Raw genomic sequence first — 54,896 nt, forward strand, 5'->3', positions numbered from 1 at the left:
AATCCCCACCGAAGTGGTTCATCGTTCGACTTGCATGTGTTAAGCACGCCGCCAGCGTTCGTCCTGAGCCAGGATCAAACTCTCCGTGAATGTTTTCCCGTAATCGGGATCGCACACACGAGAGCGGAACAGCCAGGCGGAATAAGCCCGGCCGTTCACAGCGTCCTCGCTGTGTTTTTTCAAAGGAACCTCATCCTCGGCTATCACTGCCGGGGACGGGGTATCAACATATCTGGCGTTGATTTTTGGCACGCTGTTGAGTTCTCAAGGAACGGACGCTTCCTTTGTACTCACCCGAGAGACTCTCTCAGGCTTTCCTCCGGGCGCTTCCCTTCGGTCTTGCGTTTCCGACTCTATCAGATCTTTTTCTTGATCCGATTCCCTGTCGGGGGGATTGTCTTGGGCTTTGGGCTTTCGCTCCGTGGGCCTTTCGACATTCACTACGTTAGCCGATTCCCTCCGCAACTCATAATCGAGTTCCGCCGAGTTGGAATTCGGGCACGCGGACACGCCGAATTCGCTCCCGTTGAGGGGCGTTGTAGGTAGTGGGTTGGCCGCTTCCGGCTGCTGGCGAATGCCGTACCCGGGTCAAGCGGCTTGGGCTACGTTACGCCCCGGCCAACAGCGAGTCAACTTCGGCGTTGCCTGGGGGCGTGGGCCCTATAGGGGCTCACCGTAGGGTCGTTGGCGACCCAGTACCGCCAGGGGTGGACGGCGCCGTCACCGGAGACTCCGGTGCGCGGACCGCTGCGTACCTGGTCGGAGGGGACCGGAGTGCCGGTCAGGACCCTCAAGGGGGTGTCCCCGGTAGCGCAGGCGTCCGTGCCGTCGAGAGCACGGTCCACATCCAGGGCGGTGGCCAGGCGGGCGGGTCCTTTGGCCAGTTCCTTGTCGTTTCGGGCCGAGAGTCGACGTTTACGGGCCGACTCGGCGCCTTCGATGATCTCGCCGGCGCGGAGCAGGACGGCGCTCGCCCTGCCCTCCGGACCGCAGACGAGGTTCATGCAGTGCCACATGCCGTAGGTGAAGTAGACGTACACATGTCCGGGCGGGCCGAACATCACGCTGTTGCGGGCCGTGGGTCCCCGGAAGGCGTGCGAGCCGGGGTCGTTGGGGCCGTCGTAGGCCTCTACCTCCGTGAGGCGCAGGGTGATCGGGCCGTCGGGGGTCGTACGCACGAGGAGGCGGCCGAGGAGATCCTGGGCGACCTGCAGGACAGGGCGGTCGAAGAAGGTCCTGGGGAGGGGCGTACGGTCGGGGTTCGCGATCATGCCCTCCGAGCGTAGTGCAGAGCGGTGGGTGCGTCGGGGTGGTCAGCGGGCACTCGGCTTGCCAGGGTGTGGAGCGCGGAACCGGCCACGTCCGGATCGCGTTTGTAGGGATCGAGGGATCCCGTAGTTGAGGTCGTAGAAGGTCACGAGGGAGAGACATGGCGTTCAAGAAGCTGCTCGCGAGTCTGGGGGCCGGCGGGGCTTCGGTCGAGACGGTGCTGACCGAGGTCAACGTCGTTCCGGGCGGTGTCGTCCAGGGTGAGGTGCGGATCCAGGGCGGGTCCGTCAACCAGCAGATCGAGGGGCTGTCGGTCGGGCTGCAGGCCAAGGTCGAGGTCGAGAGCGGCGACCAGGAGTACAAGCAGGACATCGAGTTCACGAAGCTGCGGCTCGGGGGTGCCTTCGAACTGCAGGCGGGTGCCGTGCACGCGGTGCCGTTCGGGCTCGAGATCCCCTGGGAGACGCCGATCACGACGATCGACGGGCAGACGCTGCGCGGCATGCACATCGGGGTGAGCACCGAGCTGGAGATCGCCCGCGCCGTGGACTCCGGTGACCTGGACCCCATCAACGTCCATCCGCTGCCGGCGCAGAAGGCGCTCCTGGACGCCTTCATCCAGCTGGGCTTCCGCTTCAAGAACGCGGACATGGAGCGCGGTCACATCCGGGGGACGCGGCAGAAGCTGCCCTTCTACCAGGAGATCGAGTTCTTCCCGCCGTCGCAGTACCGGGGGCTGAACCAGGTCGAGCTGAGCTTCGTGGCCGACGAGCACGCGATGGACGTCGTGCTGGAGATGGACAAGAAGCCCGGCCTGTTCAGCGAGGGCAGTGACACGTTCCGTTCGTTCCAGGTGGGTCTGCACGACTACCAGGGGACCGACTGGGCGGCGTACCTCAACCAGTGGCTGTCCGAGGTCGGCAGCAAGCGCAACTGGTTCTGAGGCGGTTACGCGTAGAGGGCCCGGAACGCCGTGCGGTGTTCCGGGCCCTCCGTGTGTGCTGAACCAGGGTCGTCACATGCGGGCGTAGCCCTGGGTGGTGACCTTCTCGAAGGCGAGGTGGACGACCGTGGCCCGGTCCGTGGGGTCGGTGTTCGTCTCGCGCAGGGCGGTGAGCTCGTCCGTGGTGAGGGCGCGGCGGATCAGGCGGAACTCGTCCAGGGAGCCCGCGAGGCGGGTGGTGGCGGCGCCGTCGGGGCGGGCGCCGAGGTGGATGCCGGTCACGTCGAAGGCGTCGCCGTAGGTGACGGAGCCCGCGGGGATCGTGCCGGGGGTGCCGGGCGTGCCGTCGACGGAGAGGGTGAGTTGGGTGCCCTTGCGTTGCAGGACCACGTGGTGCCAGGCGGTGCCCGTACGGAAGTCGGTGTCCGGGGCGTAGGCCGTGGTGGCCGCGTTCTCCGTCTGGACGAGTGCGGCGAGGCGTTGCGATCCCGGTTCCGCGCGCAGCCAGAGCTGACGTTCGGTGGCGCCCTGGCCGTATGCCCAGGCGAGGACGGGTGTTCCGGTGGCGGTGGTGGCGTCGTAGCGGAGCCAGGTGGCGAGGGTGAAGTCGCCGGCGCCGAGGGCTTTGGAGGCGGTGTAGGGGAGCTCGACGGAGTCGTCGGCGCCGTCGAGGTCGATTCCGTTGCCGAATCGGCCCGGGGAGAGGCCGGGGTTGCCGCGGACGTAGGCGTGGTCGCAGTGGGTGGAGGCGTCCGGGGTGGCGGGGCCTGCGGTGGGGCGCATGACGTCGTGGGCCTGGGTGGTGCCGTTCTCCATGGACCACCAGATGCGGCTGCCGGCGGGGTAGGCGCCGGTGCCGGAGGCCGGGGCGGCGATCTTGGTCAGCTCGGCGTCGGTGAGGGCGCGGTCGTAGAGGCGGAAGTCGTCGAGGGTGCCGGTGAGGATCTCGGTGCCGCCGGGGCGGGAGCCGAGGCGCAGGCCGGGGACGGTGGTGCGGCCGGCGGTGAAGGAGCCGGTCAGGCCGTCGGCCTGCTGGGTGTGGGTGTGGTCGACGGAGAGGGTGAAGGTGGTGCCGGCGCGGGTGGCGGTGAGCAGGTGCCATTGGTCGTCGCCGAAGGCCGTGCGGGTGGTGTCGGGGTCGGGGAGGGCGAAGTTGACCTTGCCATGGTCGGTTTCGGCCCAGGCGTAGAGCTGGTCGTCCTGGGGGCGGGCGCGGATCCAGAGGGAGGGTTGTCCGGTGGTGGAGCCGTAGGCCCACAGGAGGGCTGCGTTGGGGGTGGTGGGGGTGGCGGTGTAGCGGAACCAGAGGGTGAGGGTGAAGTCGCCGTCGGCCGTGTCCAGGGCGGGCACGTAGGGGACTTCGAGGCCCGGGCGGTCCGGGGCGACGGGGAGGGCGCCGAGACCCATGCGGGCGGCGGTGGTCACTCGGGGGGTGGCGCCGGAGGCGAGCAGGAGGGTCGCGTCGGCGCAGTTCGCGGAGATGTCGTCCTCGACGGGGACCGTGGTGAGTGTGGGGTCGGTGGCGGTGTCGACGGTCTGGAAGGGGAGGTGGGCGGCGAGGGCGGACTCCGCTTGGGTGGCAGTGTTCTTGGTGCGCAGTTCGGTGAGTTGGGCGTCGGTGAGCGCGGTGCGGTAGAGGCGGAACTCGTCGAGGGCGCCGGTGAAGGTGTCGCTGGCGGTGGCGTCGGGTTTGGCGCCGAGGCGGATGCCTTCGACGCCGGCGGCGCGGGGTGCGGTGAGGGAGCCGGTCAGGCCGGTGCGGGTGACGGTGGTGCCGTCGACGCCGAGGCTGACGCGGTCGCCGGAGCGGACCAGGGTGAGGTGGTGCCAGGCGCCGTCGCCGTAGGCCGCGGAGCCGTCCGGGGCCTGGAGGGTGAGGGTGACGCGGCTGCCGGAGCCCTCGGCCCAGGCGACGATCTGGTTGTCCTTGGGGATGGCGCGGATCCAGAGCTGGGGTGCGGTGGAGTCGTGGCCGTAGGCCCACAGGAGGGCGCGTTGGGGTGTGGTCGCGGTGGCCTGGTGGTTGAAGAGGAGGGAGTAGGTGACGTCGCCGGAGCCGGGGTCGATGGTGGGGCTGTAGGGGATGTCGGCGTGGCCGCCGGGGGCGGGGAAGCTCAGTGCCTGGCGGAATCTGCCGCTGACGGCCGCCGTGGTGCCGGTGAGGTGGGCGTCGTTGGCGTCCGGTGTGCTGTCGGGGGTGGTGGGGCCGGCGTCGGGGGTGGGCTGCGGGAGGATCGTGCCGTCGAAGGTTCCCGGGAGTCCGATGGCCGTCGGGGTGAAGCGGTTGAAGTAGATGTTCGCGGCGGAGAAGTCGGTGCCGCCCTCGTAGACCAGGCCGAGTTCGCCGCCGGTGAGTTCGGCGAGGTCGGAGTAGCCGGCGCGGTCGGCGTTGAGCTGCCCGTCGGGTGCGTCGGTCCAGGTGGTGCCGCGGTCGGTGGAGTAGCGGATGCGCAGTTTCTCGCGGGCGGTGCTGCCGCTGGGGGCGGCCAGGACGAGGGTGTCGCCGGGATGGTCCTGGTAGGTGTGGCGCAGGGCGAGGACCGAGGCCTGGATCTGGGGTGTGGTGAGGTTCGCGACGGTGTGGCGGCCGACGGTGGCGCCGCCGTCGGTGCTGATCGCGTGGGTGCGGTGGGGCTTGGTGTCGTCCAGTTCGTTGCGGGCGGCGAGGTAGACGTCTCCGTTGTCGAGTTCGGCGACCGCGGTCTCGGTGGGTTTGAGCTCGCCGGCGACGTAGGAGTTCTGGGTGGTGCTCGACTGCCAGGTGGTGCCGTGGTCCGAGCTGTAGAGGACGCCGGACAGTTGGGTGGTGGCGTTCGGGCTCTCGTAGGCGCCGACGACGAGTCGTCCGGCGTAGGGACCGTTGTGGAGCTGGATGCCGTGCGCGGGGCCGGTGGCGAACCAGCCGCTGGTCTTGCCGCTGAGCCGGGTGAGGGCGCGCGGCGCGCCGAAGGTGAGGCCGTCGTCGGTGCTCTTCTGGACGTACGGCAGGCGGGTGCCGCGGGTGACGGGTTCGCCGGTGGAGACGAGGAAGACGTCTCCGGTGGTGTCGTCGGCGACGGGGGTGGCGTTGTCGCGGGTGTACGGCGCTTCGGGGTCGGTGTCGCTGCCGGACAGAACGGTCCTGATCGGGCCCCAGGTGCGGCCGTCGTCGGTGGAGCGTCGGACGACGATGTCGATGGGGCCGCGGTCGGCGCAGGACGGGGCGTGGCGGCCTTCAGCGAAGGCGAGGAGGGTGCCTGCCTTGGTGCGTATGAGGGAGGGGATGCGGAAGCAGCCGTAGCCGCCGGTGCCGGAGCGGTAGAGGGTCTGCTGGGTGCCGACGAGCCGGTCGTCGGAGGTCCTGGTGCCGCTCGCGTTCGCGGTGGGGGCGGCGAGGAGGCTGGCCATGGACAGCAGGGCGACGGCCAGGGTTCTTCGGCGGCGCCTGCGGCTGGTGAATGATCGCTGATCCGGCATCGGGCAACGGTATGTGACGGCGTGTAGGTCGTAGGCTCCGGAGGGAGTGCTTTCCGATCTACCAGGAGGTGTGTCGAGGTGACCGAACCGAAGAGGCGGCCGCTGCCCCACGATTTCCATCCGCCGGTGCCGTCGTTCACGGTCACGAGCGAGGACGTGCAGGAGGGGGCGACGCTCAAGGACGCGCAGGTGTATGCGGCGGGCAACACCTCGCCGCAGCTGCGGTGGGAGGGTTTCCCGGCCGGGACCAAGAGCTTCGCCGTGACCTGCTACGACCCCGATGCTCCGACGGGCAGCGGGTTCTGGCACTGGGTGGTCTTCGACATCCCGGCCTCGGTGACCGAGCTGCCGGCCGGTGCGGGCAGCGGCTCGTTCAAGGGGCTGCCGGCGGGTGCCGTGCAGGCGCGCAACGACTACGGCAGCAAGGACTTCGGCGGCGCCGCTCCGCCGCCGGGGGACGGGCCGCACCGGTACGTCTTCACGGTGTACGCGGTGGATCAGGAGAAGCTCGGTCCGGACGCGGACGCCTCGCCTGCCGTCGTGGGCTTCAACCTGCGGTTCCATGCGATCGCCCGCGCCCAGCTGATCGGTGAGTACGAACATCCCACTCAGGGATGAGTCAGCTCATCGTTCATTGAACGTTTGCCCGCCTCTGGTCTTGGAAGTGATCAGAGGCGGGCATTTTGTTGCCGGGGGTCGCGGGGGTCACCTCCCGTGGAGCAGCAGATATTGCGTTGTCCATCTCGGCGTGCCCGGCCAGAGTTGGTCCCAGCCCGCCACGGGGTGGGCCGGTGCACACAGGAGGTGGGCTGGTATGCGGGACACGCTGGTGCTGAACGCGAGCTTCGAGCCGCTGTCGACGGTGACGTTGAACCGAGCCGTCGTTCTGGTGCTTCAGGACAAGGCCGTCGTCGAGCAGGCCCACCCCGAACTGCGGATGCGCGGAGCCGAGGTCGACATACCGGCGCCGCGGGTGATCAGGCTGTGCAGGTACGTACGGGTGCCGTTCCGAAGACAAGCGCCGTGGTCGAGGCGGGGTGTGCTGGTCAGGGACCGGCACCGGTGCGCGTACTGCGGTCGCCGGGCGACGACCGTGGACCACGTGGTGCCGCGGGCGCAGGGGGGTCAGGACTCGTGGCTGAACACGGTCGCCTCGTGCGCCGAGGACAACCACCGTAAGGCGGACCGGACTCCGGAGCAGGCGGAGATGCCGTTGCTGCGGCAGCCGTTCGAGCCGACGCCGGCGGACGCGATGCTGTTGGCCTTGGGGCAGGAGGACTTCGCTGCCCTGCCGGACTGGTTGGCGGGGGAGGCCGCGTAGCGCTTCGCGCCTGTATTCGTGGAGGACCACATGACCGGGGCCCACCTTCTTTCGGAAGGTGGGCCCCGGTCATGACACCGGTCATGTCACCGCTCAGTCGATCGACGGCTTTTCGCGGCGCTCGTTGCCACCGCCGCCATTGCCGGAGTTTCCGGAGTTGCCGCCGCCCGAACCGCCGCCGAAGTTACCGAAGTTGCCCATGGCACCGGACAGGCCCTTGAGGGCGTCGCCGATTTCGCTGGGGACGATCCAGAGCTTGTTGGCGTCGCCCTCGGCGATCTTCGGGAGCATCTGGAGGTACTGGTAGGAGAGGAGCTTCTGGTCCGGGTCGCCGGCGTGGATCGCCTCGAAGACCGTGCGGACCGCCTGGGCTTCACCCTCGGCGCGCAGGGCGGCGGCCTTCGCCTCACCTTCGGCGCGCAGGATCTGGGACTGCTTCTCGCCCTCGGCGGTGAGGATGGCGGCCTGGCGGGTGCCTTCCGCGGTGAGGATCGCAGCGCGCTTGTCACGGTCGGCGCGCATCTGCTTCTCCATCGAGTCCTGGATGGAGGTGGGCGGTTCGATCGCCTTGAGCTCTACGCGGTTGACGCGGATGCCCCACTTGCCGGTGGCCTCGTCGAGGACGCCGCGCAGGGCCGCGTTGATCTCCTCACGGGAGGTCAGGGTCCGCTCCAGGTCCATGCCGCCGATGATGTTGCGGAGAGTGGTGACGGTGAGCTGCTCGATCGCCTGGATGTAGCTGGCGACTTCGTAGGTCGCGGCCCGGGCGTCGGTGACCTGGTAGTAGATGACCGTGTCGATGTTGACCACCAGGTTGTCCTGGGTGATCACCGGCTGCGGCGGGAACGGCACGACCTGTTCGCGCAGGTCGATGCGGTTGCGGATGGTGTCGATGAACGGGACGACGATGTTGAGGCCCGCGTTGAGCGTGCGCGTGTAGCGGCCGAAGCGCTCCACGATGGCGGCGCTCGCCTGCGGGATGACCTGGATCGTCTTGATCAGGGCGATGAAGACCAACACCACCAGAATGACCAGGACGATGATGACCGGTTCCATCGCGGCTCCCCGTACCTTTCTTCGCCTCGGCGCTTTCGGAAGATCTTATGTCTGTTGAAGATCTTGCTGGTCGAGTCTGTCAGACCGTCGTGCGGCCCGCGAGGTGTTCTGTTCACTTGCGTCGTGCGGGAGTTGTGCAAGGTCAGATGACGATCGCCGTGGCCCCTTCGATGTCCACGACATCGACTTCCTGCCCCACGTCGTAGGCGCGTTCGGTGTCGAGTGCGCGCGCCGACCAGACCTCCCCGGCGAGCTTGATACGACCGCCCGACCCGTCGACGCGCTCCAGTACGACGGCTTGCTTGCCTTTCAACGCGTCGATGCCGGTGGCGAGTTGGGGGCGCTGTTTGCCGTGGCGGATCGCGATGGGGCGTACGACGGCGATGAGGGCGACGGAGACGACGATGAAGACGAGCACCTGGGCGACGGCTCCGAAGCCGAGGCCCGCGGCGATCGCGGCGGCGACGGCGCCGACCGCGAGCATGCCGAACTCGGGCATCGCGGTCACGACGAGCGGGATTCCGAGCGCTGCCGCGCCGACGAGCCACCACACCCATGCGTCGATGTCGTTCACACGGTCATGGTAGGGCCGCGGGTCCCGTCACGGACAGGGCGCACAGGGGGCAGCACCGGGTCAGGACAGCGGCAGGCCCTGGGCCGTCCAACGGTCGCCGACCTGTTCCACGACGAGCGGGAGGCCGAAGCAGAGGGAGAGGTTGCGGGAGCTGAGCTCGAGCTCGACCGGGCCCGCGGCGAGGACCTTGCCCTGGCGGATCATGAGGACGTGGGTGAAGCCGGGGGCGATCTCCTCGACGTGGTGCGTGACCATGATCATCGAGGGGGCGATGGGGTCGCGGGCGAGCCGGCCGAGACGGCGTACGAGGTCCTCGCGGCCGCCGAGGTCGAGGCCGGCGGCCGGCTCGTCGAGGAGGAGCAGCTCGGGGTCGGTCATCAGAGCGCGGGCGATGAGGGTGCGCTTGCGCTCGCCCTCGGAGAGGGTGCCGAACTTCCGGTCGAGGTACTCGCTCATGCCGAGGCGGTCGAGGAAGGCGCGGGCGCGCTGCTCGTCGACGTCCTCGTACTCCTCCTGCCAGCCGGCGGTCATGCCGTAGGCGGCGGTCAGCACGGTCTGCAGGACGGTCTGGCGCTTGGGGAGCTTGTCGGCGAGGGCGATGCCGGCCATGCCGACGCGCGGGCGCAGCTCGAAGACGTCGGTGCCGGGCTTGCCGAGGGTCTCGCCGAGGACGGAGACGGTGCCGGCGCTGGGGAAGAGGTAGGTGGAGGCGATGTTCAGGAGGGTCGTCTTGCCCGCCCCGTTGGGACCGAGGATGACCCAGCGCTCGCCCTCCTTGACCGACCAGGAGACCTGGTCCACGAGAGCCCGGCCCTCACGGACCACGGATACGTCCTGAAGCTCCAGAACATCGCTCATGAGCGCGTTGTCTCCCCTTGCAGTGTGGCCGGTCGGTTGTCGCGGGCGCCTTGTGGCTCGGACCGCCGCGCGTGGGTGGGCGCGGCCCCTTCGGGAAAATCTACGCCACCGGTCGGGCGGCCCGTTCCATCGGTCCGGTCCTTAGGGTGGGGGCATGCTCTCGGAACCGCGCTCTGGTCGCCTCGCTGCCTGGGGAAATGCCCTGTTGGCCGGATTTGTCTCGCCGGACGATGCCGTCGTCGCCATCGTCGGCGAGGACGCCGTGCACCGGGTGGAGGGGCTGCCCGGCGAGTCCGGGCCCGTCGGGCTCACGCTCGCGCTGGGGCGGCTGCGGACGCTCGGCGTGAGCGGGCTGCGGGTGGCACTGCCCGCGCCGGGGCATCCGCTGGGTCTCAGCGGGCCGCCCGAGTTCAATGCGCGGGCGCTGGAGGCGGAGGAGGCGGTGGTCTGTCACGGCGCCGGGTACGGGCTCGTGCCCGAGGTGTACGAGGCGGGGCCCGAGGGTGATGTGCACGTCGAGGTCGGGTGGCACTGCCTGCCGGTGCGGGAGGCTCCGCCGGCCGATGTTCCGTCGCTGGGCGAGGCGGAGCGGGAGCTGGCGGAGGCGCTGCGGGACGCGACGGCAGTGCTGTCGCGGCTGGACCTGGCCGGGTCGGGGCCGGTGGCGGAGGCGGCGATCGACGCGTACCGGGCTCGGGCCGAGCGTGGGCGGGAGGTGTTGGCGCCGGGGTATCCGCCTCGGGCGGTGCGGGTGCTGGAGATGGCACAGCGGGTGGGGCTGCTGGTGTCGCTGGCGTTCGAGAACGGGCCGGGCGGTGCGGTGAGCTCCGCGGAGATGGCCGCGCGGTCGGAGGCGTTGCGGCCTGTTGAGCGGACGGCTCGGCGGGCGCAGGTCGCCGCGTACAACTCCGTTGTGGAGGGGCGGGAGCGGGGGGTGCGGTGAGCGTTTGTTTCTTGGTCGGCGTCTGCTGGTGTGGGCGTCCCTGGGGGCTGTGCCCCCAGACCCCCCCTTCGGCCCTGAAGGGGCCTCGTCCTCAAACGCCGGACGGGCTGAGTGTGCGGGCCCTGCGTTGAAAGGTCCCGGCAGGGCAACGGGCAAGCAGGCCGACCTCCCCCGGTGGGGGCCGGGGGAGGCCGGAGGTCACTGCGGGTTCGGGCGGAGCCTCAGTGGTTGAGGCCCTGGTTGCCGAAGGCCGGGTTCAGCACGCCGATGACGTTCACGCTGTTGCCGACGACGTTGACCGGGACGGCTACCGGGGCCTGGACGAGGTTGCCCGAGACGACGCCCGGCGAGCTCTTGGTCTCGCCGAGGGCCGTGGCGCCCTCGGTGGCGGAGGCCATGCCGGCGCCCGCGGCGATCAGTCCGCCGGCCACCATCGTCACAGCCGCTGCCTTCTTCAGGTTCTTCACTTCTGACCCCTCCTGGCGATGACCGCGGCAGTCGCCGCGGCACGCACTGGAGAACGGCGGGGGCCCGCGAAGGATGCGCCATCCGGGGGACATTCCCACGACGGTATGAATCTCGGATCGGAAGTTAACCTTCCCTGTTGCCGACCGGCCTGTCTCAGCCGGCCACGCCATGGCGTACGGCCCACAGTGCGGCCTGGGTGCGGTCGGCGAGGTCGAGCTTCATCAGGATGTTCGAGACATGCGTCTTGACCGTCTTCTCGGAGAGGACCAGGGCGCGGGCGATCTCACGGTTGGAGCGGCCGTCCGCTATCAGTCCGAGCACCTCGCGCTCCCGTTCGGTGAGCGAACCGCCTCTCCCCTGGCCCGAGTTGGCCTCGTCCTGAGAGAGGAGCGCGCCGGCGACCTCCGGCTGGAGCAGGATGTGGCCGGCGTGGACCGAGCGGATGGCGCCGGCGAGGGCATCGGGGTCCACGTCCTTGTAGACATACCCGGCGGCGCCCGCGCGCAGGGCCGGGACCACCGTGCGCTGTTCGGTGAAGCTGGTGACGATGAGGACGCGCGCGGGGTTGGCGAGTTCGCGGAGTCTGCGGAGGGCCTCGACGCCGTCCATGCCCGGCATCTTGACGTCCATCAGGACGACGTCCGGTTTCAGGTCCTCGGCGAGGGCGACTCCTTCGGCGCCGTCGGCGGCCTCGCCGACGACCTCGATGTCGTCCTGCACTTCGAGGAAGGTGCGCAGGCCCCGGCGGACGACCTGGTGGTCGTCGACGAGCAGCACCTTGATTGTGTCAGCCACCGGGAGCCTCCATCTCGATCGTGGTTCCCTTGCCGGGCCCCGATTCCACCGTGAGCGTGCCGCCGATCCCGCTCGCCCGGTCCCGCATCGACACCAGCCCCAGGTGGCGGCCGGCCCTGCGGGTCGTCGTCGGGTCGAAGCCGGCGCCGTCGTCCGTGACGCGCAGGACCGTGTCCTGGCCGCGCTTGTGGAGGGTGACCTCGACCCGCTCCGCTCCGGAGTGGCGCAGCGCGTTGTGCAGGGCCTCCTGGGCGACCCGCAACAGAGCCTCCTCCTGGGCGGCGGGCAGGGCGCGCACGCCGTGGCTGGTGAAGGTCACGCGCGCGCTGTGGGCGCGGTCCAGGACCTGGATCTGGGTGCGGAGGGTCGCGACGAGGCCGTCCTCGTCGAGGGCGGCGGGCCGGAGCTCCACCACCGCGGCGCGCAGTTCGTCGGCCGCTTCCGCGGCCAGCGCGGCGACCTGCTGCAACTCGCCCTTCGCGCGCGAGGGGTCGCGGTCGACGAGGGCCGCGGCCGCCTGGGCCGTGAGGCGCAGGGAGAACAGCTTCTGGCTGACCGCGTCGTGCAGCTCGTGGGCGAGCCGGGAGCGTTCCTCGGCGATGGTGAGCTCGCGGCTGCGCTCGTACAGGCGGGCGTTGGTGAGGGCTATGGCGGCGTGCTGGGCGAGGATCGAGAGCAGTTCCTCGTCGTCCTCGGTGAAGCCGCAGCCGCCGTCGGGCTTGGGGCAGTTCTTGTTCGCGAGGAACAGCGCGCCGATGACCTCGTCGCCGTCGCGGATGGGCAGGCCCAGGAAGTCGGACATGTCCGGGTGGGCCGACGGCCAGCCCTCGAAGCGGGGGTCCTCGCGGACGTCGGCGAGGCGCTCGACCTTGGCCTGCTGGAGCATCGCGGCGAGGATGCCGTGCTGACGCGGGAGCGGGCCGATGGCCTTCCACTGCTTGTCGCTGACGCCGTCGACGACGAACTGGGCGAACCCGCCGTGGTCGTCCGGCACGCCCAGAGCGGCGTATTGCGCGTCGAGCAGCTCACGGGCGGAGGCGACGATCGTCTTGAGGACGTCGCGCACCTCCAGGTGCCTGCTCATGGCCAGCAGCGCGGTGCTCACCGCGGCGAGGCCGGACCGGGGGCCTTGACTCATGCCCTCACGGTACCGGCGGGGTGTGACAGCGCGGATCGGACCTGTGACGGCCGCGGGCTGCGGCGGGAGACCTAGGTCGGAGGTCCCCGGTACGGCGGCTTAGGGCGCGGGGAGGGGGTGCGGGGGCGTACGGCCAAGGGACCCTTTCGTTTGCGTCCTGCGTCCGAGGCGGCGGCGGGGGCCGGTTCCTAGGTTGGGGGCATCGCCGAACGGAGGCGGATCGGACGAGGGGACGGTTGTCATGCCGGTAGCGATCATCACGGGTGCGTCGAAGGGGCTGGGGCGGGCGCTGGCGCGGGAGCTGGCCGCGCGGGGCTGGGATCTGGTGCTGGACGCCAGGACGGCGGAGGCGCTGAAGGAGACGGCGGCGGCCGTGGCGTCGTACGGGATCCGGGTCGAGGCCCGCGCGGGGGATGTCACGGATGCGGGGCACCGGGCCGAGCTGGTGGCGGCGGCCGGGCGGCTGGGCGGGTGCGACCTGCTGGTGAACAACGCCAGTGCGCTGGGCGCTGAGCCGCTGGTACGGCTGGAGAAGCTGTCGCTGGACGGACTGCGGCGGGCGCTGGAGGTGAATGTCGTGGCGGCGCTGGGGCTGGTCCAGGAGGCGCTGCCGCTGCTGCACGGGGCGCGGGCGGGTGCGGTGATCACCGTCAGTTCGGACGCGGCCGCCGAGGCGTACGAGACATGGGGCGGCTATGGGGCGTCGAAGGCGGCCCTGGACCAGTTGGCGGCGGTGCTCGGGGAGGAGGAGCCGGGGCTGCGGGTGTGGGCGGTGGATCCCGGGGACATGGCCACGGACCTGTACGCGGCGGCCGTACCGGACGACGACGATCCCCGGCCGGATCCGGCCGAGGTGGCGCCGGCCTTTGTGCGGCTGCTGGACGAACGCCCCGCGAGCGGGCGGTACACGGCTGTGGCGCTGCTGGAGGGACGGCGATGACGCCGGCCACGGGGGTCCACCCGCTCGAGCCCGGTCGAGCGTGGCTCAGGGTGCCGCAGGAGTTGTCGGCGCGGGTGCCGGCCGAGCAGCGCGGGCCGGGGCGGGACCGTGGTGACGTACGGCTGCTGGTGTCGCGGGGGACGGAGGTGGCGCGGCACGCCTTCCGGGAGCTGCCGTGCCTGCTGCGGGCCGGGGACCTGCTCGTGGTGAACACCTCGCCGACGCTGGCGGCGGCCACGGACGGGCGGGCCGGCCGCGCGCGCGTGGTGGTGCACTTCTCGACGCGCGGGGACGACGGCCGGTGGGCGGTCGAGCTGCGGGATCCTGACGGGAAGGGCACCACGCGTGCGCGTGCGGGAGGGCCGGCGGGGACGCGGGTGCGGCTGCCCGGGGGTGTGCAGCTGGTGCTGGAGGAGCCGCTGAGCCCGGGGAGCGGGCGGTTGTGGTGGGCACGGGTGTCCCCCGGCGGGGCGGTGCCGGGGCTGCTGCGGGAGCACGGGCGTCCCATCCGGTACTCCTATACGGAGCGGGATCAGCCGCTGTCCGTCTATCAGACGGTGTTCGCGCTGCCGCCGACCGACGGGGCGGGCAGCGCGGAGATGCCGAGTGCGGCGCGGCCCTTCACGCCGGGGCTGGTGGCGGAGCTGGTGAGCCGGGGGGTGCAGTTCGCGCCGATCACGCTGCACACCGGGGTGGCCTCGGCGGAGGCGCACGAGCCTCCGTATCCGGAGCGGTTCGCGGTGCCGCAGACGTCGGCCCGGCTGATCAACGCGGTGAAGGCCGGGGAGGGGCGGGTGATCGCGGTCGGCACGACGGCCGTGCGGGCGGTGGAGTCGGCGGCCGGGGCGGACGGGGTCGTACGCGCGCGTGCGGGGTGGACGGATCTCGTCGTCACTCCCGCGCGCGGGGTGCGGGTGGTGGACGGGCTGCTGACCGGGCTGCATGAGCCGCAGGCCTCGCATCTGCTGATGCTGGAGGCGGTGGCGGGGCGGGCTGCGATCCGCCGGGGCTACGACGAGGCGCTGCGCGGGCGCTACCTGTGGCACGAGTTCGGGGACCTGCACCTCATCCTCCCGGCGGAGGCCCCTGACACAGAGCATTGCTTTGGCAACCAGCAGTGAGAACGGGGCGGGGCCCGTGTGAGCCCGCACATAGGGCGCAGATCACCTACGAGGGTCAATAGGAGATAAACCGGACCCGCATGAGCGGGACAGATAGTTCTATCTGTCCCGTTTTGCCCTTCCCCGATCCACTATCGAGGATCGTACGTCACACCTTTGCCTACCCATTTTGCGGCCGCTAAGAATGGCTCTCGTCGCTCAGCGCCGTGGGTCTTCCCCGCGGCGTTCGTGCCGAAAGCACCCGCTGTCCGCCGTCGGACGAAGAGAGCGACCTCCGCGCTATTCGAAGAGGTCCTTCCGCCATGCCCAAGAACACTCACAAGATCGCGATCGCGGGTGCCGCCACCCTCGGCGCCGCCGCCCTCGCCTTCTCCGTGGTGCCGGCCGACGCGCAGACGACCACTACGGACGCCGTCTCCTCGGCCCCGGTCGCCTACAGCTCCCAGCCGGTGCAGGACGTCAAGGCCAGCGTGACCGACCAGCTGGCCCAGGCGAGCGTGAAGGTCGACGCCATCGCGGCGAAGAAGAAGGCCGCCGCTGACGCCGTAGCCGAGAAGAAGGCCGCCGCCGAGGCCGCCGCACAGAAGAAGGCCGCCGCCCAGGCAGCCGCCGAGAAGAAGGCTGCCGCCGCAGCCGCCGCCAAGAAGGCCGCTGCCGCGCGCAAGGCGCAGGAGGCCGCGAGCCGGTCCGTCGAGCGCGTCGTGTTCAAGAAGGCCGGCGTCAAGAAGGCCGGCGTCAAGAAGTACGCCGACAACCTCGACGGCTGGATCAAGCGCTCCCTGGACATCATGAAGTCCAAGGGCATCCCGGGCAGCTACCACGGTCTGCACAAGAACATCATGCGGGAGTCCTCGGGCAACCCGAACGCGATCAACGACTGGGACATCAACGCCATCAACGGCATCCCGTCCAAGGGTCTGCTGCAGGTGATCCCGCCGACGTTCGCCTCGTACCACGTCTCCGGCACGTCCTGGAACATCTACGACCCGGTCGCCAACATCACCGCCGCCGCGAACTACGCGGCCGACAAGTACGGCTCGATCGACAACGTCAACAGCGCGTACTGAGCACCCGCTTCCATACGCCGATGGGCGGCGCCCCTGCTACGGGGCGCCGCCCATCGGCGTACTGCGTGGCGTACTGCGTGAGCGACTACTTGCGCATGACCTCGGGCTCGTGGCGGCGCAGGAAGCGGGCCACGAAGAAGCCGCAGATCACGCCGAGGACGATCAGCGCGGCCATGTCCATGCCCCAGGCGCCGACGGTGTGCTCCCACAGGGGGTCCGTCGCGCCGCCGTCCTTGGGCGGGCTGATCTTGTTGAAGTCCAGCGTGGCGCCTGCGGCCGCGACGGCCCAGCGCGAGGGCATCAGATACGAGAACTGGTTGACGCCGACGGCGCCGTTCAGGGTGAACAGGCAACCGGTGAAGACGACCTGGATGATCGCGAACATGACCAGCAGCGGCATGGTCTTCTCGGCCGTCTTCACCAGCGACGAGATCACCAGGCCGAACATCATCGAGGTGAAGCCCAGCGCCATGATCGGGATGGAGAGCTCGATCATGGTGGCGCTGCCGAGGACCAGGCCCTCCTTGGGGATCTCCCGGCTGGCGAAGCCGATCACACCGACCATCAGGCCCTGCAGCACGGTGACGACGCCGAGCACGAACACCTTGGACATCAGGTACGCGGAGCGGGACAGGCCGGTGGCACGCTCCCGCTCGTAGATGACCCGTTCCTTGATCAGCTCACGGACGGAGTTCGCCGCGCCCGCGAAACAGGCGCCGACCGCGAGGATGAGCAGGACGGTGGTGGCCGTGCCGTTGGGGATGATCCGGCCGGACTTCGGGTTGACCGGGTTGGGCAGCAGGCTGTTCCCGGAGTCGATGAGCAGGCTCACCGCGCCGAGGACGGCCGGCAGGATCACCGTCAGGGCCAGGAAGCCCTTGTCGGAGGCGATCACCGAGACATAGCGGCGCACCAGGGTGACGAACTGCGACATCCAGCCCTGCGGCTTCGGCGGCTTCATCGCCTGCATCGGCGGCATCTGTACGGACTGCGGTGCGATGGCGTCGATGTCCGCGGCGTACATCTGGTAGTGCTGGGAGCCCTTCCAGCGGCCCGCCCAGTCGTAGTCGCGGTAGTTCTCGAAGGCGGAGAAGACGTCGGCCCAGGTGTCGTAGCCGAAGAAGTTCAGCGCCTCCTCGGGCGGCCCGAAGTAGGCGACGGAGCCGCCGGGCGCCATCACGAGCAGCTTGTCGCAGATCGCGAGTTCGGCCACCGAGTGCGTGACGACGAGGACCGTGCGGCCGTCGTCGGCGAGGCCGCGCAGCAGCTGCATGACGTCGCGGTCCATGCCCGGGTCGAGGCCCGAGGTGGGCTCGTCGAGGAAGATCAGCGACGGTTTGGTGAGCAGCTCCAGGGCCACCGAGACGCGCTTGCGCTGGCCGCCGGAGAGGGAGGTGACCTTCTTCTCCTTGTGGATGTCCAGCTTCAGCTCGCGCAGCACCTCGTCGATGCGGGTGTCGCGCTCCACCGGGGTGGTGTCGGAGGGGAAGCGGAGCTTGGCCGCGTACTTCAGGGCCTTCTTGACGGTCAGTTCCTTGTGCAGGATGTCGTCCTGCGGGACCAGACCGATGCGCTGGCGCAGCTCGGCGAACTGCTTGTAGAGGTTGCGGTTGTCGTAGAGGACGTCGCCCTGGTTGGCGGGCCGGTAGCCGGTGAGCGCCTTGAGCAGGGTGGACTTGCCGGAACCCGACGGTCCGATGACCGCGATCAGCGACTTCTCCGGGACGCCGAAGGAGACGTCCTTGAGGATCTGCTTGCCGCCGTCGACCGTGACGGTCAGGTGACGGGCGGAGAAGGAGACCTCACCGGTGTCGACGAACTCCTCGAGCCGGTCGCCGACGATCCGGAACGTCGAGTGGCCGACGCCGACGATGTCGGCGGGGCCCAGCTGGACCGAGCCGCCCTTGGGGATCGGCTGGCCGTTGACGTAGGTGCCGTTGTGCGAGCCGAGGTCGCGGATCTCCATGCGGCCGTCGGGCGTCGAGTGGAACTCGGCGTGGTGACGGGAGACCTGCAGGTCGGACACGACCAGCTCGTTCTCCAGGGCACGGCCGATGCGCATCACGCGGCCGAGGGAGAAATGGTGGAACGTGGTGGGGCTGCGATCGCCGTAGACCGGCGGCGCCCCCGCGCCACCACCGGGAACCTCCTGCGCGTAGCCCGCGGCCGGTCCCTGCTGCGGGACCTGCGGTGCGGCCTGCTGCGGCTGCTGCCAGCCGGCCTGGGCTGCCTGCGCGACCTGCGGTTGCGGGGCCTGCTGGGCCCAGCCCGGGTTCGCGGTCTGCGCGGCGAAGGGCTGCTGCTGCGGCTGCGCGACGGGCGCCTGTGCCCCCGTCAGATCCAGCCGCGGCCCGTCGGTCGCGTTGCCCAGGTGCAGCACCGAGCCGGGGCCGAGCTCCAGTTGGTGGACCCGTTGGCCCTGCGCGAACGTGCCGTTGGTGCTGCCGTGGTCCTCGACGACCCAACTGCGGCCGTTGAAGCTGATCGTGGCGTGACGCCAGGAGACCCTGGCGTCGTCGAGGACGATATCTCCCTGCGGATCACGTCCGAGGGTGTATGTCCTGGACGGATCGAGCGTCCAGGTGCGTCCGTTCAATTCCAGTACGAGTTCCGGCACTCCAGCCCCACTGAGTTGTCCCCCGAGTTATCCCCATCGACAGGGAGTCTAGGGATGTCGAACATCGGGGGGAACTATTTCAGTAGCGGCCCCCTGACCGAAAGTCGGGCCTTGTGAAGAGCGTGCGCAAGCGTATCGGCCGTTCCCGTTGACGGGGTTGAAACCTGCCCGGAGAGTGGTAAAAGCACGCGAGGGGGGACGGAAGCGGCGATCTTCGCCGCTGCGCGCCGCGGATCGGGGGGTCTGCATGAGTGCCGGCACGGATGTCGAAGGCAGCGGGAGCGCGGCGCGCGGCGGGAGCGTGCCGTGGACGGACGTGCTGCTGGCCGCTGTTACCGCGGTGAGCTGGGCGTTGATCGGGATGGCGGGGACGGCGGCGCTGGGGCTGCATCTGCTGGAGGCGGACTCCGCGGGCTCGTTGGGCCCGATGACGGCCGCGGTGGTGGCCCTGGGGGCCGGGGGCTCGGTGACTCCGTCCGGCGATGTGTCCGCCTTCGGGCTCACGGGCGCGGAGGCGGACACGGCCATCGAGATCACGCCATTGGGGGTGAGCCTGGTGGGTGCGCTGCTGCTGTCCTGGTTCTTCCTGCGGTCCCTGCGTGCGGCCGGAGTCGTGATCGCCCCGGCCGAACTCCTCGCGCGCGTCGGCACGGTGGTCGCACTGTTCGTGGCGATGCTCGGCGGGCTGGTCTGGGCGGGGCACGACGTCATCACGTTCGACGGGGGCGCGCTGGGCCTGGACGACCTGGCCGGCGGTGGCGGGGGCGGCGGAGCAGGAGGAGGCGGCGGCCTGGAGATTCCCGGGCTCGGGGATGTCGGGGACATCGCGGGGCTGCTGCCCGACCGGCTCGGCGGCCTGGTCGACGCGAAGGCCGCGGTCGGCTTCACCGTCGACCTGGCGCCGACGGTGCTCGGTGGCCTCGGCTGGTGCGTCGGCATCCTGCTGATCGCCCTGCTGGCCTCGCGCCGCACGCCGCTGCCGCGTGGCTGGGAGGCGGTGCACCGCGTGGTGCGGCCGGCGGTGTCCGCCGTCGTCACCGTGCTGCTGGTGGCGGTGGCGGCCGGGTTCGCCGCGGCGGCGTACGCGGCGATCGGCGACGACCATCCCAGGCGGATCGCGGGAGCGGCGCTGCTCGGCGCGCCGAACGGGGTCTGGCTGGGCATCCCGATCGGCCTGTTCGTCCCCTGGGACGGACACGCGACGGGAGCCCTGACGAACGTCCTCCCACACCCCCTCGACGACCTCCTCAAGGTCGGCACCGACCAGTGGGTGACTCTGCCCCGCCTGGCCGAACTGGACAGCCGCGTATGGCTGCTGGGGGTGGCGACGGCCCTGACGATGCTGCTGGCGGGAGTACTGACAGCGATACGAACACCCTTGGGCGGGACGGGGTTTGGCGGGGGGCCCACGGGCGGGGCAGCGCCGGCGGGGCTCGGTGTTGGGGCGAGTGCGGCTGCGGCTGCGGGGCGGGGGGCTGGTTCGGGGGCGGGCTCGGGGCCGGGCTCGGGGGCGAGGGCTGGACGAGGGGCAGGCTCCGGGGCTGGGCCGGGGGCTGGACCAGGGGCAGGTTCCGGGACTGGATCGGGGGCGGAGGCTGGGCCAGGGGCAGGAAGGTGGTCGGGCTCGGGGGCGGGCCCGGGCTGGGGGGCCGGGTCGGGGGCTGGGCCGGGGCCGGAGGCTGGACCAGGGGCAGGCTCCGGGGCTGGGCCGGGGGCGGAGGCTGGGCCAAGGGCAGGAAAGTGGTCGGGCTCGGGCTCGGGGGCCGGGTCGGGCTCATGGGGCGGTGTTGTCGGGTTCGGCGGGCGGTGTGCTGTGCGGCTGGGGGTCGTGAATGCCCTGGCGTTGACGTTGCTCGTGTGGCTGACGGAGGTGTCCGTGAACGCCTCGCTGTCGGTGCTGGGGTTCGATGCGTTCGGGGCCGGGCTCGAACTGCGCGGGCATCTCGGGACGGCGCTGCTCCTGGGGGCCGCGTGGGGCGCGGGAGCCGGTGGCGTCGGTGCGCTGCTGGCGTGTGCCTCGGGGGCGGCGGGGCGGCGGGCCGCGCCGCTGGCACGGGGTGTCGCGGGGAGTGCTGCGGCGGAGGGTCCGGGCGAGCACCGTGGGCTGACGGGGGCCGTCGGTGAGCGGGTGGGGCCGTACGCGCCGAGTGCCTCGTACCGGCCACCGAATCCGGCGACCAATCCCTACCTGCGCCTTCCAGAGGAGCTGCTGGAGGTGCGGGACGCGCGGCCGGAGGCGGCGCGCGGCGATGGCGGAGGCGAGGGCGACAGGGCCGAGCGGTCGAGGCCGTACGAGAGCTCCCGGCGGGGCGAGCCGCCGGCGACGGGCGGGCGTCCGCCCGAGGTCCCGCCGGGACGGGACGACGTCTACGGCGCACCGACCGTGGTCCGGCCGATCGGGCCGCCTCCCCGCTCACCGCGCCGGCCTCCCGGCTCGCGGCCGTCGTCCGGGCCGGACGAGAGGCAGCCTCCTCCGCCTCCTCCCCCTCCGTCGCCTCCCCCGCCGAGGAGGCCGAGGGGGTCGCGGTGATGCTCGCGGGAGACTGGTGCGGGACACTGTTGAGGTCCGCGCCATCTCGCCGACATCCACTGTTCCCTGTCCGTCAGGCGGACCTCGGCGGCGAAGGGCAATGGGTGCCGGATACGGTGGAGACACCATGAGCGCTTTGCAGACTTCGTCCTCCGACGTCCCCACGCTCCTTGTCAAGATCTTCGGCAAGGACAGGCCGGGCATCACGGCCGGCCTCTTCGACACCCTCGCCGCCTACTCCGTCGAGGTGGTCGACATCGAGCAGGTCGTCACCCGAGGCCGGATGGTGCTGTGCGCGCTCGTGACCGAGCCGCCGGGCGGCCTGGAGGGGGACCTGCGGTCGACGGTCCACAGCTGGGCCGAGTCGATGAAGATGCAGGCGGAGATCATCTCCGGCCTCGGCGACAACCGGCCGCGCGGCCTCGGCCGGTCGCTGGTCACGGTGCTCGGGCATCCGCTCACCGCGCAGGCCACGGCGGCGATCGCCTCGAAGATCACGAAGGCCGGCGGAAACATCGACCGTATCTTCCGGCTCGCCAAGTACCCCGTCACCGCCGTCGAGTTCGCCGTCTCCGGCGTGGAGACCGAGCCGCTGCGCACCGCCCTGGTCATGGACGCGGCGGCGCTCGGGGTGGACGTCGCCGTGGTGGACGCCGGCCTGTACCGGCGGGCCCAGCGGCTCGTCGTCATGGACGTCGACTCCACCCTCATCCAGGACGAGGTGATCGAGCTCTTCGCCGCGCACGCGGGCTGCGAGGCCGAGGTCGCCGAGGTGACGGCGGCCGCGATGCGCGGTGAGCTCGACTTCGAGCAGTCACTGCACGCGCGGGTCGCGCTGCTGGAGGGGCTGGACGCCTCGGTCGTGGAGAAGGTGCGCGCCGAGGTGCGGCTGACGCCGGGTGCGCGCACGCTGATCCGGACGCTGAAGCGGCTCGGCTACCAGGTGGGCGTCGTCTCCGGCGGTTTCACGCAGGTCACCGACGATCTGCAGGAGCGGCTCGGGCTGGACTTCGCCCAGGCGAACACGCTGGAGATCGTCGACGGCCGGCTGACCGGCAGGGTCACCGGCGAGATCGTGGACCGGGCGGGCAAGGCGCGGCTGCTGCGCAGGTTCGCCGCCGAGGCGGGCGTACCGCTGTCGCAGACCGTGGCGATCGGTGACGGCGCCAACGACCTGGACATGCTGAACGCCGCCGGCCTCGGGGTCGCCTTCAACGCCAAGCCGGTGGTGCGTCAGGCGGCGCACACGGCGGTGAACGTGCCGTTCCTGGACACCGTCCTGTATCTGCTGGGCATCACCCGCGAAGAGGTCGAGGCCGCGGAGACGCACGACGAGCGGTAGGCCCCCGCGCGGGGACCCGGACGCAACGGGGAGGGCCCGGCACCGTCGACGCTTCGACGCTGCCGGGCCCTCGCGGCGTGCGAGGGTGGGTTACTCGGAGGGCGTCCAGTAGTCGAGCAGCGTGGCCGCGCCCGGTTCCAGGGACTTCCAGGAGCCGTCGAAGGAGATGACCGCGAAGGCGGCGGCCGGGAATCCGCGGCGGTGCATCCGCTCGCCCGCGTCGCCGTCGGCCTGGCCGGACAGGACGTCGGCGAGGCCCTGGACGCCCGGGTTGTGGCCGATCAGGACGAGGTTGTGCACGTCGTCGGGTGTCTCGTTGAGCAGGGCGATGAGCTCGCCCGGGGACGCATCGTAGATCCGCTCCTCGTAGACGGTTTTCGGCCGCTGTGGGAACTCCTGGACGGCGAGCTTCCACGTCTCCCTGGTGCGGACCGCGGTGGAGCACAGGGCCAGGTCGAAGGGGATGCCGGTGTCGGTCAGCCTGCGTCCGGCGACGGCGGCATCCTTCCGGCCCCGCTCAGCGAGCGGACGCTCGTGGTCGGTCACCTGTGGCCAGTCGGCTTTCGCATGGCGGAAGAGGACGATCCTGCGGGGTTCTGCGACGCTCATACGTCCCAGCTTCGCATGAAACAGGCCATGGGGCGCAGGGAGTTGACATGCGGCTTCACCAGCGGTCCCGAGGTGGCCGGGGCGGCCTGTGCAGGGGGGCGACGGGCACCGTCCTAGCGTGCGATCAGCTGCTGCACGCGCTCGACGAGGTGGGGGATCGTCGGGTCACCGGTGGCCGCGTGGGCGTCGGCGGGGTTCAGTATCAGCACGAAGAGGGCGATGAAGGCGAGCATCGGAAGGGCGAGGGCCCACCAGGGCAGCCGGGTGTCGACGCCGCCCGAGGTGGCCGCCCGGGGCCGGGTGTGCGTTGGGGCCGACATGGGTGCCTCCGCTGTCTTCGAGTGGTCCGTGGTCCCCGGACCGTGGTCCGTGGCGGTGATCCGCGTCGCCGTCACACCTCGAAGTTACGGAATCGGCGGCCCTCAACCCATCCGGAGATCCACCCACTTGACCCTGACCTCCACCCCCTAGGGGGCTGGGGGGTTAACCCCACCACCCCACTCCCACCCCGCTCCCCCACCGGGCCACGACCGGCCGCGACCGGGCACGACCGGGTCGGGGCGGTGGCGGGGTGGGCTTCGGGTCCGGGCCCGAAGCCTCGGGTTCGGTCCGTCAGGGTGAGGCGAGGGTCGCTATGACGGCGATGATCACGAAGATGGCGAGGAACGAGCCGAAGACGAGCAGCATCTTCTTCTGGCCGTTCTGCGGATTCGGGTCGAGCAGGGGCATACGGCAAGTCTCGCACCCTGTGCCCGCGAGGCTCCCTCCGGGGTCAGCCCGCGGCTTCCGCCTCCACGCTGCGGTCACGGCCGGCCAGGAAGCCCACGACCGTCTGCGGGACCATCAGGGCCGCCATGAGGGCGAGGGGCAGGCCCCAGCCGCCGCTGTGCTGGTAGAGCACCCCCACCAGGAGCGGGCCGGGGATGGAGATCAGATAGCCGGTGCTCTGCGCGAAGGCGGACAGCTGGGCCACGCCCGCACCGGTCCTGGCGCGCATCCCCACCATCGTCAGGGCGAGCGGGAAGGCGCAGTTGGCGACGCCGAGCAGCAGGGCCCAGGCCCAGGCGCCCGCGGTGGGCGCGAGGTACAGGCCCGCGTATCCGACGAGTCCGCAGACGCCGAGGGCGACCACGATCGGGCCCTGCTGCGGCAGCCGGGTGGCGACGCGCGGGATGACGAAGGCCAGGGGCACGCCCATCGCCATCGTCACCGCGAGGAGCACTCCTGCGGTGGACGCGGGCACGCCCGCGTCCCGGAAGATCTGCGGCAGCCAGCCCATGGTGACGTAGGCGGCGGTGGCCTGGAGGCCGAAGAACACGGCGAGCGCCCAGGCGGTACGACTGCGGGTGATGCGCAGCGGGGCCGACGGCTGCCCCGCGCGCGCGTGCGCCGGCGGTTCGGGTCGCCCCGCCCGCTCCTGCCGCTGCCCCGGCCCCGTCGGCGTCTGCCGTTCGGGCTCCCGCCGCCGTCCGGGCTCGTGCCGCTCCCCTGCCGTCCCCGCCTCGCCGGGTGCCGTCCCGCGGTCGCGGACGAGCAGCAGCCACGGCAGGACGGCCGCCGCCGCCAGGCCCGCCCACAGCGCGAGCCCGGTGCGCCAACTGCCGCCCAGCGCCTCGGTCATGGGCACGGTGACCGCGGCGGCGGTCGACGTGCCGAGGGCCAGAGCCATCGAGTACAGGCCGGTCATGGATCCGACCCGGTCGGGGAAGTGGCGCTTGACGATGACCGGCATCAGGACGTTGCTGACGGCGATGCCCATGAGGGCGAGGGCGCTGGCGGCGAGGAAGCCGGCCGTGCCGCCCGCGTAGGGGCGGACGAGCAGCCCCGCCGCGATGGCGGCCATGCCCGCGCACACCACCGCGCCGGGCCCGAAGCGGCGGGCGAGGCGGGGCGCCGTCACACCGAAGACGGCGAAGCAGAGCGGCGGCACGGAGGTGAGGAGCCCGGCCACGCCGCCGCTCATGCCCAGTCCGTCGCGGACCTCTTCGAGGAGGGCGCCGAGGCTGGTGATGGCGGGGCGGAGGTTGAGGGCGGCCAGCACGATGCCGACCATGAGCAGCCGTGTCGTCCACGCGCGCGTGGCCGCTCGTGGGGGCTCACCCGCCGCCGGGGTGGGCAGGGGCGTGGTCGTCCTCGTCCGTGTCCGCTCGTTCGCCATGCCGCCCATCATAGAATCATAGGATGATTGTTTGTCCATCCCGGGTTGCCCGCGCCCGCCCCACCCGTGCGAAGGTGTGCCATGCCTCTGAGCCATCCCCGTCGCTCTGCGCTCTCCGAGCAGGTCATCGCCGCGCTGCGCACCCAGATCACGTCGGGTGAGTGGCCGGTCGGCTCGCGCATCCCCACGGAGCCCGAGCTGGTCGAGCAGTTGGGCGTCGCGCGCAACACCGTGCGCGAGGCCGTCCGCGCGCTCGCGCACAACGGGCTGCTGGACATCCGGCAGGGCTCGGGCACCTACGTCGTGGCGACCAGCGAGCTGGCGGGCGTGATGCACCGCCGCTTCGCCGACGCCGACCCCCGGCACATCGCCGAGCTGCGCTCCAACCTGGAGTCGGGCGCGGCGAGGCTGGCGGCGGAGCGGCGCACGGAGAAGGACCTCAAGCAGCTCGACGCGCTGCTGCTGCGGCGCGAGGAGGCGTGGGAGTCGGGCGACGCCGAAACGTTCGTGACGGCCGACGCGACCTTCCACCTGGCGGTGGTGGCGGCTTCCCACAACGACGTCATGACGGCGATGCACGCGGACCTCGGCGAGGTGCTGCGGGACTGGCTGCGCGAGGACGTCGGCGAGGAGCTGACGCCGGAGACGTACATGGACCACACGCGGCTGGTGGACGCGATCCGCGCGGGCGACGCGGAGACGGCCGCGGTCGAGGCGGCAAGCTATCCGCTGCTGTGCCGGCCCGGACGGCTCAGCCCTTCCGGTGACTGATCCAGGCCGAGCGGACTTCCTTCCAGCAGCGGCCGGTCAGTCGTACCGTCATGGCCGGTGCGGCGTCGACGGGGGCGCCGTCGGTGTCGAGGTCCCACCAGCGGTCGCACTCGATGTGGAGACTCACGCGGTCGGCGTCGGCGTAGGGGTTGTGGCAGTAGGCGACGACGTGCGAGCCGTCGATGTTGGTGCGGCACTCCGCGCCGAACGGTTCGGGCTTGGCCTGCACGCGCGCGTGGGACGACGCCTCATGAGGCGCGCAGAGCGCGATCGCGACGACCGCGGTCACTGGGGCGAGGAAACGGAACAGGCGCACAAGGGAACCTCCTCGGCAGAGCTGGGGAGGGCAGCGCGTGGGTGAACGCGCACTTCATCGTGCCTGGTCGGGGACCTCACCCGCCCGGCCAGGTAGGCCGGACGGGTGACAGGTGACAGGTGTGCCGGGCGCCTGTGAGCGGTGGCGTCAGGCGCCGATGGCGTGCAGACCGCCGTCCACGTGGATGATCTCGCCGGTGGTCTTGGGGAACCAGTCGCTCAGCAGCGCGACGATGCCCTTGCCGGCCGGCTCCGGGTCCTTGAGGTCCCACTCCAGCGGGGAGCGGTCGTCCCAGACGGAGGCCAGCTCGCTGAAGCCCGGGATGGACTTGGCGGCCATGGAGCCGAGCGGGCCCGCGGAGATCAGGTTGCAGCGGATGTTCTGCTTGCCCAGGTCGCGGGCGAGGTAACGGCTGGTGGCCTCCAGGGCGGCCTTGGCCGGGCCCATCCAGTCGTACTGGGGCCAGGCGAACTGCGCGTCGAAGGTGAGGCCGACGACCGAGCCGCCGTTCTGCATCAGCGGCAGACAGGCCGTCGTCAGCGACTTCAGGGAGTACGCCGAGACGTGCATGGCGGTGGCCACGGACTCGAACGGCGTGTTGAGGAAGTTGCCGCCCAGCGCGTCCTGCGGCGCGAAGCCGATGGAGTGCACGACGCCGTCGAGACCGCCGAGCTCCTCACCGACCAGGTCGGCCAGGCGGGCCAGGTGCTCGTCGTTGGTGACGTCGAGCTCGATGACCTTGGTGGGCTTGGGGAGCTTCTTGGCGATGCGTTCGGTCAGCGTGGGCCGCGGGAACGCGGTCAGGATGATCTCGGCGCCCTGCTCCTGGGCCTGCTTGGCGGCGTGGAAGGCGATGGAGGACTCCATCAGCACACCGGAGATCAGGACGCGCTTGCCCTCGAGAATTCCGCTCATGGTTGTCAGTGACCCATTCCCAGTCCGCCGTCAACGGGGATGACGGCTCCAGTGATGTACGAGGCGTCGTCCGAGGCGAGGAACCGCACCGTCGCGGCGATCTCCTCCGGCTGCGCGTACCGGCCGAGCGGGACCTGCGAGACGATGCCCGCGCGCTGCTCATCGGTGAGCACCTTGGTCATGTCGGTGTCGACGAAGCCGGGCGCGACGACGTTGAAGGTGATGTTGCGCGATCCCAGCTCACGGGCGAGGGAGCGCGCGAAGCCGACCAGGGCGGCCTTGGAGGCGGCGTAGTTCGCCTGCCCGGGCGAGCCGTAGAGCCCCACGACCGACGAGATCAGGACGACACGGCCTTTCTTGGCGCGCAGCATGCCGCGGTTGGCGCGCTTGACCACACGGAAGGTGCCGGTGAGGTTGGTGTCGATGACCGAGGTGAAGTCCTCCTCGGACATACGCATCAGTAGCTGGTCCTTGGTGACGCCCGCGTTGGCGATCAGCACCTCGACGGGACCGTGCTCGGCCTCGATCTCCTTGTAGGCCTGCTCCACCTGCTCGGAGTCGGTGATGTCGCACTTGACCGCGAGGAAGCCTGCCGGCGGCTCCCCCGACCGGTACGTGATGGCGACCTTGTCGCCGGCGTCGGCGAACGCGCGGGCGATGGCGAGGCCGATGCCCCGGTTTCCTCCGGTGACGAGAACCGAGCGGCTCAACGGATCACCCTTTCGATAGGGGTCTGACGCACCTGCCAGGGACCTGGACGGCAGGCGGCTTCCCTCGAAACCTATCGGTCGGCGTCCGGCCGAGGACATTCGGGCACCGACAGTGGCGCACCGGACAGTCTGTGGGGTCCCTACAGAAAGTTTGCGGCCGCAGGGCGGAAAGGTGTGGTCCGGGGGCCGCCCGGCGCGACATGATCGAGGCCTTCACACGCGACGACACCAGGGAGAGACGTAGGTGCCCCATAGCATCGATGAAAGTTTCACGGCCCTACCCCTACGCGCCCTCGCCGACGCCGCTCTCGCACGCGCGCGTGCGCTCGGGGCGGAGCACGCGGACTTCCGGTTCGAGCGGGTGCGCAACGCGTCCTGGCGGCTGCGGGACGCCAAGCCGGCCGGGTCGTCCGACACGACCGACCTCGGGTACGCGGTGCGCGTCGTGCACGGCGGGACGTGGGGGTTCGCCTCCGGCGTGGATCTGACGATGGACGCGGCGGCCAAGGTCGCCTCGCAGGCCGTGGCGATGGCCAAGCTCTCCGCGCAGGTGATCAAGGCGGCGGGGTCGGACGAGCGGGTGGAGCTCGCCGACGAGCCGGTGCACGCCGAGCAGACGTGGGTGTCGTCGTACGAGATCGACCCGTTCACCGTGCCCGACGAGGAGAAGGCGGCGCTGCTCGCGGACTGGAGCGCGCGGCTGCTGGCGGCGAACGGGGTCAACCATGTCGACGCCTCGCTGCTCACCGTCCACGAGAACAAGTTCTACGCCGACACGTCGGGCACGGTGACCACGCAGCAGCGGGTGCGGCTGCACCCGGCGCTGACCGCGGTGTCGGTCGACGAGTCCAGCGGCGAGTTCGACTCGATGCGCACGATCGCGCCGCCCGTCGGGCGCGGCTGGGAGTACCTCACGGGCACCGGCTGGGACTGGGACGACGAGCTCGCCCGGATCCCGGAGCTGCTCGCCGAGAAGATGCGCGCGCCGAGTGTGGACCCGGGGCTGTACGACCTGGTCGTCGACCCGTCCAACCTGTGGCTGACCATCCACGAGTCCATCGGGCACGCCACCGAGCTGGACCGCGCGCTCGGCTACGAGGCCGCCTACGCCGGCACCTCCTTCGCCACCTTCGACCAGCTCGGCAAGTTGAGGTACGGCTCCGAGCTGATGAACGTCACCGGTGACCGCACCGCCGAGCACGGGCTCGCGACCATCGGCTACGACGACGAGGGCGTCGCGGGCCAGTCCTGGGACCTGGTGAAGGACGGCACGCTGGTCGGCTACCAGCTGGACCGGCGGATCGCGAAGCTCACCGGGTTCGAGCGGTCCAACGGGTGCGCCTACGCCGACTCACCGGGGCATGTGCCCGTGCAGCGCATGGCCAACGTGTCGCTGCGGCCCGATCCGGCCGGGATGTCGACGGAGGATCTCATCGGCAGCGTCGACCGGGGCATCTATGTCGTGGGCGACCGCTCGTGGTCCATCGACATGCAGCGCTACAACTTCCAGTTCACCGGCCAGCGGTTCTTCAGGATCGAGAACGGGCGGATCACCGGGCAGCTGCGGGACGTGGCCTATCAGGCGACGACGACCGACTTCTGGGGTTCGATGGCGGCGGTGGGCGGCCCGCAGACGTATGTCCTCGGCGGCGCCTTCAACTGCGGAAAGGCCCAGCCGGGCCAGGTCGCGGCGGTGTCGCACGGCTGTCCGTCGGCCCTGTTCAAGGGCGTCAACATCCTCAACACCACGCAGGAGGCCGGTCGATGAGCGCCCGTAGCAACAAGCCGCACGAGGTCGTCGAGCGCGCCCTCGAGCTGTCGCGGGCCGACGGCTGTGTCGTCATCGCCGACGAGCAGTCGACGGCGAACCTGCGCTGGGCCGGCAACGCGCTCACCACCAACGGCGTCACGCGCGGGCGCACGCTCACCGTGATCGCCACGGTCGACGGCAAGGAGGGCACCGCCTCCGGTGTCGTCTCGCGGGCCGCCGTCACCGCGGACGAGCTGGAGCCACTGGTCCGGGCCGCCGAGGCCGCGGCGCGCGGTGCGGCGCCCGCCGAGGACGCGCAGCCGCTGGTCACGGGCGTGGCGCCGTCCCCGGAGTTCACGGAGGCGCCCGTGGAGACCTCGTCGGCGGTGTTCGCGGACTTCGCGCCCGCGCTGGGCGAGGCGTTCGCACGCGCGCGTGCGGGCGGCCGCGAGCTGTACGGGTTCGCCAACCACGAGCTGGTCTCGACGTACCTGGGCACGTCGACCGGGCTGCGGCTGCGGCACGACCAGCCGAACGGGACGCTGGAGCTGAACGCCAAGTCCCCGGACCGTACGCGTTCGGCGTGGGCGGGGCGCTCGACCCGGGACTTCAAGGACGTCGACCCGGCGGCGCTCGACGCCGAGCTGGCCGTACGGCTGGGCTGGGCCGAGCGGCGGATCGAGCTGCCCGCCGGGCGGTACGAGACGCTGCTGCCGCCGACCGCGGTGGCCGACCTGATGATCTACCAGCTGTGGTCGGCGTCCGGCCGGGACGCGACCGAGGGCCGGACGGTGTTCTCGCAGCCCGGCGGCGGCACGCGGCTCGGCGAGAAGCTGACCGACCTGCCGCTGACGCTGCGCAGCGACCCCGCCGAGCCGGGCCTGGAGTCGGCGCCGTTCGTCATCGCGCACTCCTCGGGCGGCGACCAGTCGGTCTTCGACAACGGGCTGCCCGTGCGGCCCACCGAGTGGATCGGCGGGGGCGAGCTGAAGCATCTGACGACCACCCGGCACAGTGCGGGCCTGACCGGGCTGCCGGTGGCTCCGGGCGCCGACAACCTGATCCTGGACGGCGGCGCGGACCGCTCCCTGGAGGAGATGGTCGCGAACACCGCGCGCGGGCTGCTGCTGACCTGCCTGTGGTACATCCGCGAGGTGGATCCGGCGACGCTGTTGCTCACGGGTCTGACCCGGGACGGCGTCTACCTCGTCGAGGACGGTGAGGTCGTCGGCGAGGTGAACAACTTCCGGTTCAACGAGTCGCCGGTGGGCCTGCTGGGGCGGGCGACGGAGGCCGGGCGCACGGAGAAGACGCTGCCCCGGGAGTGGAGCGACTGGTTCACCAGGGCTGCGATGCCCGCGCTGCGGGTGCCGGACTTCAATATGAGCTCTGTCAGCCAGGGCGTATAACCTCGTAGCCGGGGATCGCTCGACGGACCGGCTCGACATACCGGCTCCACGTACCGGCTGGGCTGTCCGAAGAGCGTCAAGAACATCAAGAAGTTCATCAAGATCATCAAGGAGATACGAGAACCGTGACGGACATCGTCGACGAGCTGAAGTGGCGTGGCCTGTGGGCCCTGTCCACTGACGAGGACGCTTTGCGCAAGGCGCTCGCGGACGGTCCCGTCACGTTCTATTGCGGTTTCGACCCCACCGCGGCCTCGCTGCACGTCGGCCACCTGGTGCAGGTCCTCACGATGCGCCGGCTCCAGCGGGCGGGGCTGCGTCCGCTGGCCCTGGTGGGCGGGGCGACCGGTCAGATCGGTGACCCGCGCCCCACGGCGGAGCGCACGCTGAACGACCCGGAGACGGTCGCGAACTGGGTGACCCGGCTGCGCGGGCAGATCGAGCCGTTCCTGTCCTTCGAGGGCGAGAACGCCGCGGTGATGGTCAACAACCTGGACTGGACGGCCGGACTGTCGGCCATCGAGTTCCTGCGTGACATCGGCAAGCACTTCCGCGTCAACAAGATGCTGACCAAGGACTCGGTCGCCCGGCGGCTGGAGTCCCAGGAGGGCATCAGCTACACGGAGTTCAGCTACCAGCTGCTGCAGGGCATGGACTTCCTGGAGCTGTACCGGCGGTACGGCTGCACGCTCCAGCAGGGCGGCAGCGACCAGTGGGGCAACCTCACGGCGGGTCTGGACCTGATCCACAAGCTGGAGCCGGAGGCCGAGGCGCACTGTCTGGCGACCCCGCTGATGGTCAAGGCGGACGGCACCAAGTTCGGCAAGACCGAGGGCGGCGCCGTCTGGCTCGACCCGGAGATGACGACGCCGTACGCGTTCTACCAGTTCTGGCTGAACGTGGACGACCGGGACATCTCGACGTACATGCGGATCCTGTCCTTCCAGTCCCGTGAGGAGCTTCAGGAGCTGGAGCGGCAGACGCAGGAGCGTCCGCAGGCCCGGGCCGCGCAGCGGGCGCTGGCCGAGGAGCTGACGACGCTGGTGCACGGCGCCGACCAGACGGCCGCGGTGATCGCCGCGTCCAAGGCCCTCTTCGGTCAGGGCGAGCTGGGCGACCTCGACGAGCGGACGCTGGCCGCGGCCCTGTCCGAGGTGCCGCACGCCCGGGTCGCCGAGCTCGGGCCGGTCGTGGACCTGTTCGCCGAGGTCGGGCTGGTGGCCAGCAAGTCGGCCGCGCGGCGGACCGTGAAGGAGGGCGGGGCCTACGTGAACAACGACAAGGTCACGGCCGAGGACGCGGTCCCCGTGAAGGAGGACCTCCTGCACGGGCGGTGGCTGGTGCTGCGGCGGGGGAAGAAGAACCTGGCCGCCGTCGAGGTCACCGGCTGACCGACCGGCCGTAGGACGTGAGGCAAGGGGGCGGCTTCCCTCGGGAGGCCGCCCCCTTCGCCGTGCGCCGGTCGGTCAGACCTGCTGTTTTCTCTTGCCCAGCGTCGCCATGTAGAGCATGTCGCCCACGGCGACGATGATGATCGCGGCGACCAGCTGGAACGCGTGGCGGCTCCAGTCGATGCCCGGCGTGGACTCGACCCCCACCGCCCGGGCGACCGAGTTGCCCACGATCGCGCCCAGCATGCCGAAAATGGTCGTCAGCCAGAGCGGGCTGTGCTGCTTGCCCGGGATGATCGCCTTCGCGATCAGGCCCAGCACGAATCCCACGATGATCGCCCACAACCAGCTCATGGCTGCCTCCTCGTACGGCTCTACGTGAGCATTGCCCCCAAGTCTCGATCCGCTCGCCGTACGGCGCATGTCGGGTACGGCCGTACGCGGGACGACGCAGTACGTCTCCCCGGGCGGGAGGCGACCCGGTCTCGAAGGGGGCGCAGCCGCGGCGTAACGTGGACAGCCGGGGAGATGCCGATGCGGGCGGACGGTGGAATGTGATGCGGAAGCAGGGTGGCGGCGGGAACGTCCAGGTGTTCCGGATCACCGGCGCCCGGCAGGGTCTCCAGGACGACGTGCGGGGCCGGCAGCGGCGGTACGTCATCTCGATGTCGGTCCGTACGGTGTCGGTGATCCTCGCGGCGACGTTGTGGAACGTGGAACGGCACGTGGCGATCGTGGCGCTGGTCCTGGGGGTGGTGCTCCCCTATGTCGCGGTGGTGATCGCCAACGCCGGGCGGGAGAACGTGCCTTCGCTGCCCTCGACTTTCCTGACCGTGCCGGTGAGGCCGATGGTGGCCCCGCCGCGCCCGGAAGACTCCGCGGAATTCGTCCCGGAGGAGCCGGAAAGGGAACGCTTCGCGGAATCCCTTCGGGAGGATCCGGCGCCCGGTCCCGCTGAGCGGCGGCCATGAGCCGGGCATGAGCCGGGCATGGATCTGCGGTGAGCGCGCTGTGCGGCAAGCTCAGGAAAAGCTCAGATCAATCATGTTGTTCCAGTGCCGTGGGAGCGGTCGGCCGTGACATACTTCGTATGCGCTCCGCATCCCCCGTCGGAGCGACGGACCGACGCCGGGCAGCTCCCCCCGTGGCTGCTCGGCGTCGCCTTTGTGTGCGGGGTTTTTGCGAGACGAAGCTGTGAGTGACGAGACTCCGATCTGTTCCGCCAAGGGCTGCCGTGTCGACGCGGTGTGGGTGTTGGCGTGGAACAACCCGAAGATCCATACGCCGGAGCGGCGCAAGACGTGGCTCGCGTGCGAGGAGCACCGGGAGCACCTGTCGCAGTTCCTCGGGGTTCGCGGGTTCTTGAAGGATGTCGTGTTGCTGAAGGAGTGGGAGGAGCCGGGGGTCTGAGGCTGAGGCCGTGCCCCCGCGCCCGGGTGCCCCCGCGCCCGGATGCCCCCGGGTGCCGCCCGGGTGCCTTCAGCCTCCGATGGCGGACATGGGGCGGTCCGGCTGTACGAAGGACGGGTCGTCCAGGCCGGCGCCCGCCTTCTTGCCCCACATCGCCAGGCGCCAGATGCGGGCTATCTCCTCGTCGGGCGCGCCGGAGCGCAGGGCCGCGCGCAGGTCGGTCTCCTCACGGGCGAAGAGGCAGGTGCGGACCTGGCCGTCGGCGGTGAGGCGGGTGCGGTCGCAGGCGGCGCAGAACGGGCGGGTGACGGAGGCGATGACGCCGACGCGCTGCGGGCCGCCGTCCACCAGCCAGCGTTCGGCCGGGGCCGAGCCGCGTTCGTCCTGACCCTCGGGGGTGAGGTCGAAGCGGGTGCGCAGGGAGGCGAGGATGTCGCCCGCGGTGACCATGCCCTCGCGCTTCCAGCCGTGTTGCGCGTCCAGCGGCATCTGCTCGATGAAACGCAGCTCGTAGGCGTGCTCCACAGCCCAGGCCAGCAGGTCCGGGGCTTCGTCCGCGTTCAGGCCCGGCATCAGGACCGCGTTGACCTTCACCGGGGTCAGGCCTGCCTCGCGGGCGGCTTCGAGGCCTTCGAGGACGTCCTTGTGGCGGTCGCGGCGGGTGAGGGTTTTGAAGACGTCGGGGCGCAGCGTGTCGAGGGAGACGTTGACCCGGTCCAGGCCGGCCGCCTTCAGGGCGGTCGCGGTGCGGCGCAGGCCGATGCCGTTGGTCGTCAGGGACATCTGGGGGCGGGGGGTCAGGGCCGCGACCCGCTCGACGATGCCGACCAGGCCCGGGCGCAGCAGAGGCTCGCCGCCGGTGAAGCGGACCTCCTCGATGCCGAGCGTGGAGACCGCTATGTCGATCAGGCGGACGATCTCGTCGTCCGTGAGGAGGTCGGGCTTGGCCAGCCACTGCAGGCCCTCCTCGGGCATGCAGTACGTACAGCGCAGATTGCACCGGTCGGTCAGCGAGACTCTCAGGTCGGTGGCCACCCGGCCGTAGGTGTCGATGAGCACGTGGGCCCCCTCCCTCGTAGTGGATCGCGGTTCGCTCCCGTCATCTGCGAGCCTACGTGACGCCACCGACAACGAAAGAGGCCGATCCCACGAGACGGGACGCGGCCGCGTCGGTGAGAGCTACGACGCGGCCGCGCAGGGGGTGTGGTCGGTGGGTGCTCAGTGGGCTCCGGTGCCGGTCAGGGAGCGGACCTCCAGTTCGGCGTACTTCTTGCTGTCGGGCTCCTCCTTCGACAGGTAGGTGCCGACGATGCCCAGCAGGAAGCCGACCGGGATCGAGATGAGGCCCGGGTTCTCCAGCGGGAACCAGTGGAAGTCGACGTGGGGGAACATCGAGCTGGGCTTGCCGGAGACGACCGGTGAGAACAGCACCAGGCCGACCGCGGTGACCAGGCCGCCGTAGATCGACCACAGGGCTCCGGCGGTGGTGAACCGCTTCCAGAAGAGGCTGTAGAGGATCGTCGGGAGATTGGCGGAGGCGGCGACCGCGAAGGCGAGGGCGACCAGGCCGGCCACGTTCAGATCGCGGGCGAGGGCGCCCAGCAGGATGGAGACGGCGCCGATGCCGACCGTGGCGTAGCGGGCCGCGCTCATCTCCTGCTTCTCGGTGGCCTGACCTCGCTTGATGACGTTCGCGTAGATGTCGTGCGCGAACGACGAGGACGAGGCGAGGGTGAGACCGGCGACGACCGCGAGGATGGTGGCGAAGGCGACCGCCGAGATGGTGGCCAGCAGGATCGCGCCCCAGTTGGAGTCGACTCCGCCGAGATGGAGGGCGAGCAGCGGGGCGGCCGTGTTGCCGGCCTTGTTGGACGCGATGATCTCGTCCGGTTTGATCAGCGCGGCGGCGCCGAAGCCGAGGGCGAGGGTCATCAGGTAGAAGGCGCCGATCAGGCCGATGGCCCAGATGACCGACTTACGGGCGGCCTTGGCGGTGGGCACGGTGTAGAAGCGGATCAGGATGTGCGGCAGGCCCGCGGTGCCCAGGACCAGGGCGATGCCGAGGGAGATGAAGTCCAGCTTGGTGGTGCCGGTGGCGCCGTACTTCAGGCCGGGCTCCAGGAAGGCCGTGCCCTTGCCGCTGTTGTCGGCGGCCGAGCCCAGCAGGTCCGAGACGTTGAAGTCGAATTTCAGCAGCACCAGGAAGGTGAGCAGGAGGGCGCCCGCGATCAGCAGGACCGCCTTGACCATCTGGACCCAGGTGGTGCCCTTCATGCCGCCGATCGTCACGTAGACGATCATCAGGACGCCGACCAGGGCGACGATGCCGATCTTGCCGCCGTCGCTGGTGATGCCGAGGAGCAGCGAGACCAGGACGCCCGCACCCGCCATCTGGGCCAGCAGGTAGAAGATCGAGACGACGATGGTGGAGGTGCCGGCGGCCGTGCGGACGGGGCGCTGGCGCATGCGGTACGCCAGGACGTCACCCATCGTGTAGCGGCCGGAGTTGCGCAGCGGCTCGGCGACCAGGAGCAGGGCGACCAGCCAGGCGACCAGGAAGCCGATGGAGTACAGGAAGCCGTCGTAGCCGAAGAGGGCGATGGCTCCCGCGATGCCGAGGAAGGACGCGGCGGACATGTAGTCGCCGGAGACGGCGAGGCCGTTCTGGAAGCCGGTGAACTGGCGGCCGCCGGCGTAGAAGTCGGCGGCGTCCTTGGTCTGGCGGCCGGCCCAGATCGTGATGACGAGGGTCGCGACGACGAACACCGCAAACAGGGTGATGATCAGCGTGCGGTGCTCGCTGGCCTCGCCCGCGGCGAGCAGGTCGGTGTGCTGTGCGGGGATCATTCTCCGCCCTCCATCCGGGACTTGATGGCCTCGGCCTTGGGGTCGAACCTGGCGGCGGCGGTGCGCGCGTACCACCAGGCGATGAGGAACGTGGTGAGGAACTGGGCGAGGCCCAGGGCGAGGGCGACGTTGATGTTGCCGAAGAGCTTGGTGCCCATGAAGTCGCCCGCGTAGTTGGACAGCAGGACGTACAGCAGGTACCAGGCGATGAAGGCGACGGTCAGCGGGAAGGCGAAGCCGCGGTAGGAGCTGCGCAGTTCGCCGAACTCCGCGCTCTCCTGCACCGCGACGAACTCCTCGGCGGAGGGGAGTTGGGCTGGGGTTTTCGAGGGGGGCGGTGTCTCGGTGGCCACGGAGTCTCCTCGTTGCGGATGCGGGTCGGACGGCGAAAGGAGACGAGTTTCCTCTCGCTCCTGCCCAAGGTCACGGCGCCGCACGGGGGCGGGTTCAACGCATCGGGCGGCTTTGTCGAAGTGGCCTTCGGCAGGTCATGACCAACGAGCGTGGGCCGCGTCAGGTCATGGGCAGGCAAACTCGGCGCCTGGAAATCATTGCTGGCCGGTGAGTCAGGGAGATAGCTTCGGGGCGAGTACCACCCGTCATGTACCTGTCCAGGCAGCACCTGTGCTTGGGCAGGTCCCGTTTCCGGATGATGTGGAGACCCCATGGCTCATCTGCCTTCCAGACGCCGCCTCGCTCTCGCGGTGCCCGTCGTGCTGTCGCTGACCGCCTCCCTCGGCTTCCTGCCGACGGCGGCCTCCGCGGCCCCGGTCACGACCTCCGCCACCCAGACCGCAGACGCCGGCACCCTGGCGTACGTCGTCAACACGAAGGTGGACCACCGCACGATCGCGTCGGTGAAGAAGGCGATCGCCGCGGCCGGCGGCACCGTCGTCGCGGCGTACGACAAGATCGGCGTGCTCGTCGTGCACTCGGCGAACCCCGACTTCGGCGCCCGGATACGCGCGGTGCGCGGTGTGCAGTCGGCGGGTGCGACCCGTACCGCGCCGCTGAGCGCCGCCGGGACCACCGACGAGGGTGCGGCGCAGGTCCTGTCGAAGGCGGAGGCCGCGAAGATCGAGAAGGCGTCCGACGCGGCGGGTCAGAGCGAGCCGCTCGAGGCCGACCAGTGGGACCTGCGGGCGATCGGCGCCGACAAGGCCGCCGAGATCAACCCGGGCAGCAAGAAGGTGACGGTCGCGGTGATCGACACCGGCGTCGACGACACCCACCCGGATCTCGCGCCGAACTTCTCCGCGTCCCAGTCGGCGAACTGCGTCGGCGGCGTCGCGGACACCACCCCCGGCGCCTGGCGCCCCTACAACCCGGCCGAGGACTACCACGGCACGCATGTCGCCGGTGAGATCGCGGCGGCCCGCAACGGCATCGGCGTGGCGGGTGTCGCACCCGGCGTGAAGGTCGCCGGCATCAAGGTGAGCGACCCCAAGGACGGCCTCTTCTACCCGGAGAACGTCGTCTGCGCCTTCGTGTTCGCCGCCGACCACGGCGTCGAGGTCACGAACAACAGCTACTACGTCGACCCGTGGCTGTACAACTGCATGGACGACCCCGACCAGAAGGCCATCGTCGACGCCGTCAACCGGGCCCAGCTGTACGCCCAGAAGAAGGGCACGCTCAACGTCGCCTCGGCGGGCAATTCCAACCACGACCTGGACTCCGACGCTCTCGTCGACTCCTCCAGCCCCGACGACTCCACGCCGGTGACGCGGACGGTCGACCCGCACGAGTGCTTCGACGTCCCGACCCAGCTGCCGGGCGTCGTCACGGTGAGCGCGACGGGCGTCAAGGGCACCAAGTCGTACTACTCCAGCTACGGTCTGGGCGTCGTCGACGTCGCGGCTCCGGGCGGCGACAAGTACCAGATCCCGGACACCCCGTCGGCCAACGGGCGCGTCCTGTCGACCATGCCGAACAACGCCTACGGCTTCCTGCAGGGCACCTCGATGGCGTCCCCGCACGTGTCCGGTGTGGCCGCGCTGCTGAAGTCGACGCACCCGTGGGCGACGCCCGCCCAGCTGCAGGCGCTGCTCAAGGTGCAGGCCGACAGCACGGCGTGCCCGGTCGGGCCGTACGACGGCGACGGTGACGGCGTCGTGGACGCCACGTGCGTCGGCGGCAAGCGCGTCAACGGCTTCTTCGGCTTCGGTGTCGTCAACGCGCTGAAGGCCGTGAAGAAGTAGGCCCGTGTAGGACCCAGGCGGATTCCTCACGGCGATTCGGTCACTGCTGCATAGTGCGGTCATGACTGGTATCGAGATGGCCTGGTCCGCGGTGGGCGGCGACCCCGCCCTGCTCCCGCGGGTGACGACCGTGGTGCGGGAAGGCGCTCTTCAGGGGCGCCTTCCCGTCCGGGAGCTGGCGCGGGCCTGTACGGGCGCGTGCGCGCTGGCCGCCGCCGAACTGGGGGCGCGGCGGGCCGGGCTCGCGAGGGCGCCCGAGGTCCGGGTGGACGACGGGGCGGTGGCCACCGCGTTCACCAGTGAGCGCCAGATGCTGGTCGACGGGCGGGCGCCGGTTCTGTTCGCCCCGCTGTCGCGGTTCTGGCGCACGGCCGACGGATGGGTGCGCACCCACGCCAACTACCCCCACCACCGCGCGCGGCTGCTGAAGGCGCTCGACCTCGCCGCGCACCCCGAGGACACCGCCCCGGCCGCAGTGGAAGCGGCGCTCGCCGAGCGCTCCGCCCTGGACGTGGAGAACACGGTGTACGCGGCCGGGGGCCTGGCCGTCGCGTTGCGCACGCCCGGGCAGTGGGCCGCGCACGAGCAGGCGGCCGCCGTCGCCGCCCGCCCCCTGGTCGAGCGGGGCCGACTGGACGGGGCACGCACCGTTGCGTTCACTGCGCTCCGGGGCGCTCCGCTGCTGCCCGCCGCCGGGCTGCGCGTCCTGGATCTGACCCGGGTGCTCGCCGGGCCGGTCGCCACCCGCACCCTCGCCCTGCTGGGTGCGGACGTCCTGCGTCTCGACGCGCCCCACCTGCCCGAGCTTGCCGACCAGCACGCCGACACGGACTTCGGCAAGCGCTCGGCGCTGCTGGACCTGACGGTGGACCGGCGTGCCTTCGAGGAGTTGCTCGAGGCGGCGGACGTCGTGGTCACGGGGTACCGGCCGGGCGCCCTGGACCGGTTCGGGCTCTCCCCCGAGGCGCTGGCCGAGCGCCGGCCCGGGCTGGTCGTGGCGCAGGTGTCGGCGTGGGGCGCGTACGGGCCGTGGAGCGGGCGGCGCGGCTTCGACAGCCTGGTGCAGACGGCCACCGGCATCGCGACCGTCGAGGGCTCGGCCGAGCGGCCCGGCGCGCTGCCCGCGCAGGCCCTCGACCACGGCACCGGCTATCTGCTGGCGGCGGCCGTGCTGCGGGCACTGACCGAACAGTCGTACGACGGCGGCGGTCGGTTCGTGCGGCTGGCACTGGCGCGGACGGCGGCATGGCTGACCGAGGGTGTCGGCCGGGGCGGCGGCATCGGGGCGGACGCAGCGGACGGCGTCCGGATGGGCGAAGCGGAGGGCAAAGGGATGACCAAGGAGGAGCGGCGGGAAGCGAACGGCGAGGTGAGCGGCGAGGCGTACGGGGGCCCGGCGCCCTGGCTCGCGGAGACCGACAGCCGTATCGGGCGGCTGCGGTACGCCCTTCCGGCGGTGTCGTTCGACGGCGGCCCGGGCGACTGGACGCGGCCGCCCGGCGTCTGGGGGGCCGATCCGGCGCGCTGGCTCTGAGCCGCCGACGATTCACCCGCGGGTGGGCGCCGTGTCCCCCAGTAGTTTCAGGCCGACTTGCCCCGTTTTGTCGTACATGGTGAAGATCATGCCATGGCCCTCATACGACCGACCGAAGCAATCGACAGCGCCCGCCGAACCGCCCGCCGTACCGGCCTCGGCCCCGGCCGGGCCGTTGCGCTGCTCCTCCTGGTGGGGCTCGGGGCGCTGGTCCCCCTGCTCGGGCCGTCCGTCGCCGTGCACAGCACCGGGGAAGCCACGACCCCGGACTCCGGCGTGGTCGCGCTGTTGCGGGCGGCGCTGTTCGCGGCGCTGTCCGTGCAGCTGGGCGAGGTGTTCGTGAGCGGACTCGCCCGGCGGCTGCCCGACGCCCCGGCCGGGCGGCCCGGCGAGTGGGCGCCGTACGCGGCCGTCGTGGGGTTCGCCGCCGCCGCGACGGCCGGAGAGCTGGCGCCGCACGGGCATGGCTCGCGGAGCGGGGTCCTCGCGCTGCTGGAGGCGATCGCGTTCGCGGTGGCCGGGCTGTGCGCGCTCTCGCGCCGGCCGGCCCGTCAGCTGTGGCCGCTCGCGGCGATCGTCCTGGCGGAGGCGCTGCGCGCACACCCGCCGACCGAGCACACGCCGCTGATCGGCTCCGGGCTGACGGTCGTGCACCTGACGTGCTCGGCCCTGTGGGCGGGCGGTCTGCTGAACGTGCTCCGTACGCTGCGCCGATGGGGCGGCAGCGAGGCGGGGACAGCGCTGCTCGGGCTCTACGCGCGCGTGGCGGCCGTCCTGTTCGCCGGGGTGACCGCGACCGGGCTGTGCAGTTCGCTGCGCCGGCTGCCGTCGGAGAGCGTGCTCGACCAGCTCACGACGACGGCGTACGGGCGCGTGCTGCTCGCCAAGGTGCTCCTCGTCGGCGCGGTCGCCCTGCTCGCCCTGTGGGCGCGGACCCGGCTGCGCCGGGCCGCCGACCCGCTGACCGCCTGCTCCCCCGCGCGCATGGAGATCGTCACGCTGGGTGTGGTGGTCGCGGTGTCGGGGTTGCTGACGGCGTTGCCGCTGCCGATCAAGGGATGACGGTCAGGGTGAGCAGCGCGGCCGGCGGGCGGCCGTCGCAGGCCGCCTCCTCGGCGAGGCCTTCTCGGCTGTGGTGTACATGCGCTCAGGGCGTGGTCGAGCGCACTTCGCCGTACGACGCCGCCGCCGCGCGTCGCCCGCCGAGGGCGCCGAGGGCGCCGAGGGCGCCATGGGCCAGCAGGAACTGTGCGGCGACGTAGGTGAGCATGATCCACAGGTCGGGGCGCGGGGGCTGCGGCCGGTCGGCGATGCCGGTCGCGATGAGGGTGTCGGAGAGCAGGAACAGCACGCCGCCCGCGCCGGCGACCGGGCCGAGCCCGGTGGCGGCGGAGCAGGCCATGGCCGTGAGCAGCGTGCTGTAGACGGCGACGGGGAGGCGCAGGTCGGCGGGGAGGCCGGGCCACAGCAGGGCGACGGTGGCGATCAGGACGACGGCGTAGCAGGGGGCGAGGAGGGTGCCTCGCGCGCGTGGGCGGCCGCTGCGCACGAAGAGCGTCAGGTAGCAGACGTGCCCGGCGGCGAAGGAGGCCATGCCGGCGAGGAAGGCGGGGTCGGCGTCGGTCAGGAGCAGGACGTCGCCGCCCCAGCCGCACAGGAGGGCGGCGATCAGCGGCCGGGGTGCGCCGCGCAGGGCGGCCCAGGCGGCGAGGAGGGGCATGAGCAGCGGCTTGGCGAGGACGTGCCCCGTATCGAAGCCGGCCGCGAGGGAGATCAGGTCGACGGCGGTGGCGAGGGCGAACGCGGCGAGCGGGAGGCGGGGGTTCACGCGGTCGCGTTCTCCTCGACCGATGACGGGGCGGAGGCGGAGGCTGGGGCTGAGGCTGGGGCTGAGGCTGGGGCGGCTGCGGCGGTCGACGCCGGCTGCCAGCCGGGCCCGCGGAACACCCGCCCCGCCCGCTCGCGCCAGCCGCTCGCCGCCTTCAGGTCCCTGGCGATGGCGACGTACTCGTGTGTGGCCACCTTGACCGGGTTGAACGTGCCGATGTTCTTGGTCAACCCGTAGACGGGCCGGTCCGCCTCGGGCACGAAGGAGCCGAAGAGCCGGTCCCAGACGATGAGGATGCCGCCGAAGTTGCGGTCCAGGTAGCCGCCCTGGGAGGCGTGGTGGACGCGGTGGTGGGAGGGCGTGTTGAACACGAACTCGAACCATCGGGGCAGCTTGCCGATCCGCTCGGTGTGGATCCAGAACTGGTAGACGAGGTTGGCCGAGGAGCAGAACGCGAGCGCGGCCGGGTGGACGCCGAGGGCGATCAGGGGGACGTAGAACGGCCAGACGGTCAGTGTGGTCCAGGGCTGGCGCAGCGCGGTGGTGAGGTTGAACTTCTCGCTGGAGTGGTGGACGACGTGACAGGCCCACAGGACGCGGACGACGTGGTGGCCGCGGTGGGACCAGTAGTAGAAGAAGTCCTGCGCGAGCAGCATCAGCGGGAGCGTCCACCACAGGACGGGGACGCGCAGGGGCGTGAGTTCGTGGATCGCGGTGTAGATCGCGACGATCGGGATCTTCCAGAGGAAGTCGAAGAGGAGACTTCCGAGCCCCATCCCGACGCTCGTCACGGCGTCCTTCGCCTCGTACCCGGCCGCGGCCTCGTCGGGATGGATGCGGACGCTGATCATCTCGACCACGGTGAGCAGCACGAAGGCGGGGATCGACCACAGCACGACATCGGGCAGGTTCGGCATGCAGGCACCGTAGAACTGCTGGTGGGCACCGGCTAGACGTTGTTACCCACAAGTATTCCCCACGGTACGCGCTTGCTTCTTGGCGATCTCCGCCAAGAGCGCCTCACACCCCCGCCGCCCCCAGCAGGGCCCCCACCGCGTACGTCACCCCCATCGCCAGTGCCCCGCCCCCCACGTTGCGCAGCACCGCGCGCCCCGGCGGCGCCGAGCCCAGACGGGCGCCGGCCCAGCCCGTGGCGGTGAGGGCCACCAGGACCGACACGACCGTCACCGGGAGGCGCCAGGCCGGCGGGGGCAGGACGATGGCCAGGAGGGGAAGCAGGGCGCCGGCGGTGAAGGAGAGGAAGCTCGCCCAGGCCGCGTGCCAGGGGTTGGTGAGGTCGTCGGGGTCGATGCCGAGCTCCACGCGCGCGTGGGCCTTCAGCGCGTCCCGTTCCGTGAGCTGGACGGCGGCCTCCCGGGCCACCTCCCGGGACAGGCCCCGTTCCTTCAGCAGCTCGGTCAGCTCCTCCAGTTCGGCCTCCGGCTGCTCGCGCAGTTCCCGCCGCTCCATCGCGAGCGCCGCCTTCTCGGAGTCCCGTTGCGTGGACACGGAGACGTATTCCCCCGCCGCCATGGACATCGACCCGGCGAGCAGACCGGCGAGGCCGGCCGTCAACAGCGCCGAGCGGTCGTCCGTCGCGCCGGCCACGCCGACGACAAGGCCCGCGGTGGAGACGATGCCGTCGCCCGCGCCGAGGACGGCGGCGCGCAGCCAGTTCAACCGGGATCCGAGGGAGGCGTCGTGGGCCTCGGCGTGGGTGGGTTCCGTCACAGGAGGGAGGATGGCACCCCGGGCGTCATGGGCCTCGTACCGACGCTCGTGCACCTCGGCCGGTCGACCGCCCGACGTCCCCGCTCAACCGCGCTCCGGCGCCCCGCACTTGTGGGCCCGCCAGCCGGCGGTCGCACGCACGCGCGCGTGGGAGGCGAACTTCCGTACGGGCCGAAGGGCTTCTGGCGCCCTGGTGCCGGGGCAGGTGCGACGAGGTGTCAGTGGTGGCCCGTATCCTCAATGACCATGCTCGAAGACCACACGACGACAGCGCCGTCCCCCACGGAGTGGCCGACCGCGTATCCCCAGGGGTACGCGGTCGTTGACGTGGAGACCACGGGCCTGGCCCGGGACGACCGGATCATCTCCGCCGCCGTCTACCGGCTGGACGCACGCGGTGAGGTCGAGGACCACTGGTACACGCTGGTCAACCCGGAGCGCGATCCGGGGCCGGTGTGGATACACGGTCTGACGAGCGAGGTGCTTGAGGGCGCGCCTCTTTTCCAGGACGTCGCCGAGGAGTTCGCGGCCCGGCTCGACGGGCGGGTGCTCGTCGCCCACAACGCGGTCTTCGACTGGCAGATGATCGCGCGGGAGTACGCGCGCGCGGAGCGCGAGGCGCCGGTGCGGCAGCGGCTGTGCACCATCGCACTCTCCAAGGAGCTGGGGCTGCCGCTGCCCAACCACAAGCTGGAGTCGCTGGCGGCCCACTTCGGCGTCGTCCAGCAGCGGGCGCACCATGCGCTCGATGACGCGCGCGTGCTCGCGGAGGCGTTCCGGCCGAGTCTGCGGGCCGCGGCGGCGGGCGGGGTGCGGCTGCCGCTGCTGGAGTGCCGGCCGCTGACGGAGTGGTCCGACCGGCCCGCGCCCCGGATCGGACAGCAGGCGAGCGGCCCGGGCGGCGGCTACGGCGGCGGCTACGGCGGTTATCGGCCCGGCAGTTGGCGGCCGTCCCGCAAGAGGCCCGCCTGTCCGTACCCCAACCCCGGCCGGTACGAGGACGGCAAAAGGCTCAAGCAGGGCATGCGGGTCGCCTTCTCGGGGGACACGTCGGTCGAGCGTGAGCTGCTGGAGGACCGTGCCACGGAGGCGGGGCTGCACGTCGCCACGAGTCTGTCCCGGGTGACCAGCCTGCTGGTCACCAACGACCCCGAATCCGGCACGTCGAAGGTGGTCAAGGCCCGGCAGTTCGGGACGCCCGTCGTGGACGAGGCCGCCTTCGGGCAACTCCTGCGGGACGTCGAGCCGGCCGACGGGTGACCGTACGTACGGGTGATTGGCGCGCGACTCGCCCGCCGTCCGCTCGCCCGCCCGGGGACGAGCGCCCACCCTGTGGCGCATGGCGAGATGCGAAGTTTGCGGCAATGACTACGGAATGACCTTCGAGGTCCATGCCCAGGGCGCGGTGCACGTCTTCGACTGCTTCTCCTGTGCGATCCACCGCATGGCCCCCATCTGCGAGCACTGCCGGGTCCAGATCATCGGCCAGGGCGTCGAGGTCGAGGGGCACTGGTTCTGCGGCGCGCACTGCGCCCGCGCGGAGGGCAGGGTGGGGATCGTCGACAAGGTGTGAGCCGACCCCGGAGGCCTCCCTTCCGGTACCCGCCCGAATGCGCCCCACGACCGAGTTGTACGGTCGTGGGGTGTACCGCTTCCTGTTGTCCCGGCAGTGGGTGATCCTCACGCTGGTCGCTCTCCTCCTCATCCCCACGATGATCAGGCTGGGCTTCTGGCAGATGCACCGCTACGACGAGCGCACCGCGCGCAACCAGTTGGTCTCCGACGCGCTGGGCGCCGATCCGGTGCCCGTGGAGCAGCTGACCACCCCGGGGCACGCTGTCACCCGCAGCGAGCGGTATCGGAGCGTGACCGCCACGGGCACCTTCGACACCGCGCACGAGGTCGTCGTCAGGCGCCGGGTCAACGCCGACGAGACGGTCGGCTTCCACGTCCTCACGCCGCTCGTCCTGACGGACGGCAAGGTGCTGCTGGTCAACCGGGGCTGGATCCCCGCGGACGGTCCGAGCCAGACCGTGTTCCCCAAGGTCCCCGCGCCGCCGAGCGGCCGGACCACCGTCACCGGGCGGCTGATGCCCGACGAGACGACCGCGGCGAGCGGCATCAAGAACCTCAAGGGGCTGCCGGACCGGCAGATCATGCTGATCAACAGCGAGCAGCAGGCCCAGCGGCTCGGCGCCCAGGTGCTCGGCGGGTATATCGCGCAGATCGCGCCCGAGCCGAAGGGCGACAGCCCCGAACTGGTCGGAGCGCCCGGCAAGGAGGACGCGGCCCTGAACTACGCGTACGCCATCCAGTGGTGGCTGTTCGCGGCGGGCGTCCCCTTCGGCTGGGTGGTCCAGGCCCGCCGCGAGGCCCGCGACCGGGCCCAGGCGGCGGCGAAGGAAGCGGAAGAACAGGCCGAGCCGGCGGCGGTGTAGCGGACGGGACCGTGGCCTGCGCCGAGAGCACCGCGCTGCTGCGCGACGACCAGCGGGTGCTGGTCGACGCCCCTGGGCGGTTGCCGTCCCGGCAGCGCGAGACGCTCGTGCCGCGGCACCGGCCCGGGCTGAAGGAGCGCGACGCGGTGAGGCCGGGGTCACCCTCCCGGCTGCACCCCTGATTGCCCCCCGGGTCTGCTGGGAACCCGCACCCCGTGCACCCCCGTATCGAGGACTACGCGCTCATCGGCGACGAACAGACCGCGGCTCTGGTCGGCGTCGACGGTTCCGTCGACTGGCTCTGCCTGCCCCGGTTCGACTCCGGCGCCTGCTTCGCCCGCCTCCTCGGAGGCGACGAGAACGGCCACTGGCGCATCACCCCCAAGGGAGTGAAGGGTGCCTGCACCCGGCGCGCCTACCGGCCCGACACCCTCGTCCTGGACACCGAGTGGGAGACCGCCGAGGGCGCGATCCGGGTCACCGACCTGATGCCCCAACGCGACCGGGCCCCCGACGTCGTCCGCATCGTCGAGGGACTGCGCGGCCGGGTCACCGTCCGCAGCACGCTTCGGCTGCGCTTCGACTACGGCTGGGTCGTGCCCTGGATGCGCCGGGTCGACGGGCACCGGGTGGCGATCGCCGGTCCCGACGCCGTCTGGTTCCGCAGCGAGCCGGCCGTGCGCACCTGGGGCGAGGACTTCCGCACGTACTCGGAGTTCACCGTCGCCGAGGGCGAGTCGGTGGCGTTCGTGCTGACCTGGCACCCCTCGCACGAGTCCCGGCCGCCGCTCGTCGATCCGTGGGAGGCGCTGCGCACCAGCGTCGAGGACTGGCAGGAGTGGGCCGCCCGCTGCCGCTACGAGGGACCCCACCGGGACGCCGTCGTCCGCTCCCTGATCACCCTGAAGGCCCTCACCTACGCCCCCACCGGCGGCATCGTCGCCGCGCTCACCACCTCCCTGCCGGAGGAGCTGGGCGGGGTGCGCAACTGGGACTACCGCTACTGCTGGCTGCGCGACTCCACCCTCACCCTCGGCGCCCTGCTGGCGGCCGGCTACGAGGAGGAGGCCGAGAACTGGCGCAACTGGCTGCTGCGCGCCGTCGCGGGCGACCCGGCGGACCTGCAGATCATGTACGGGCTGGCGGGCGAGCGCCGGCTGCCCGAGTGCGAGTTGCCGTGGCTGTCCGGCTACGGCGGCTCGACGCCCGTACGCATCGGCAACGGCGCCGTGGACCAGCTGCAACTGGACGTCTACGGCGAGGTGATGGACTCGCTGTCGCTGGCCCGGACCTCCGGCATGGCGCCCAGGCCGCACATGTGGTCGTTGCAGAGCGCGCTGATGAAGTGGCTGGCCGAGAACTGGCGGCAGCCGGACGAGGGGCTGTGGGAGGTGCGCGGCGGCCGACGCCAGTTCGTGCACTCCAAGGTGATGGTGTGGGTGGCCGCCGACCGGGCCGTCCGCGCCCTGGAGGAGCACCCGAAGCTGCCCGGCGACCTGGAGGGCTGGCGGGCCATGCGCGACGAGGTGCACCGCGAGGTGTGCGAGAAGGGCTTCGACCCGCGGCGCAACACCTTCACCCAGTTCTACGGCTCGGCCGACCTGGACGCCTCGCTGCTGCTCATCCCGCGCGTCGGCTTCCTGCCGCCGGACGACCCGCGGGTGGTCGGCACCGTCGACGCGATCCGCGACGAACTCGGGCACGGCGGCCTGGTGCGCCGCTACAGCACCGACGGCGCGCCCGTCGACGGTCTGCCGGGCGACGAGGGCAGCTTCCTGGCCTGCTCGTTCTGGCTCGCGGACGCCCTGCACATGACGGGCCGTACGCAGGAGGCGCGGGAGCTGTTCGAACGGCTCGTCGGCCTGGCCAACGACGTGGGGCTGCTGGCGGAGGAGTACGACCCGGTGGCCGGCCGGCACCTGGGCAACTTCCCGCAGGCGTTCAGTCACATCGGCCTGGTGAACACCGCCCTCGCCCTGTACGACGGCGAGGGGGCAGGATAGGGGCCATGGATCTTGGACTGAAGGACCGGGTGTACGTCGTCACCGGGGCCACGCGGGGCCTGGGCAACGCCGCCGCGCGCGAGCTCGTCGCGGACGGCGCGAAGGTCGTGCTGACCGGGCGGGACGACAAGCGTGTCGCCGACGCCGCGGCCGAGTTGGGGGCGAACGCCGTCGGTGTCGCCGTGGACAACGCCGACCCCGACGCGGCGGCCCGGCTGATCGCGGCGGCGCGGGACGCCTTCGGCGGGTTCGACGGGGTACTGGTGAGCGTGGGCGGTCCGCCGCCCGGGTTCGTCGCGGACAACACCGACGAGCAGTGGCAGGCCGCGTTCGAGTCGGTGTTCCTGGGGGCGGTCCGGCTGGCGCGGACGGCTGCCGCCGAGTTGGAGGCGGGCGGTGTCATCGGGTTCGTGCTGTCGGGGTCGGTGCACGAGCCGATTCCCGGGCTGACGATCTCCAACGGGCTGCGGCCGGGGCTGGCCGGATTCGCGAAGTCGCTCGCCGACGAGCTGGGGCCTCGGGGGATCCGCGTGGTCGGGCTGCTGCCGGCGCGGATCGACACGGATCGCGTGCGCGAGCTGGACGCACTGTCGGCCGACCCCGAGGCCACTCGGGTCGCCAACGAGTCCCGGATCCCGTTGCGGCGGTACGGGAGGCCGGAGGAGTTCGGCCGCGCGGCCGCGTTCCTGCTCTCGCCGGCGGCTTCCTATCTGACGGGGATCATGCTGCCGGTCGACGGCGGAATGCGGCACGGGTTCTGAGAGTCCCGCGCCGGGTGCGGGTGCGGGTGCGTGAGGGCTTGTCGCGCCCACGCGGCGGAGCCGTACCCCGACAGCGCCCCCCGACAGCGCCCCGCGCCCTTGACGGCTCTCAACTCACCCTTTCCGCCTTGTGCTTGGCCGCCTTCATCCGCACCTCGGCGGGCAGCGCCTTCAGGGCCGCGGAATCCTTGGCGTGGGTGAGGGCCCCGGTCGTCAGACGGTCCAGGGTCGTCGCCGGGTCCACATGCGGCTCCAGGAGCAGCCGCAGGTGTGCCTCGGGAGCCTCCCGCCGGCCCGTGAGCTGGACGTGGGCGTGGGCGACGCCGTCCATCCGGCCCGCCTCGCCCGCGAGTACGCCCTCCAGGGCACGGCCCCGCAGCAGGGCGCCCGCGCCGTCGCCCGTGTCGACGAGGAGCTCGCCGAGCCGGCGGCGGCGCAGGACGGCGGTCAGCCACCACAGGGCGAGCAGCACGAGGAGGGCGAGGACCGCGATGACCGTCGGCCACCACCAGGTCTCGTCGCGCCAGCGGGTGCGTTCGGCGGTGGTGAGGAGGCTGTCGTGGGGGCCTTGGTGCAGCCACCAGGACGGCGGCGGGGCGCCCAGGCCCACGGCCAGGACCGAGCCGCCGACGGCGAGCAGCACCAGCCCGACGACGCCGAGGAGCACACGGTTGACGGTGCCGAGCATCGTCTTCACCCCTTCTTCCCGGGCCGCCGTACCTGGACCGCGAGCGCGGGCGGCCGGGTCAGGCCCAGGCCGCGGACCGCGTCGGTGAGGACGGCTTCCAGGTCGGCGTGCACATCGTCCAGGTCGCGGAAGTGGGAGACCACGCGGACATCGGCCCTGCGGCGGCCGACGCGCACCCGGGCCGACTGCACGCCGGCGATCTCCATGGCCCGGTCGCGCAGCACCAGGGCGGCCGCGCCGCGGTGGAGGCCGGCGCGGACGTCGGAGTGGGGGCGGGTCATCGGCAGGACGTCCCTCAGGCCCGGGGTGACGGCCAGGACGACGAGCCACAGGCCGAGGGCCGCCGCGACCCCGGCGCCGATCAGCACCCAGACGTCGTCGAGGGGGCGTTCGGCGAGCTGCCGGGCGAGTTCGCGCCGCCAGGCCATGACGGGCCGGTGGGCGCGGACGGCGGCGACGTCGTAGAGGAAGGCGCCCGAGACGACCAGCACCAGCACCGCGACGACGGCGGCGGGGACGCGGCGCGCCGACCAGAACCGGTGGTTGGCGGGGCCTGTGTCACCGCCCTGTCCCGGGTCGGTGTCCTGCGGGGGCTTCTCCAGAACGGGCACAGTGCCCTGCAAGCCTGCGGGCTCGCTCATCGCGTCCTCCCGTGTGCCACGCCGGGGGCCGATGTCAGGTGCAGCCGTTCCACCTGGACGGCGACCTCCGGAACCTCCATTCCCACCAACGCGCCTACCCGCTCGGTGACATGACGACGCACCTCATGACAGCGGGCCCCGATGTCGGTCGGGTAGTCGAGCTCCAGGTGGACTCTGACGTGCGCGGCGTCATGGTGGACGAGGACGGTCGCGTGCGGGCGTCCGGCGTCCGCGGGCAGGGGGCCCACCGCCTCGCGGGCGGCCTGGGCGGCGATCTTCGCCACGACCCGGTCGGCGATCCGGGTCGCGCCGCGACGGCCGGGGGGAACGGCTGCCGAGCGTCCTTCCGGGGCGTCGCTCCCCTCGTTCGCCGTCGCCGTCGTCATCGCCGTCGTCACCGGCGCCGGTCGTCACGGGTGCGGGTGCGGAAGAAGTCGCCGAGTTCCAGGTCCCCTTCCAGGAACCGGCCGACGACGAAGCCGATGGCGCCCAATGCGGCCACCAGCACGAAGGCCCCGAACCCGCCGAAGTATCCGGCGAAGCCCAGCGCCATGCCGGCGATCATGCCGACCACAGCCATGCTCAAGGTGCGCTCCCCTCGGCAGTCCTCACTGCCACGTCACTGGATCCGGGGCTCCGGCTCCTCTTCCTCTTCTTCGGGCAGTTTGACGTCGCTCACCGCGATGTTGACCTCGACGACCTCCAGTCCTGTCATCCGCTCCACGGCCGCGATCACGTTCTCGCGCACGTCCCGCGAGACCTCGGTGATCGACACGCCGTAGTCGACGACGATCTCCAGGTCGAGAGCGGTCTGCACCTCGCCGACCTCGGCCTTGACCCCGCGCGTCACGGACTTCGCCCCGCCGGGCACGCGGTCCCGTACGGCGCCGAAGGTGCGGCTCAGGCCGCTGCCCATCGCGTGCACGCCGACGACGTCCCGTGTCGCCAGGCCTGCGATCTTCTCCACGACTCCGTCGGCGATGGTGGTCCGCCCGCGGGTCGCCGGGTCCCCGCCGCCACGCCTGGCGGAGGCCTTGCGGGTCTGCAGCGGGTCGGCACCGCTGTCAGGGGTCTGCGTCCGGTTCTGCTCCGTTGTCTCGGTCATCGCCGTACGTCCTTACGTCCGGTTCTGTCGTCCCCTCGACCACCGTAAGCGCGGTTGCCCGACAGCGCGCCAGGAATGCGGCAGGCTGGAGGAATGACGGACGGGTGGACGAGTGCGGTACGGCACCAGCTGGGCCTCGGAAGACTGCTCCCCCTGGGTGGGCCGCGCGACGGGGCGTGGATCGCGGAGGACGCGGCCCGCACGGTGCTGCGCCGGGCGGTGGGGGGCGTGGCGGGGGTGCGGTTGGGCGCGCTGCGGATCGCGGCGGTGGACCCGGCGGGGTTGTACGAGCCCGCCGTACCGCCACCGCCGAGCGCGCTGCCGCCCGGACCGCTGCGGGTGACGGCGGAGTTCGCCGCCTCCTCGACCGAGCCGCTGCCGGCGCAGGCTGCCCGCCTGCGCACGGCCCTGGCGGCGGCCGCGACGGAACGTCTCGGCCTGGTGGTGGCGGAGGTGGACCTGCGGGTGACGGCCCTGCTGGACGAGGCCCCGGGTCCCGAGGCGGTACGGCCCGTTCCCGAGCCGCCGCCCGTCGGGAGGACCCAGCACGGCGACGAGGCACGCGCGACCGTCGCCGCCCTGTCCGTGGCAGGGGTGACCCGGATGACCGACGTCCTCGGCCGGGCGGTACGCGTCGAGGAACTGCCGCACGCGACCGCCCTGCCGCACCGCCACGCGCGCGTGGAGATCGCGGTGAGCGCGAACCACCAGGTCCTGGAAGTGGCCCGGGAGGTGCGCGGGGCGGTGGCGCGGGCCCTACGGGATCACCCGACGGTGACCGTCGTGGTCACTGCGGTGGAGTGACGGACGGCCGCCGGGACGCGGCTCATTCGCCCAGGCCGGCCATGTCCCGCAGACGGCGGGACTGGGCGGCGCGCTCGGCGGCGCGCTGTTCGGCGTAGGTGCGTTCGCCGGCGCCGCGCAGCAGGGCCTTGGTCTCGATGACGGCCTCGCGGGGTGCGGCGAGGATCGCCGCGGCCAGCTCACGGGTCGCCGTGTCGAGTTCCCCGGCGGGCACGGCGAGGTTGGCGAGGCCGGAGCTCACCGCTTCCTCGGCGTGCACGAACCGGCCCGTCAGGCAGATCTCGGCCGCGCGGCCGTAGCCGACCAGCGAGACGAGGGGATGCGTGCCCGTCAGGTCGGGTACCAGGCCCAGGCTGGTCTCCCGCATGGCGAACTGCACGTCGTCGGCGACGACGCGCAGGTCACAGGCGAGGGCCAGCTGGAAGCCCGCGCCGATGGCGTGGCCCTGGACGGCGGCGATGGACACGAGGTCGTTGCGTCGCCACCAGGTGAAGCCCTCCTGGAACCCGGCGATGGCGGCGTCGAGTTCGGCGTCGCCACTGCGCGCGAGATCGATGAAGGACCGCTCGCCCTCGATCCCCTCGGGCGTGAACATCTGCCGGTCGAGCCCCGCGGAGAAGGACTTGCCCTCGCCGCGCAGCACGACCACGCGGACGGAGCCCGGCACCAGTCGCCCGGCCTCGGCGAGCGCCCGCCACATCGCGGGGCTCTGCGCATTGCGCTTGGCCGGATTGACCAGCGTCACCGTGGCGAGCGCGTCGTCGACGGTGAGCCGTACGCCGTCCTTGTCGAGCAGGGGAACGAGTTCCTGGTCGGGCGTGGCCATGGGGCGCCTCCGATGAGTGCGGTCAGCTAGCGGTCAGCTAAGTGACTGCACAGTAACCACCCGGCCGATCGAAGGACCGACCGGGTGGCCACCATCGAAGCCGGCGGGCCGCCCGGGGTCAGGACGAGGCAGCCTTCTTGCCTCGTGTCGCCCCGCCACGCCCACGGAGCGTGACGCCCGACTCGCTGAGCATCCGGTGCACGAAGCCATACGAGCGGCCGGTCTCCTCGGCCAACGCCCGGATGCTCGCACCGGAGTCGTACTTCTTCTTCAGGTCTGCCGCGAGCTTGTCGCGCGCGGCGCCGGTCACCCGGCTGCCCTTCTTCAGAGTCTCGGCCACCCGTGCCTCCTCATGGGAAGTGCGCTCTGGTCTCCTCATGATCACCCCTCCGGGGCGCGATGGCCACCCATTCGGCAAGGTCCGTGGATGAGGGTTTTGACGACAGGAGTACGTCCCCACAAGTGGAATCCGTGATTCCACCCGGTGGTGTTCGTGGGACCGAACGGGTTGTTGCGCGAAGTAGCAGGTCAGGGACGCGCGACGGCCGACCCCTTGTCGACAAAGGGATCGGCCGCGAAATCCGTGTAGGACACACCTCGATACGAGGAGATCTCACACAGATGATGGATCACCGGTACGCCGAATGATCCAGAAGAATGATCCACAGGCGCCATCCGGTCCCGTGGATCACGCTCTCGATCAGGCCAGAGCGACCAGATCCGCGTAGTCGGAGCCCCACAGGTCCTCGACGCCGTCGGGCAGCAGGATGATCCGCTCGGGCTGCAGCGCCTCCACGGCGCCCTCGTCGTGGGTGACGAGGACGACCGCGCCCTTGTACGTACGCAGCGCGCCGAGGATCTCCTCCCGGCTGGCCGGGTCGAGGTTGTTGGTGGGCTCGTCGAGCAGCAGCACGTTGGCCGAGGAGACCACGAGGGTGGCCAGGGCCAGCCGGGTCTTCTCACCGCCGGACAGGACACCGGCCGGCTTGTCGACGTCGTCACCGGAGAACAGGAACGAGCCCAGCACCTTGCGGACCTCTACGAGGTCCAGGTCGGGGGCCGCGGAGCGCATGTTCTCCAGGACCGAGCGCTCGGGGTCGAGGGTCTCGTGCTCCTGGGCGTAGTAGCCGAGCTTGAGTCCGTGCCCGGGGACGACCTCGCCGGTGTCGGGCGTCTCCACCCCGCCCAGCAGCCGCAGCAGGGTCGTCTTGCCGGCGCCGTTGAGGCCGAGGATGACGACCCGGGAGCCCTTGTCGATGGCCAGGTCGACGTCGGTGAAGATCTCCAGCGACCCGTACGACTTCGACAGGCCCTCGGCCATCAGCGGGGTCTTGCCGCAGGGCGCGGGCTCCGGGAAACGGAGCTTGGCGACCTTGTCGGAGACGCGGACCGCCTCCAGGCCGGCGAGCAGCCGGTCGGCACGCTTGGCCATGTTCTGCGCGGCGACCGTCTTGGTGGCCTTGGCGCGCATCTTGTCGGCCTGCGAGTGCAGCGCCTGGGCCTTCTTCTCGGCGTTCTGCCGCTCGCGCTTGCGGCGCTTCTCGTCGGCCTCGCGCTGCTGCTGGTACAGCTTCCAGCCCATGTTGTAGACGTCGATCTGGGAGCGGTTGGC

The 54,896-nt window shown here is 71.4% G+C and carries 54 protein-coding genes, 1 rRNA gene and 2 pseudogenes (1 of these 57 running past the window's edge); 25 read left to right on the plus strand and 32 right to left on the minus strand.

Annotated features, from left to right (window positions below; translation table 11 throughout):
* Both ACZ5SK_RS00005 and ACZ5SK_RS00010 read right to left on the minus strand, forming a co-directional pair.
* Positions 1-90, minus strand: a 16S ribosomal RNA gene (locus ACZ5SK_RS00005); the annotation flags it as partial.
* Between the two features lie 539 nt (positions 91-629).
* Complete coding sequence (locus ACZ5SK_RS00010) at positions 630-1,271, minus strand: DNA-3-methyladenine glycosylase (RefSeq protein ID WP_457493567.1); 642 nt, start codon at positions 1,269-1,271, stop codon at positions 630-632.
* Between the two features lie 158 nt (positions 1,272-1,429).
* On the opposite strand from ACZ5SK_RS00010, the gene ACZ5SK_RS00015 reads away from it, so the two are divergent.
* A complete protein-coding gene (locus ACZ5SK_RS00015; protein WP_468574975.1) occupies positions 1,430-2,212 on the plus strand; it encodes a sporulation protein in 783 nt (260 codons plus the stop codon).
* A gap of 72 nt (positions 2,213-2,284) precedes the next feature.
* Here ACZ5SK_RS00015 and ACZ5SK_RS00020 read toward each other — a convergent pair whose 3' ends face one another.
* Entirely contained in the window at positions 2,285-5,668 is a 3,384-nt protein-coding gene (locus tag ACZ5SK_RS00020) for a LamG-like jellyroll fold domain-containing protein (protein WP_468574977.1), read from the minus strand.
* 78 nt (positions 5,669-5,746) lie between these two features.
* Between ACZ5SK_RS00020 and ACZ5SK_RS00025 the strand changes: the two genes are divergently transcribed.
* Both ACZ5SK_RS00025 and ACZ5SK_RS00030 read left to right on the plus strand, forming a co-directional pair.
* Complete coding sequence (locus ACZ5SK_RS00025) at positions 5,747-6,286, plus strand: YbhB/YbcL family Raf kinase inhibitor-like protein (RefSeq protein WP_361700443.1); 540 nt, start codon at positions 5,747-5,749, stop codon at positions 6,284-6,286.
* A gap of 196 nt (positions 6,287-6,482) precedes the next feature.
* A complete protein-coding gene (locus ACZ5SK_RS00030; RefSeq protein ID WP_319677192.1) occupies positions 6,483-6,989 on the plus strand; it encodes an HNH endonuclease in 507 nt (168 codons plus the stop codon).
* A 93-nt stretch (positions 6,990-7,082) separates the two neighbouring features.
* Here ACZ5SK_RS00030 and ACZ5SK_RS00035 read toward each other — a convergent pair whose 3' ends face one another.
* From ACZ5SK_RS00035 to ACZ5SK_RS00045, 3 genes and pseudogenes are all read right to left on the minus strand, one after another.
* Positions 7,083-8,045 (minus strand): SPFH domain-containing protein, encoded by a 963-nt coding sequence (locus ACZ5SK_RS00035; protein WP_334583550.1) that lies wholly within the window; start codon positions 8,043-8,045, stop codon positions 7,083-7,085.
* Between the two features lie 142 nt (positions 8,046-8,187).
* Positions 8,188-8,619 carry an NfeD family protein gene (locus ACZ5SK_RS00040; protein ID WP_334583551.1) on the minus strand — a complete coding sequence of 144 codons (432 nt, stop codon included), beginning with the start codon at positions 8,617-8,619 and terminating at the stop codon, positions 8,188-8,190.
* A gap of 327 nt (positions 8,620-8,946) precedes the next feature.
* Positions 8,947-9,477, minus strand: a pseudogene (locus ACZ5SK_RS00045) (ABC transporter ATP-binding protein); the annotation flags it as partial.
* Between the two features lie 154 nt (positions 9,478-9,631).
* Here ACZ5SK_RS00045 and ACZ5SK_RS00050 point away from each other — a divergent pair.
* Positions 9,632-10,420, plus strand: a complete 789-nt coding sequence (locus ACZ5SK_RS00050) for a hypothetical protein (protein WP_334583553.1) — start codon at positions 9,632-9,634, stop codon at positions 10,418-10,420.
* Between the two features lie 221 nt (positions 10,421-10,641).
* Here ACZ5SK_RS00050 and ACZ5SK_RS00055 read toward each other — a convergent pair whose 3' ends face one another.
* From ACZ5SK_RS00055 to ACZ5SK_RS00065, 3 genes are all read right to left on the minus strand, one after another.
* Positions 10,642-10,887, minus strand: coding sequence for a chaplin (locus ACZ5SK_RS00055; protein ID WP_334583554.1), 246 nt, complete (start codon positions 10,885-10,887; stop codon positions 10,642-10,644).
* Between the two features lie 154 nt (positions 10,888-11,041).
* On the minus strand, positions 11,042-11,683 hold the full coding sequence (locus tag ACZ5SK_RS00060; RefSeq protein ID WP_334583555.1) for a response regulator transcription factor: 642 nt from the start codon (positions 11,681-11,683) through the stop codon (positions 11,042-11,044).
* Complete coding sequence (locus ACZ5SK_RS00065; RefSeq protein ID WP_361700436.1) at positions 11,676-12,821, minus strand: GAF domain-containing sensor histidine kinase; 1,146 nt, start codon at positions 12,819-12,821, stop codon at positions 11,676-11,678. The genes ACZ5SK_RS00060 and ACZ5SK_RS00065 overlap by 8 nt, the downstream gene beginning before the upstream one ends.
* Before the next feature lie 241 nt (positions 12,822-13,062).
* On the opposite strand from ACZ5SK_RS00065, the gene ACZ5SK_RS00070 reads away from it, so the two are divergent.
* The 3 genes from ACZ5SK_RS00070 (at position 13,063) to ACZ5SK_RS00080 (ending at position 15,949) form a co-directional block, all read left to right on the plus strand.
* On the plus strand, positions 13,063-13,761 hold the full coding sequence (locus ACZ5SK_RS00070; RefSeq protein WP_334583557.1) for an SDR family NAD(P)-dependent oxidoreductase: 699 nt from the start codon (positions 13,063-13,065) through the stop codon (positions 13,759-13,761).
* Complete coding sequence (locus tag ACZ5SK_RS00075) at positions 13,758-14,882, plus strand: S-adenosylmethionine:tRNA ribosyltransferase-isomerase (protein WP_468574980.1); 1,125 nt, start codon at positions 13,758-13,760, stop codon at positions 14,880-14,882. The genes ACZ5SK_RS00070 and ACZ5SK_RS00075 overlap by 4 nt, the downstream gene beginning before the upstream one ends.
* 302 nt (positions 14,883-15,184) lie before the next feature.
* The gene (locus ACZ5SK_RS00080; RefSeq protein ID WP_334583559.1) at positions 15,185-15,949 is read left to right on the plus strand and encodes a transglycosylase SLT domain-containing protein; all 765 of its coding nucleotides are present in this window, start codon (positions 15,185-15,187) and stop codon (positions 15,947-15,949) included.
* A gap of 85 nt (positions 15,950-16,034) precedes the next feature.
* Here ACZ5SK_RS00080 and ACZ5SK_RS00085 read toward each other — a convergent pair whose 3' ends face one another.
* Positions 16,035-18,566 carry an ABC transporter ATP-binding protein/permease gene (locus ACZ5SK_RS00085; protein WP_468574981.1) on the minus strand — a complete coding sequence of 844 codons (2,532 nt, stop codon included), beginning with the start codon at positions 18,564-18,566 and terminating at the stop codon, positions 16,035-16,037.
* Between the two features lie 247 nt (positions 18,567-18,813).
* Here ACZ5SK_RS00085 and ACZ5SK_RS00090 point away from each other — a divergent pair, with 247 nt between their 5' ends.
* Together ACZ5SK_RS00090 and serB are read left to right on the plus strand one after the other, a co-directional pair.
* Entirely contained in the window at positions 18,814-21,096 is a 2,283-nt protein-coding gene (locus tag ACZ5SK_RS00090; RefSeq protein ID WP_468574983.1) for a streptophobe family protein, read from the plus strand.
* Between the two features lie 127 nt (positions 21,097-21,223).
* Positions 21,224-22,438, plus strand: coding sequence for a phosphoserine phosphatase SerB (serB, locus tag ACZ5SK_RS00095; RefSeq protein ID WP_334583562.1), 1,215 nt, complete (start codon positions 21,224-21,226; stop codon positions 22,436-22,438).
* A 90-nt stretch (positions 22,439-22,528) separates the two neighbouring features.
* Here serB and ACZ5SK_RS00100 read toward each other — a convergent pair whose 3' ends face one another.
* The 4 genes from ACZ5SK_RS00100 to ACZ5SK_RS00115 all read right to left on the minus strand — a co-directional run bounded on the left by ACZ5SK_RS00100 (position 22,529) and on the right by ACZ5SK_RS00115 (position 25,217).
* Positions 22,529-23,047, minus strand: a complete 519-nt coding sequence (locus ACZ5SK_RS00100) for a SixA phosphatase family protein (RefSeq protein ID WP_334583563.1) — start codon at positions 23,045-23,047, stop codon at positions 22,529-22,531.
* Positions 23,048-23,160: 113 nt separating this feature from the next.
* Positions 23,161-23,367, minus strand: a complete 207-nt coding sequence (locus tag ACZ5SK_RS00105; protein ID WP_334583564.1) for a hypothetical protein — start codon at positions 23,365-23,367, stop codon at positions 23,161-23,163.
* A 292-nt stretch (positions 23,368-23,659) separates the two neighbouring features.
* Positions 23,660-23,776, minus strand: a complete 117-nt coding sequence (locus ACZ5SK_RS00110) for an SGM_5486 family transporter-associated protein (RefSeq protein ID WP_334583565.1) — start codon at positions 23,774-23,776, stop codon at positions 23,660-23,662.
* 43 nt (positions 23,777-23,819) lie between these two features.
* The gene (locus ACZ5SK_RS00115; RefSeq protein WP_334583566.1) at positions 23,820-25,217 is read right to left on the minus strand and encodes a CynX/NimT family MFS transporter; all 1,398 of its coding nucleotides are present in this window, start codon (positions 25,215-25,217) and stop codon (positions 23,820-23,822) included.
* Between the two features lie 69 nt (positions 25,218-25,286).
* Here ACZ5SK_RS00115 and ACZ5SK_RS00120 point away from each other — a divergent pair, with 69 nt between their 5' ends.
* The gene (locus ACZ5SK_RS00120) at positions 25,287-25,976 is read left to right on the plus strand and encodes a FadR/GntR family transcriptional regulator (RefSeq protein WP_334583567.1); all 690 of its coding nucleotides are present in this window, start codon (positions 25,287-25,289) and stop codon (positions 25,974-25,976) included.
* On the opposite strand, the gene ACZ5SK_RS00125 is transcribed toward ACZ5SK_RS00120, so the two are convergent.
* The 3 genes from ACZ5SK_RS00125 to fabG all read right to left on the minus strand — a co-directional run bounded on the left by ACZ5SK_RS00125 (position 25,957) and on the right by fabG (position 27,917).
* Entirely contained in the window at positions 25,957-26,292 is a 336-nt protein-coding gene (locus ACZ5SK_RS00125) for a hypothetical protein (protein ID WP_468574986.1), read from the minus strand. The genes ACZ5SK_RS00120 and ACZ5SK_RS00125 overlap by 20 nt on opposite strands.
* Before the next feature lie 147 nt (positions 26,293-26,439).
* Complete coding sequence (gene fabI / locus ACZ5SK_RS00130) at positions 26,440-27,207, minus strand: enoyl-ACP reductase FabI (RefSeq protein WP_334583569.1); 768 nt, start codon at positions 27,205-27,207, stop codon at positions 26,440-26,442.
* Positions 27,208-27,212: 5 nt separating this feature from the next.
* Positions 27,213-27,917, minus strand: a complete 705-nt coding sequence (gene fabG / locus ACZ5SK_RS00135) for a 3-oxoacyl-[acyl-carrier-protein] reductase (protein ID WP_079663188.1) — start codon at positions 27,915-27,917, stop codon at positions 27,213-27,215.
* A 244-nt stretch (positions 27,918-28,161) separates the two neighbouring features.
* Here fabG and ACZ5SK_RS00140 point away from each other — a divergent pair, with 244 nt between their 5' ends.
* From ACZ5SK_RS00140 to tyrS, 3 genes are all read left to right on the plus strand, one after another.
* Positions 28,162-29,685 (plus strand): TldD/PmbA family protein, encoded by a 1,524-nt coding sequence (locus ACZ5SK_RS00140; RefSeq protein WP_334583570.1) that lies wholly within the window; start codon positions 28,162-28,164, stop codon positions 29,683-29,685.
* Positions 29,682-31,076 carry a metallopeptidase TldD-related protein gene (locus ACZ5SK_RS00145; protein ID WP_079663186.1) on the plus strand — a complete coding sequence of 465 codons (1,395 nt, stop codon included), beginning with the start codon at positions 29,682-29,684 and terminating at the stop codon, positions 31,074-31,076. Before ACZ5SK_RS00140 ends, ACZ5SK_RS00145 begins: the two co-directional genes overlap by 4 nt.
* Before the next feature lie 125 nt (positions 31,077-31,201).
* Positions 31,202-32,467 carry a tyrosine--tRNA ligase gene (tyrS, locus tag ACZ5SK_RS00150; RefSeq protein ID WP_457493572.1) on the plus strand — a complete coding sequence of 422 codons (1,266 nt, stop codon included), beginning with the start codon at positions 31,202-31,204 and terminating at the stop codon, positions 32,465-32,467.
* Between the two features lie 75 nt (positions 32,468-32,542).
* Here the strand turns inward: tyrS and ACZ5SK_RS00155 are convergent, their stop codons facing one another.
* Positions 32,543-32,821, minus strand: a complete 279-nt coding sequence (locus ACZ5SK_RS00155; RefSeq protein WP_334583572.1) for a GlsB/YeaQ/YmgE family stress response membrane protein — start codon at positions 32,819-32,821, stop codon at positions 32,543-32,545.
* Positions 32,822-33,024: 203 nt separating this feature from the next.
* Between ACZ5SK_RS00155 and ACZ5SK_RS00160 the strand changes: the two genes are divergently transcribed.
* Together ACZ5SK_RS00160 and ACZ5SK_RS00165 are read left to right on the plus strand one after the other, a co-directional pair.
* Positions 33,025-33,438 carry a DUF3099 domain-containing protein gene (locus ACZ5SK_RS00160; RefSeq protein WP_334583573.1) on the plus strand — a complete coding sequence of 138 codons (414 nt, stop codon included), beginning with the start codon at positions 33,025-33,027 and terminating at the stop codon, positions 33,436-33,438.
* A gap of 223 nt (positions 33,439-33,661) precedes the next feature.
* The gene (locus ACZ5SK_RS00165) at positions 33,662-33,877 is read left to right on the plus strand and encodes a hypothetical protein (protein ID WP_334583574.1); all 216 of its coding nucleotides are present in this window, start codon (positions 33,662-33,664) and stop codon (positions 33,875-33,877) included.
* Positions 33,878-33,946: 69 nt separating this feature from the next.
* On the opposite strand, the gene moaA is transcribed toward ACZ5SK_RS00165, so the two are convergent.
* The 3 genes from moaA to ACZ5SK_RS00180 form a co-directional block, all read right to left on the minus strand.
* Positions 33,947-34,936, minus strand: a complete 990-nt coding sequence (gene moaA, locus ACZ5SK_RS00170) for a GTP 3',8-cyclase MoaA (RefSeq protein ID WP_334583575.1) — start codon at positions 34,934-34,936, stop codon at positions 33,947-33,949.
* A gap of 159 nt (positions 34,937-35,095) precedes the next feature.
* Positions 35,096-36,724 (minus strand): solute symporter family protein, encoded by a 1,629-nt coding sequence (locus tag ACZ5SK_RS00175; RefSeq protein WP_334583576.1) that lies wholly within the window; start codon positions 36,722-36,724, stop codon positions 35,096-35,098.
* Positions 36,721-37,077 carry a DUF485 domain-containing protein gene (locus ACZ5SK_RS00180; RefSeq protein ID WP_334583577.1) on the minus strand — a complete coding sequence of 119 codons (357 nt, stop codon included), beginning with the start codon at positions 37,075-37,077 and terminating at the stop codon, positions 36,721-36,723. Before ACZ5SK_RS00180 ends, ACZ5SK_RS00175 begins: the two co-directional genes overlap by 4 nt.
* 312 nt (positions 37,078-37,389) lie before the next feature.
* Here ACZ5SK_RS00180 and ACZ5SK_RS00185 point away from each other — a divergent pair, with 312 nt between their 5' ends.
* From ACZ5SK_RS00185 to ACZ5SK_RS00195, 3 genes are all read left to right on the plus strand, one after another.
* Positions 37,390-38,925: a S8 family serine peptidase gene (locus tag ACZ5SK_RS00185; protein WP_334583578.1), complete on the plus strand. Its 1,536-nt coding sequence runs from the start codon at positions 37,390-37,392 to the stop codon at positions 38,923-38,925.
* Positions 38,926-38,986: 61 nt separating this feature from the next.
* A complete protein-coding gene (locus tag ACZ5SK_RS00190; protein WP_457493574.1) occupies positions 38,987-40,459 on the plus strand; it encodes a CoA transferase in 1,473 nt (490 codons plus the stop codon).
* A gap of 93 nt (positions 40,460-40,552) precedes the next feature.
* Positions 40,553-41,521, plus strand: coding sequence for a copper resistance D family protein (locus tag ACZ5SK_RS00195; protein ID WP_334583580.1), 969 nt, complete (start codon positions 40,553-40,555; stop codon positions 41,519-41,521).
* A gap of 85 nt (positions 41,522-41,606) precedes the next feature.
* Here ACZ5SK_RS00195 and ACZ5SK_RS00200 read toward each other — a convergent pair whose 3' ends face one another.
* From ACZ5SK_RS00200 to ACZ5SK_RS00210, 3 genes are all read right to left on the minus strand, one after another.
* On the minus strand, positions 41,607-42,287 hold the full coding sequence (locus ACZ5SK_RS00200; RefSeq protein WP_334583581.1) for a lysoplasmalogenase: 681 nt from the start codon (positions 42,285-42,287) through the stop codon (positions 41,607-41,609).
* Positions 42,284-43,204 carry a sterol desaturase family protein gene (locus tag ACZ5SK_RS00205; protein WP_334583582.1) on the minus strand — a complete coding sequence of 307 codons (921 nt, stop codon included), beginning with the start codon at positions 43,202-43,204 and terminating at the stop codon, positions 42,284-42,286. Before ACZ5SK_RS00205 ends, ACZ5SK_RS00200 begins: the two co-directional genes overlap by 4 nt.
* Before the next feature lie 103 nt (positions 43,205-43,307).
* Positions 43,308-44,018, minus strand: a complete 711-nt coding sequence (locus ACZ5SK_RS00210) for a VIT1/CCC1 transporter family protein (RefSeq protein ID WP_334583583.1) — start codon at positions 44,016-44,018, stop codon at positions 43,308-43,310.
* A 246-nt stretch (positions 44,019-44,264) separates the two neighbouring features.
* Here ACZ5SK_RS00210 and ACZ5SK_RS00215 point away from each other — a divergent pair, with 246 nt between their 5' ends.
* The 6 genes and pseudogenes from ACZ5SK_RS00215 to ACZ5SK_RS00240 all read left to right on the plus strand — a co-directional run bounded on the left by ACZ5SK_RS00215 (position 44,265) and on the right by ACZ5SK_RS00240 (position 49,220).
* A complete protein-coding gene (locus tag ACZ5SK_RS00215) occupies positions 44,265-45,278 on the plus strand; it encodes a DEDDh family exonuclease (protein ID WP_334583584.1) in 1,014 nt (337 codons plus the stop codon).
* A 79-nt stretch (positions 45,279-45,357) separates the two neighbouring features.
* Complete coding sequence (locus ACZ5SK_RS00220; RefSeq protein ID WP_079665165.1) at positions 45,358-45,591, plus strand: hypothetical protein; 234 nt, start codon at positions 45,358-45,360, stop codon at positions 45,589-45,591.
* A 70-nt stretch (positions 45,592-45,661) separates the two neighbouring features.
* Positions 45,662-46,456 carry an SURF1 family cytochrome oxidase biogenesis protein gene (locus tag ACZ5SK_RS00225; protein ID WP_334583585.1) on the plus strand — a complete coding sequence of 265 codons (795 nt, stop codon included), beginning with the start codon at positions 45,662-45,664 and terminating at the stop codon, positions 46,454-46,456.
* Between the two features lie 5 nt (positions 46,457-46,461).
* Positions 46,462-46,599: pseudogene (locus ACZ5SK_RS00230) on the plus strand (SigE family RNA polymerase sigma factor); the annotation flags it as partial.
* Positions 46,600-46,671: 72 nt separating this feature from the next.
* Complete coding sequence (locus tag ACZ5SK_RS00235; RefSeq protein ID WP_334583586.1) at positions 46,672-48,459, plus strand: glycoside hydrolase family 15 protein; 1,788 nt, start codon at positions 46,672-46,674, stop codon at positions 48,457-48,459.
* Between the two features lie 5 nt (positions 48,460-48,464).
* Positions 48,465-49,220 (plus strand): SDR family oxidoreductase, encoded by a 756-nt coding sequence (locus tag ACZ5SK_RS00240; protein WP_334583587.1) that lies wholly within the window; start codon positions 48,465-48,467, stop codon positions 49,218-49,220.
* Positions 49,221-49,329: 109 nt separating this feature from the next.
* Here ACZ5SK_RS00240 and amaP read toward each other — a convergent pair whose 3' ends face one another.
* From amaP to ACZ5SK_RS00265, 5 genes are read right to left on the minus strand one after another with little or no spacing between them, the layout of a single operon-like run.
* Positions 49,330-49,908, minus strand: a complete 579-nt coding sequence (gene amaP, locus ACZ5SK_RS00245) for an alkaline shock response membrane anchor protein AmaP (protein ID WP_443041414.1) — start codon at positions 49,906-49,908, stop codon at positions 49,330-49,332.
* Between the two features lie 5 nt (positions 49,909-49,913).
* The gene (locus ACZ5SK_RS00250) at positions 49,914-50,549 is read right to left on the minus strand and encodes a DUF6286 domain-containing protein (RefSeq protein ID WP_334583589.1); all 636 of its coding nucleotides are present in this window, start codon (positions 50,547-50,549) and stop codon (positions 49,914-49,916) included.
* Positions 50,546-50,935: an Asp23/Gls24 family envelope stress response protein gene (locus ACZ5SK_RS00255; RefSeq protein ID WP_334583590.1), complete on the minus strand. Its 390-nt coding sequence runs from the start codon at positions 50,933-50,935 to the stop codon at positions 50,546-50,548. Before ACZ5SK_RS00255 ends, ACZ5SK_RS00250 begins: the two co-directional genes overlap by 4 nt.
* Before the next feature lie 8 nt (positions 50,936-50,943).
* Positions 50,944-51,135 carry a hypothetical protein gene (locus ACZ5SK_RS00260; protein WP_334583591.1) on the minus strand — a complete coding sequence of 64 codons (192 nt, stop codon included), beginning with the start codon at positions 51,133-51,135 and terminating at the stop codon, positions 50,944-50,946.
* A 33-nt stretch (positions 51,136-51,168) separates the two neighbouring features.
* On the minus strand, positions 51,169-51,654 hold the full coding sequence (locus ACZ5SK_RS00265) for an Asp23/Gls24 family envelope stress response protein (RefSeq protein ID WP_079663166.1): 486 nt from the start codon (positions 51,652-51,654) through the stop codon (positions 51,169-51,171).
* A 93-nt stretch (positions 51,655-51,747) separates the two neighbouring features.
* Here ACZ5SK_RS00265 and ACZ5SK_RS00270 point away from each other — a divergent pair, with 93 nt between their 5' ends.
* Entirely contained in the window at positions 51,748-52,458 is a 711-nt protein-coding gene (locus ACZ5SK_RS00270) for a nucleopolyhedrovirus P10 family protein (RefSeq protein WP_468574993.1), read from the plus strand.
* A 22-nt stretch (positions 52,459-52,480) separates the two neighbouring features.
* Here the strand turns inward: ACZ5SK_RS00270 and ACZ5SK_RS00275 are convergent, their stop codons facing one another.
* The 3 genes from ACZ5SK_RS00275 to ACZ5SK_RS00285 all read right to left on the minus strand — a co-directional run.
* Positions 52,481-53,284: an enoyl-CoA hydratase/isomerase family protein gene (locus tag ACZ5SK_RS00275; RefSeq protein WP_334583594.1), complete on the minus strand. Its 804-nt coding sequence runs from the start codon at positions 53,282-53,284 to the stop codon at positions 52,481-52,483.
* A gap of 118 nt (positions 53,285-53,402) precedes the next feature.
* On the minus strand, positions 53,403-53,624 hold the full coding sequence (locus tag ACZ5SK_RS00280; protein ID WP_004002281.1) for a helix-turn-helix domain-containing protein: 222 nt from the start codon (positions 53,622-53,624) through the stop codon (positions 53,403-53,405).
* A 360-nt stretch (positions 53,625-53,984) separates the two neighbouring features.
* Positions 53,985-54,896, minus strand: partial view of an ABC-F family ATP-binding cassette domain-containing protein gene (locus ACZ5SK_RS00285; RefSeq protein ID WP_079663163.1) — the 3' portion only. Its footprint extends 687 nt past the window's final position; the window shows 912 of its 1,599 coding nt (coding positions 688-1,599); its start codon lies off the right edge, out of view; its stop codon occupies positions 53,985-53,987.

The organism is Streptomyces sp. NPDC031474, assembly GCF_055581185.1.

Bases quoted from the DNA above. Each gene is read 5' to 3' on its own strand.
- ACZ5SK_RS00195 (WP_334583580.1), top strand. From the start codon at position 40,553: ATGGCCCTCATACGACCGACCGAAGCAATCGACAGCGCCCGCCGAACC.
- ACZ5SK_RS00185 (WP_334583578.1), top strand. From the start codon at position 37,390: ATGGCTCATCTGCCTTCCAGACGCCGCCTCGCTCTCGCGGTGCCCGTC.
- ACZ5SK_RS00275 (WP_334583594.1), bottom strand. From the start codon at position 53,284: ATGGCCACGCCCGACCAGGAACTCGTTCCCCTGCTCGACAAGGACGGC.
- ACZ5SK_RS00115 (WP_334583566.1), bottom strand. From the start codon at position 25,217: ATGATGGGCGGCATGGCGAACGAGCGGACACGGACGAGGACGACCACG.
- serB (WP_334583562.1), top strand. From the start codon at position 21,224: ATGAGCGCTTTGCAGACTTCGTCCTCCGACGTCCCCACGCTCCTTGTC.
- ACZ5SK_RS00270 (WP_468574993.1), top strand. From the start codon at position 51,748: ATGACGGACGGGTGGACGAGTGCGGTACGGCACCAGCTGGGCCTCGGA.
- ACZ5SK_RS00100 (WP_334583563.1), bottom strand. From the start codon at position 23,047: ATGAGCGTCGCAGAACCCCGCAGGATCGTCCTCTTCCGCCATGCGAAA.
- ACZ5SK_RS00015 (WP_468574975.1), top strand. From the start codon at position 1,430: ATGGCGTTCAAGAAGCTGCTCGCGAGTCTGGGGGCCGGCGGGGCTTCG.
- ACZ5SK_RS00160 (WP_334583573.1), top strand. From the start codon at position 33,025: ATGCGGAAGCAGGGTGGCGGCGGGAACGTCCAGGTGTTCCGGATCACC.
- ACZ5SK_RS00030 (WP_319677192.1), top strand. From the start codon at position 6,483: ATGCGGGACACGCTGGTGCTGAACGCGAGCTTCGAGCCGCTGTCGACG.
- ACZ5SK_RS00255 (WP_334583590.1), bottom strand. From the start codon at position 50,935: ATGACGACGGCGACGGCGAACGAGGGGAGCGACGCCCCGGAAGGACGC.
- ACZ5SK_RS00190 (WP_457493574.1), top strand. From the start codon at position 38,987: ATGACTGGTATCGAGATGGCCTGGTCCGCGGTGGGCGGCGACCCCGCC.
- ACZ5SK_RS00240 (WP_334583587.1), top strand. From the start codon at position 48,465: ATGGATCTTGGACTGAAGGACCGGGTGTACGTCGTCACCGGGGCCACG.
- ACZ5SK_RS00205 (WP_334583582.1), bottom strand. From the start codon at position 43,204: ATGCCGAACCTGCCCGATGTCGTGCTGTGGTCGATCCCCGCCTTCGTG.
- ACZ5SK_RS00065 (WP_361700436.1), bottom strand. From the start codon at position 12,821: ATGAGTCAAGGCCCCCGGTCCGGCCTCGCCGCGGTGAGCACCGCGCTG.
- fabI (WP_334583569.1), bottom strand. From the start codon at position 27,207: ATGAGCGGAATTCTCGAGGGCAAGCGCGTCCTGATCTCCGGTGTGCTG.
- ACZ5SK_RS00215 (WP_334583584.1), top strand. From the start codon at position 44,265: ATGCTCGAAGACCACACGACGACAGCGCCGTCCCCCACGGAGTGGCCG.
- ACZ5SK_RS00145 (WP_079663186.1), top strand. From the start codon at position 29,682: ATGAGCGCCCGTAGCAACAAGCCGCACGAGGTCGTCGAGCGCGCCCTC.
- ACZ5SK_RS00250 (WP_334583589.1), bottom strand. From the start codon at position 50,549: ATGAGCGAGCCCGCAGGCTTGCAGGGCACTGTGCCCGTTCTGGAGAAG.
- ACZ5SK_RS00010 (WP_457493567.1), bottom strand. From the start codon at position 1,271: ATGATCGCGAACCCCGACCGTACGCCCCTCCCCAGGACCTTCTTCGAC.
- ACZ5SK_RS00080 (WP_334583559.1), top strand. From the start codon at position 15,185: ATGCCCAAGAACACTCACAAGATCGCGATCGCGGGTGCCGCCACCCTC.
- ACZ5SK_RS00175 (WP_334583576.1), bottom strand. From the start codon at position 36,724: ATGATCCCCGCACAGCACACCGACCTGCTCGCCGCGGGCGAGGCCAGC.
- ACZ5SK_RS00155 (WP_334583572.1), bottom strand. From the start codon at position 32,821: ATGAGCTGGTTGTGGGCGATCATCGTGGGATTCGTGCTGGGCCTGATC.
- ACZ5SK_RS00020 (WP_468574977.1), bottom strand. From the start codon at position 5,668: ATGCCGGATCAGCGATCATTCACCAGCCGCAGGCGCCGCCGAAGAACC.
- ACZ5SK_RS00265 (WP_079663166.1), bottom strand. From the start codon at position 51,654: ATGACCGAGACAACGGAGCAGAACCGGACGCAGACCCCTGACAGCGGT.
- ACZ5SK_RS00050 (WP_334583553.1), top strand. From the start codon at position 9,632: ATGCTCTCGGAACCGCGCTCTGGTCGCCTCGCTGCCTGGGGAAATGCC.
- amaP (WP_443041414.1), bottom strand. From the start codon at position 49,908: ATGCTCGGCACCGTCAACCGTGTGCTCCTCGGCGTCGTCGGGCTGGTG.
- ACZ5SK_RS00220 (WP_079665165.1), top strand. From the start codon at position 45,358: ATGGCGAGATGCGAAGTTTGCGGCAATGACTACGGAATGACCTTCGAG.
- ACZ5SK_RS00110 (WP_334583565.1), bottom strand. From the start codon at position 23,776: ATGCCCCTGCTCGACCCGAATCCGCAGAACGGCCAGAAGAAGATGCTG.
- ACZ5SK_RS00070 (WP_334583557.1), top strand. From the start codon at position 13,063: ATGCCGGTAGCGATCATCACGGGTGCGTCGAAGGGGCTGGGGCGGGCG.
- ACZ5SK_RS00090 (WP_468574983.1), top strand. From the start codon at position 18,814: ATGAGTGCCGGCACGGATGTCGAAGGCAGCGGGAGCGCGGCGCGCGGC.
- ACZ5SK_RS00120 (WP_334583567.1), top strand. From the start codon at position 25,287: ATGCCTCTGAGCCATCCCCGTCGCTCTGCGCTCTCCGAGCAGGTCATC.
- ACZ5SK_RS00035 (WP_334583550.1), bottom strand. From the start codon at position 8,045: ATGGAACCGGTCATCATCGTCCTGGTCATTCTGGTGGTGTTGGTCTTC.
- ACZ5SK_RS00075 (WP_468574980.1), top strand. From the start codon at position 13,758: ATGACGCCGGCCACGGGGGTCCACCCGCTCGAGCCCGGTCGAGCGTGG.
- ACZ5SK_RS00105 (WP_334583564.1), bottom strand. From the start codon at position 23,367: ATGTCGGCCCCAACGCACACCCGGCCCCGGGCGGCCACCTCGGGCGGC.